Source organism: Vibrio agarilyticus, assembly GCF_012641465.1.
GTDB classification, from domain to species: Bacteria; Pseudomonadota; Gammaproteobacteria; order Enterobacterales; family Vibrionaceae; genus Vibrio; species Vibrio agarilyticus.
The window spans coordinates 57672-102464 of record NZ_JABAIK010000016.1 but is presented as its reverse complement, the minus strand read 5'-3'; the positions used below and the strand labels follow the sequence as shown (position 1 = coordinate 102464).

General features: G+C 48.3%; 40 protein-coding genes and 1 tRNA gene (1 of these 41 cut by a window edge). 29 read left to right on the top strand and 12 right to left on the bottom strand.

The features are described from left to right. Positions 1 to 137: 137 nt before the first annotated feature. Positions 138 to 222 (top strand) — tRNA-Leu (locus tag HGP28_RS14945). A 170-nt stretch (positions 223 to 392) separates the two neighbouring features. Here HGP28_RS14945 and HGP28_RS14940 read toward each other — a convergent pair. Further along, the gene (locus HGP28_RS14940) at positions 393 to 1547 is read right to left on the bottom strand and encodes a 2-octaprenyl-3-methyl-6-methoxy-1,4-benzoquinol hydroxylase (protein WP_168837285.1); all 1155 of its coding nucleotides are present in this window, start codon (positions 1545 to 1547) and stop codon (positions 393 to 395) included. A gap of 403 nt (positions 1548 to 1950) precedes the next feature. Between HGP28_RS14940 and miaB the strand changes: the two genes are divergently transcribed. The 5 genes from miaB (at position 1951) to lnt (ending at position 7671) form a co-directional block, all read left to right on the top strand. After that, positions 1951 to 3375 (top strand): tRNA (N6-isopentenyl adenosine(37)-C2)-methylthiotransferase MiaB, encoded by a 1425-nt coding sequence (gene miaB, locus HGP28_RS14935; protein ID WP_168837279.1) that lies wholly within the window; start codon positions 1951 to 1953, stop codon positions 3373 to 3375. Between the two features lie 71 nt (positions 3376 to 3446). Further along, entirely contained in the window at positions 3447 to 4574 is a 1128-nt protein-coding gene (locus HGP28_RS14930) for a PhoH family protein (protein ID WP_168837278.1), read from the top strand. Beyond that, a complete protein-coding gene (gene ybeY, locus HGP28_RS14925) occupies positions 4575 to 5036 on the top strand; it encodes an rRNA maturation RNase YbeY (RefSeq protein WP_168837277.1) in 462 nt (153 codons plus the stop codon). Positions 5037 to 5225: 189 nt separating this feature from the next. After that, on the top strand, positions 5226 to 6101 hold the full coding sequence (corC, locus tag HGP28_RS14920) for a CNNM family magnesium/cobalt transport protein CorC (protein ID WP_168837276.1): 876 nt from the start codon (positions 5226 to 5228) through the stop codon (positions 6099 to 6101). A 31-nt stretch (positions 6102 to 6132) separates the two neighbouring features. Further along, complete coding sequence (gene lnt / locus HGP28_RS14915; RefSeq protein ID WP_168837275.1) at positions 6133 to 7671, top strand: apolipoprotein N-acyltransferase; 1539 nt, start codon at positions 6133 to 6135, stop codon at positions 7669 to 7671. A 67-nt stretch (positions 7672 to 7738) separates the two neighbouring features. On the opposite strand, the gene HGP28_RS14910 is transcribed toward lnt, so the two are convergent. After that, positions 7739 to 8209 (bottom strand): zinc ribbon-containing protein, encoded by a 471-nt coding sequence (locus HGP28_RS14910; RefSeq protein WP_168837274.1) that lies wholly within the window; start codon positions 8207 to 8209, stop codon positions 7739 to 7741. Between the two features lie 122 nt (positions 8210 to 8331). Here HGP28_RS14910 and leuS point away from each other — a divergent pair, with 122 nt between their 5' ends. The 10 genes from leuS to ybeD all read left to right on the top strand — a co-directional run bounded on the left by leuS (position 8332) and on the right by ybeD (position 19271). After that, the gene (gene leuS, locus HGP28_RS14905) at positions 8332 to 10920 is read left to right on the top strand and encodes a leucine--tRNA ligase (RefSeq protein WP_168837273.1); all 2589 of its coding nucleotides are present in this window, start codon (positions 8332 to 8334) and stop codon (positions 10918 to 10920) included. A gap of 366 nt (positions 10921 to 11286) precedes the next feature. Beyond that, the gene (locus HGP28_RS14900) at positions 11287 to 11808 is read left to right on the top strand and encodes an LPS-assembly lipoprotein LptE (protein WP_168837272.1); all 522 of its coding nucleotides are present in this window, start codon (positions 11287 to 11289) and stop codon (positions 11806 to 11808) included. Positions 11809 to 11814: 6 nt separating this feature from the next. After that, complete coding sequence (gene holA, locus HGP28_RS14895; protein ID WP_168837271.1) at positions 11815 to 12831, top strand: DNA polymerase III subunit delta; 1017 nt, start codon at positions 11815 to 11817, stop codon at positions 12829 to 12831. A gap of 66 nt (positions 12832 to 12897) precedes the next feature. Then, positions 12898 to 13215, top strand: coding sequence for a ribosome silencing factor (rsfS, locus tag HGP28_RS14890; protein ID WP_168837270.1), 318 nt, complete (start codon positions 12898 to 12900; stop codon positions 13213 to 13215). A 3-nt stretch (positions 13216 to 13218) separates the two neighbouring features. After that, positions 13219 to 13689 carry a 23S rRNA (pseudouridine(1915)-N(3))-methyltransferase RlmH gene (gene rlmH, locus HGP28_RS14885; protein ID WP_168837269.1) on the top strand — a complete coding sequence of 157 codons (471 nt, stop codon included), beginning with the start codon at positions 13219 to 13221 and terminating at the stop codon, positions 13687 to 13689. A gap of 6 nt (positions 13690 to 13695) precedes the next feature. After that, positions 13696 to 15591, top strand: coding sequence for a penicillin-binding protein 2 (gene mrdA / locus HGP28_RS14880; protein ID WP_168837268.1), 1896 nt, complete (start codon positions 13696 to 13698; stop codon positions 15589 to 15591). Then, positions 15588 to 16709: a rod shape-determining protein RodA gene (rodA, locus tag HGP28_RS14875; RefSeq protein ID WP_168837267.1), complete on the top strand. Its 1122-nt coding sequence runs from the start codon at positions 15588 to 15590 to the stop codon at positions 16707 to 16709. Before mrdA ends, rodA begins: the two co-directional genes overlap by 4 nt. Continuing rightward, positions 16709 to 17518: a septal ring lytic transglycosylase RlpA family protein gene (locus tag HGP28_RS14870; protein WP_168837266.1), complete on the top strand. Its 810-nt coding sequence runs from the start codon at positions 16709 to 16711 to the stop codon at positions 17516 to 17518. The genes rodA and HGP28_RS14870 overlap by 1 nt, the downstream gene beginning before the upstream one ends. A gap of 87 nt (positions 17519 to 17605) precedes the next feature. Beyond that, a complete protein-coding gene (locus HGP28_RS14865; RefSeq protein ID WP_168837265.1) occupies positions 17606 to 18778 on the top strand; it encodes a serine hydrolase in 1173 nt (390 codons plus the stop codon). 214 nt (positions 18779 to 18992) lie between these two features. Further along, positions 18993 to 19271, top strand: coding sequence for a DUF493 family protein YbeD (gene ybeD / locus HGP28_RS14860; RefSeq protein WP_168837264.1), 279 nt, complete (start codon positions 18993 to 18995; stop codon positions 19269 to 19271). A 117-nt stretch (positions 19272 to 19388) separates the two neighbouring features. On the opposite strand, the gene fghA is transcribed toward ybeD, so the two are convergent. Together fghA and HGP28_RS14850 are read right to left on the bottom strand one after the other, a co-directional pair. Further along, the gene (gene fghA / locus HGP28_RS14855; protein WP_168837263.1) at positions 19389 to 20231 is read right to left on the bottom strand and encodes an S-formylglutathione hydrolase; all 843 of its coding nucleotides are present in this window, start codon (positions 20229 to 20231) and stop codon (positions 19389 to 19391) included. 21 nt (positions 20232 to 20252) lie between these two features. Next, entirely contained in the window at positions 20253 to 21401 is a 1149-nt protein-coding gene (locus HGP28_RS14850) for an S-(hydroxymethyl)glutathione dehydrogenase/class III alcohol dehydrogenase (protein WP_168837262.1), read from the bottom strand. 312 nt (positions 21402 to 21713) lie between these two features. On the opposite strand from HGP28_RS14850, the gene HGP28_RS14845 reads away from it, so the two are divergent. After that, entirely contained in the window at positions 21714 to 22589 is an 876-nt protein-coding gene (locus HGP28_RS14845) for a LysR family transcriptional regulator (protein ID WP_168837261.1), read from the top strand. A 90-nt stretch (positions 22590 to 22679) separates the two neighbouring features. Here the strand turns inward: HGP28_RS14845 and fruA are convergent, their stop codons facing one another. Genes fruA through fruB form a run of 3 tightly spaced genes read right to left on the bottom strand, consistent with a single transcriptional unit; the run spans position 22680 to position 26552 of the window. Beyond that, complete coding sequence (gene fruA / locus HGP28_RS14840; protein ID WP_168837260.1) at positions 22680 to 24419, bottom strand: PTS fructose transporter subunit IIBC; 1740 nt, start codon at positions 24417 to 24419, stop codon at positions 22680 to 22682. 19 nt (positions 24420 to 24438) lie between these two features. Next, the gene (gene pfkB, locus HGP28_RS14835) at positions 24439 to 25413 is read right to left on the bottom strand and encodes a 1-phosphofructokinase (protein ID WP_168837259.1); all 975 of its coding nucleotides are present in this window, start codon (positions 25411 to 25413) and stop codon (positions 24439 to 24441) included. A gap of 11 nt (positions 25414 to 25424) precedes the next feature. Then, positions 25425 to 26552 (bottom strand): fused PTS fructose transporter subunit IIA/HPr protein, encoded by a 1128-nt coding sequence (fruB, locus tag HGP28_RS14830; RefSeq protein WP_168837258.1) that lies wholly within the window; start codon positions 26550 to 26552, stop codon positions 25425 to 25427. A gap of 293 nt (positions 26553 to 26845) precedes the next feature. Between fruB and cra the strand changes: the two genes are divergently transcribed. The 3 genes from cra (at position 26846) to lipA (ending at position 29684) form a co-directional block, all read left to right on the top strand. Beyond that, positions 26846 to 27826 (top strand): catabolite repressor/activator, encoded by a 981-nt coding sequence (gene cra, locus HGP28_RS14825; protein WP_168837257.1) that lies wholly within the window; start codon positions 26846 to 26848, stop codon positions 27824 to 27826. 139 nt (positions 27827 to 27965) lie between these two features. Continuing rightward, a complete protein-coding gene (gene lipB, locus HGP28_RS14820; RefSeq protein ID WP_168837256.1) occupies positions 27966 to 28697 on the top strand; it encodes a lipoyl(octanoyl) transferase LipB in 732 nt (243 codons plus the stop codon). Positions 28698 to 28718: 21 nt separating this feature from the next. Beyond that, a complete protein-coding gene (gene lipA, locus HGP28_RS14815) occupies positions 28719 to 29684 on the top strand; it encodes a lipoyl synthase (protein WP_168837255.1) in 966 nt (321 codons plus the stop codon). A 62-nt stretch (positions 29685 to 29746) separates the two neighbouring features. Here the strand turns inward: lipA and glyA are convergent, their stop codons facing one another. Further along, positions 29747 to 30997 (bottom strand): serine hydroxymethyltransferase, encoded by a 1251-nt coding sequence (gene glyA / locus HGP28_RS14810; RefSeq protein ID WP_168837254.1) that lies wholly within the window; start codon positions 30995 to 30997, stop codon positions 29747 to 29749. Between the two features lie 343 nt (positions 30998 to 31340). Between glyA and HGP28_RS14805 the strand changes: the two genes are divergently transcribed. Beyond that, positions 31341 to 31943, top strand: a complete 603-nt coding sequence (locus tag HGP28_RS14805) for a YitT family protein (protein ID WP_168837253.1) — start codon at positions 31341 to 31343, stop codon at positions 31941 to 31943. A gap of 46 nt (positions 31944 to 31989) precedes the next feature. On the opposite strand, the gene HGP28_RS14800 is transcribed toward HGP28_RS14805, so the two are convergent. Both HGP28_RS14800 and gmhB read right to left on the bottom strand, forming a co-directional pair. Next, entirely contained in the window at positions 31990 to 32334 is a 345-nt protein-coding gene (locus tag HGP28_RS14800) for an MliC family protein (protein ID WP_168837252.1), read from the bottom strand. 37 nt (positions 32335 to 32371) lie between these two features. After that, positions 32372 to 32926 carry a D-glycero-beta-D-manno-heptose 1,7-bisphosphate 7-phosphatase gene (gmhB, locus tag HGP28_RS14795; RefSeq protein WP_168837251.1) on the bottom strand — a complete coding sequence of 185 codons (555 nt, stop codon included), beginning with the start codon at positions 32924 to 32926 and terminating at the stop codon, positions 32372 to 32374. Positions 32927 to 33221: 295 nt separating this feature from the next. Between gmhB and metN the strand changes: the two genes are divergently transcribed. The 3 genes from metN to HGP28_RS14780 are packed head-to-tail and all read left to right on the top strand — an operon-like array spanning position 33222 to position 35759. Further along, entirely contained in the window at positions 33222 to 34256 is a 1035-nt protein-coding gene (metN, locus tag HGP28_RS14790) for a methionine ABC transporter ATP-binding protein MetN (RefSeq protein WP_168837250.1), read from the top strand. Continuing rightward, entirely contained in the window at positions 34246 to 34923 is a 678-nt protein-coding gene (locus HGP28_RS14785; protein ID WP_168837249.1) for a methionine ABC transporter permease, read from the top strand. The genes metN and HGP28_RS14785 overlap by 11 nt, the downstream gene beginning before the upstream one ends. Positions 34924 to 34949: 26 nt before the next feature. Beyond that, positions 34950 to 35759, top strand: a complete 810-nt coding sequence (locus tag HGP28_RS14780; protein ID WP_168837248.1) for a MetQ/NlpA family lipoprotein — start codon at positions 34950 to 34952, stop codon at positions 35757 to 35759. A gap of 150 nt (positions 35760 to 35909) precedes the next feature. On the opposite strand, the gene HGP28_RS14775 is transcribed toward HGP28_RS14780, so the two are convergent. Next, positions 35910 to 36686, bottom strand: coding sequence for a DUF2310 family Zn-ribbon-containing protein (locus HGP28_RS14775; RefSeq protein ID WP_168837247.1), 777 nt, complete (start codon positions 36684 to 36686; stop codon positions 35910 to 35912). Then, complete coding sequence (gene syd / locus HGP28_RS14770) at positions 36677 to 37234, bottom strand: SecY-interacting protein (protein ID WP_168837246.1); 558 nt, start codon at positions 37232 to 37234, stop codon at positions 36677 to 36679. The genes HGP28_RS14775 and syd overlap by 10 nt, the downstream gene beginning before the upstream one ends. Positions 37235 to 37369: 135 nt before the next feature. Between syd and queF the strand changes: the two genes are divergently transcribed. The 5 genes from queF to xni all read left to right on the top strand — a co-directional run. Next, on the top strand, positions 37370 to 38215 hold the full coding sequence (gene queF / locus HGP28_RS14765) for an NADPH-dependent 7-cyano-7-deazaguanine reductase QueF (protein WP_168837245.1): 846 nt from the start codon (positions 37370 to 37372) through the stop codon (positions 38213 to 38215). A 38-nt stretch (positions 38216 to 38253) separates the two neighbouring features. After that, complete coding sequence (locus HGP28_RS14760; protein WP_168837244.1) at positions 38254 to 40527, top strand: tetratricopeptide repeat protein; 2274 nt, start codon at positions 38254 to 38256, stop codon at positions 40525 to 40527. A gap of 88 nt (positions 40528 to 40615) precedes the next feature. Continuing rightward, a complete protein-coding gene (locus HGP28_RS14755; RefSeq protein ID WP_168837284.1) occupies positions 40616 to 42178 on the top strand; it encodes a GGDEF domain-containing protein in 1563 nt (520 codons plus the stop codon). A 499-nt stretch (positions 42179 to 42677) separates the two neighbouring features. Next, positions 42678 to 44045, top strand: a complete 1368-nt coding sequence (gene ppnN / locus HGP28_RS14750) for a nucleotide 5'-monophosphate nucleosidase PpnN (protein ID WP_168837243.1) — start codon at positions 42678 to 42680, stop codon at positions 44043 to 44045. Between the two features lie 262 nt (positions 44046 to 44307). Next, positions 44308 to 44793 carry the 5' portion of a flap endonuclease Xni gene (xni, locus tag HGP28_RS14745; protein WP_168837242.1) on the top strand. 291 nt of this gene lie beyond the right edge of the window, so only the first 486 of its 777 coding nucleotides appear in the window; it begins with the start codon at positions 44308 to 44310; the stop codon falls past the right edge of the window.

Genomic DNA, 44793 nt, shown 5'->3' with positions numbered 1-44793 from the left:
GCCAAGCGGTAAGGCAACGGGTTTTGATCCCGTCATTCCCTGGTTCGAATCCAGGTAGACCTGCCATTATTTTTCATTATTGCGCAAGTGATAATGACTGATATCAAGTTATCTGAATGATGACCGGTATCAACAACGCGGAAGTGGCGAAATTGGTAGACGCACCAGATTTAGGTTCTGGCGCCGCAAGGTGTGAGAGTTCGAGTCTCTCCTTCCGCACCATATCAAATAAATAAAACCAGCTCAGGCTGGTTTTTTTGTGCCTGCGCAATGGCGTTTGATTATTCTCTTGTTACCCACCTATCTGCTGATACCGTTCGCAATCCAGCATCACTTATCTCGATACGCGAAAGAAAAGCGTGCGGACTGCGCCGGCTCAGCAGCACTGCGCGTTATTTTAGGCCAACGGCATACTTTAATACTTGGGTTTTCACCAAATCCGTTTGCTCAGCAACCCTCAATACTGTGTTACGTAACCATTTAACTGGTGGCAGTGAAGAGCTAAAGCCCAAATAGAACACATCCATTCCGGCTTGCATCATTAGATTATCCGCACGGCGAGCACGCGGATAAGACGCAACATTGATGTGTTCAATATCGGTCGCCTCTGAAAACATAGCTAAAACGCTTTCAACGTCTTTGAAACCCAAGTTGACACCCTGCCCCGCTAGCGGATTAATCGTATGAGCCGCATCTCCAACTAATATCGCGCGCTGTTTGACATAATGCTGTGCATGGCGACGTGTTAACGGAAAGGCACCGCGCGACACCACTTGAACCTTACCAAGTTCAGACGGGAAATGTTCTAAAATAGCTTGGCGTAGATGTTCATCATTAAGCGCTTGAAGCTGTGCGATGTGGGCTGGGGTATCGTACCAAACCAGTGAAGCTCGATTGCCCGGCAATGGCAAAAATGCCCGTGGGCCACTTGGCGTAAACCACTGCCAAGTAATATCTTGCTGAGGCAACTCAGTTTCAACATTGATAAGTAAACAATGCTGACGGTAGTCCCATGCCGTTACACCAATGCCGGCCATGGTGCGAACGGGTGAGTTTGCGCCATCTGCCCCAATCACCCAATGTGCGGTCAACTGCTCACCACTGTCTAACGTCAACACCGGTAATGCAGTTAAATCCAAATCGGCCAAACGCTCAGGGCACAAAATGGTCACATTCGGAAAATTCGTCAACGCTTGCCACAGCCCTAACTGCACCACACGATTTTCAATGATATAGCCAAGTTGGCTCAACCCAAGAGCATCCGCATGAAAACGCGTGCGGCAATCCGCCCACTCCCAAGTTTCAAGGCGACGATAAGGACACACTCTCATCGCACTAATATGTGGCCACGCGCCCAGCTTTGCTAATAACTGCTGAGAAGCGTGCGAGATTGCGGAAACACGCAAGTCCATGGGTTGGCTCTGCTCAAACGGTGTCGGAGCTTGGCCTTCCACCATAACAATACGCCGCCCCTGAGCGGCAAGCCCCAGCGCCAATGCGGCCCCAACCATACCACCCCCAACGATGGCAACATCATATTGCATCATAATGCGTCCCGTATTTTGTGTTGTTATCACCTTTGGCACTATTTCACCATGCCTATCGACAAATGCACAGCTTTAGAATTAATTGAACAAAAATCGACCACCAAGGCCTGTGGTGCTAGCATGCCCGTTTTTAAAGCAGTACAATACGCGGCTTGTCACCTTTATGGTCACAACCTATACCCAAACTACTTGAAGATGCAGGTAGGCGACCAGCGAACAAAGCCTCTGAGCATAGATAGACTATGTGATGAGGTTTGTGAGTGCCCGTCAACACCCCTGCGACTTCAAATAGGACGGGTATATACCCAAACTATATGGCAAAGCTGATAGAGAAAACACTCTTAAGCGGAGAAAGCCTAGTGGGTATAACTATAATTTCAGTATTAACACGAGCGACGTTGAAATGAGTAAGAAACTGCTAATTAAAACCTGGGGCTGCCAGATGAACGAATACGATTCGTCTAAAATGGCCGACCTGCTTAATGCTGCAAACGGCTATGAGCTAACAGAAGATCCTGAGGAAGCAGATGTTCTTCTACTTAACACCTGTTCAATTCGTGAAAAGGCTCAAGAAAAAGTGTTTCACCAGCTAGGTCGCTGGAAAACCCTCAAAGATAAAAAAGCCGGTGTGGTTATTGGTGTGGGTGGCTGTGTTGCCACTCAAGAAGGCGACCACATTCGCGAACGCGCGCCCTACGTTGACGTGATTTTTGGTCCACAAACACTGCATCGCCTGCCAGAGATGATCAAACAATCTCAGCAAAATGAAGCGCCTGTCATGGACATCTCTTTCCCCGAGATTGAGAAATTTGACCGTTTGCCTGAGCCTCGCGCAGAAGGTGCCACTGCCTTTGTTTCCATTATGGAAGGGTGCTCAAAATACTGCACTTACTGTGTCGTGCCTTACACCCGCGGCGAAGAAGTTAGCCGTCCGATGGACGATGTACTTTATGAAATCGCCCAACTTGCTGAGCAAGGCGTACGTGAAGTGAACCTGCTAGGCCAAAATGTGAACGCTTACCGTGGCCCAATGCACGATGGCGAGATCTGCAGCTTTGCGGATTTGTTGCGTCTTGTCGCGACCATTGATGGTATCGACCGTATTCGCTTCACCACCAGCCACCCATTGGAATTTACTGATGACATCATTGCGGTGTACGAAGACACACCTGAGCTGGTGAGTTTCCTTCACTTACCAGTACAAAGCGGTAGTGATCGTATTTTGACCATGATGAAGCGTCCTCACACAGCGATTGAGTACAAGTCGATCATTCGAAAACTGCGCAAAGCTCGCCCTGATATTCAAATCAGCTCGGACTTCATTGTCGGCTTCCCTGGTGAAACTGATAAAGACTTCCAAGATACGATGAAACTTATCAAAGACGTCGATTTTGACATGAGCTTTAGCTTTATTTTTTCACCACGCCCAGGCACACCTGCAGCAGATTACCCTTGCGATCTGTCTGAAGAGGTGAAAAAAGAGCGTCTGTATGAGCTTCAGCAAACCATCAACGGACAAGCCATGCGCTATTCGCGTTTAATGCTAGGTACCGAGCAACGCGTTCTTGTTGAAGGGCCATCAAAGAAAAACCTGATGGAACTGCGTGCTCGTACTGAAAATAACCGCGTGGTTAACTTTGAAGGCTCTGCTGATTTGATCGGACAATTTGTCGATGTGAAAATTGTCGACGTATTTGCCAACTCTCTACGCGGCGAAATCGTTCGCACCGAAAAAGAGATGGATCTACGCAGCGTGATCTCCCCGACCCAGATGATGGCTAACACTCGCCGTGAAGACGCGCTGGGTGTTGCTACATTTACGCCTTAAATAAAACATAACGCCATAAAAGCCCGGTCGCAATCGGGCTTTTTTCCATTGGCAACCTTGAGAGGCCTCCCTTGAGTAATAAAATCGTCACCCTTGAAATTGATTTAGAGCCAGTTGATAACCAACGCCTCGCCAGCCTGTGCGGGCCGTTTGACGACAACATCAAACACCTTGAGCGCCGTCTCGGTGTTGAAATTAATTACCGCAGCAATTTTTTCACCATTGTGGGCAAAGCTCATACTGCGGCGGCAGCGCTCGACATTCTGAAAACCCTTTACGTCAATACCGCTCCCGTGCGTGGCACTATCGCAGATATCGAACCTGAGCAGGTCCATTTGGCGATCAAAGAGTCTGGCGTGCTTGAGCAAACCAGCGAATCCAATATTGCTCATGGTAAAGAAGTCTTCATTAAGACCAAAAAAGGGGTGATCAAGCCTCGCACTGCTAACCAAGCGCAGTATCTGGTCAACATGGTTACGCACGATATTACCTTTGGAATTGGTCCAGCAGGGACAGGCAAAACTTATCTAGCGGTTGCCGCTGCGGTCGATGCTCTAGAGCGCCAAGAAATCCGCCGCATTTTGCTCACGCGTCCTGCGGTTGAAGCAGGCGAAAAGCTGGGCTTTCTTCCTGGCGATCTGAGTCAAAAAGTGGACCCGTATTTAAGACCACTCTACGACGCTCTCTTTGAAATGCTCGGTTTTGAACGCGTGGAAAAGCTCATTGAACGTAATGTCATTGAAGTCGCGCCACTGGCTTACATGCGAGGACGCACGCTGAATGATGCCTTCATCATTTTGGATGAAAGCCAAAACACCACCGTTGAACAGATGAAAATGTTCTTAACACGCATTGGATTTAATTCACGCGCTGTGATCACGGGCGATGTCACACAAATCGATTTGCCACGCGGCGCACGCTCCGGTCTGCGCCATGCCGTTGAAGTGCTTAGTGACGTTGAAGAGATCAGTTTTAATTTCTTCCAGGCCGATGATGTCGTGCGCCACCCCGTGGTTGCGCGCATTGTTAATGCCTATGAAAAATGGGAAGCGCAAGATCAAAAAGAGCGCAAAGCAAATGAGCAGCGCCGCCGAGAAGAGCGCGATGCCAAATTGCTTGATGCGGCCAAAGCCGAACTTGCTGCAGCTCGCAATGACGACGCAGTTCCAGCCAATGACGCCCCTTCTGAGGAGCACTAAATGAGCGTGGTACTCGATTTACAGATAGCCACTGAGAACGAACATGGCCTTCCCAGTGACACCGAGCTACAGCATTGGCTCGACACCACAATTTTGCCATTTCAGCCCGAAGCAGAAGTGACGATTCGCATTGTTGATGAAACAGAAAGTCACCAATTGAATCGAGATTATCGTGGTAAAGATAAGCCAACCAATGTATTGTCTTTTCCATTCGAAGCGCCTCCTGGGCTTGAGCTTGATTTACTTGGTGACTTAATCATCTGTCGCCAAGTTGTTGAGCAAGAAGCACAAGATCAGCATAAACCACTCAACGCTCATTGGGCGCACATGGTTGTACATGGCAGTTTGCATCTGCTAGGTTATGATCACATTGAGGACAGCGATGCTGACGAAATGGAAGCGTTAGAAACCGAAATCATGCAGTCTATGGGGTTTGAAGACCCTTACAGCGCAGAAAAATAAACCAAACTCGCTTTCTCGCGCACCGGAACATCGTTTTGGTAATGAGCGTGAGAAGGCACTGAATGCGGCCTTGTTGATATATCCAAGTGCCCGCCGAATCATCCATCAAGGCAGATTCAACGCTGCTAAGTGGGTTGAGACGGCACGTGTGCTATCACACATTTGATAGCGTTATTTATTAGAGAAACAATGAGCGACGATAATTCTCAAAATTCTGAAGGTCCGAGTCGAAAGTCCTTCTTTGAACGCCTAGGTCAACTATTTCAAGGAGAGCCGAAAGATCGCCAAGAGCTGGTTGATGTCATTCGTGATTCTGAAGTGAATGATCTGATTGACCATGACACCCGCGACATGCTTGAGGGGGTGATGGAAATTGCTGAAATGCGTGTGCGCGACATCATGATCCCGCGTTCGCAAATGGTCACAGTTGAGCGCACTGACGATCTCGACACTCTAGTGGCCCTTATCACCGACGCGCAACACTCGCGCTATCCGGTGATCAGCGAAGACAAAGATCATGTTGAAGGCATTCTGCTTGCGAAGGACTTACTCAAATATTTAGGCTCTGGCTGTTCACCGTTTGACATCGAAGAGGTGATTCGTCCGGCGGTCGTAGTCCCTGAAAGCAAACGGGTTGACCGACTGCTAAAAGAGTTCCGTGAAGAGCGCTATCATATGGCCATTGTGGTCGATGAGTTTGGCGGCGTCTCTGGACTGGTCACTATCGAAGACATTCTCGAAGAGATTGTCGGCGATATTGAAGATGAGTTTGATGAAGATGAAGATGCGGATATCCGTAAGCTCAGCAAACATACCTACTCAGTAAAAGCACTGACAACCATTGAAGACTTCAACGACACCTTCAATACGCAATTTAGCGATGAAGAAGTCGACACCATTGGCGGCATGGTCATGACCGCATTGGGCCACCTTCCAAGTCGTGGTGAAGTTATCGATATTTCTGGCTACAATTTCAAAATTACGGCTGCCGATAACCGCCGAATCATTCAGCTTCAGGTCACCATTCCTGATGAAGAAACGGCCGCGGAATCCAGCGAAGACTAAAGCCAACTCCCGTCTGGGATACTAAAATTAGATGAAACTATCCATTGTTCATCGCCTCAAGCGGCCCGTTGCGGCCGCTTTTGTTGGCGCACTCACCACCTTGGCCTTTGCGCCATTTCAAATTTGGCCAATCGCCATTTTAAGCCCCATGATGTTACTCCTGCTGATCCACCAGCAGCGACCAAAGCACGCATTAATGATTGGGTACTTTTGGGGATTGGGTCAATTTGCCACTGGTATCAGTTGGGTTTATGTCAGCATCGCCAATTTTGGTGGTATGCCCATCATTGCAAACCTGTTCCTTATGGGCGGGTTAATCGCCTACCTTGCCATTTACCCCGCGCTTTTTGCTGGCGTGTATCAGCGCTATTTTGCTCAGGTCCGCGCGATAAATTTGCTGCTTGCTGCCCCGGCTCTGTGGCTGGTTTGTGATTGGCTTCGTGGCTGGGTGATGACCGGATTCCCTTGGTTATGGCTTGGCTATAGCCAAATTGACGCCCCACTGTCGGTTTTCGCGCCGATTGGTGGCGTTGAACTGATCACCTTACTCATGGTGAGTATCGCCGGCGCTTTATCTTATGCCGTGCTAAGCAGACGCTATATGTCACTAGCGTTGATTGCACTGATTGCGGCCGCCATTTGGGCACTCAAGCCAATACAGTGGGTTACGCCGATGCGCGATAACACCACCTCAATTGCGTTGATCCAAGGCAATATTGCCCAAGAATTGAAATGGGCGCCTCACCAACGCTGGCCGACTATCATGAAATACACCGACCTCAGTCGCGAAAACTGGGACGCTGATATTATCATTTGGCCAGAAGCGGCAATCCCCGCCTTTGAAATTGAGATCCCATCGTTTTTGAGCAATCTCAACAGCGCCGCCAAAATGAACAACAGCGCCGTGGTGACAGGCGTGGTCAATCAAGCAAGCAATGGTCAGTTCTATAACAGCATTCTGGCGTTAGGCGTAACGCCTCAAGACGAATATCGTTTTGATTTGAGTGAACGTTACAATAAGCACCATCTATTGCCCTTTGGTGAATTCGTGCCCTTTGGCGAGTTACTGCGCCCGATTGCGCCATTTTTCAATTTGCCGATGTCGTCATTCAGTCGTGGTGATTTTGTCCAACCCAATATCATTGCCAATGAGCGTCATCTTGCGCCCGCACTGTGCTACGAAATCATCTTTAACGAACAAGTGCGAGCGAATGTCACTGACGAGACCGATTTCTTACTCACATTATCTAATGATGCGTGGTTTGGTGCCTCGATTGGGCCAATTCAACATATGGAAATTGCTCGAATGCGGGCGCTCGAACTGGGTAAGCCTTTGATACGTTCCACCAATAACGGGATCACTGCGGTGACGGACCATACAGGTACCGTCGTTGCGACCATTCCGCAATTTGAGACCGCTGTGTTACGCGCAGAACTCACTCCGACACGCGGGCAAACCCCATACCAGCGCTGGGGCACACTGCCGATTTACCTTTGGGTCATTGCAGCGCTCGCGATGGCTATCTTCGCCAAACGCCAGCGCCAAGCCCCTTGCGAAGCGACTGAATAACATCGCAACATCATCACGTGGTAACCTATTGCTCTGGCGCAAAATTGCGCCAGAGCTCAAAACCAGCTTACGGCTCTAGCGATTGACGAACGAAGTGGTGATGACCGCACTGAATACAAGGAATGATGACGGTTGGGTGAATGTAAGTCATTTTATGGCCGCACGTTTCGCACACTAATGTACCAAGACCAATCACCTCGCCGGCCTCATACACCCCTTGATGTTGCAAATCATCAAACAGCTCAACCCATTCGACTTTAGTACGGTCGGTAATTTCCAGTAGCCCTTGCCAAATTGAATCCGCAATCGTTAGATAAAACGGACCACTTTTACTCTCTTGATATTCATCAGCAAACGCTTTTAAATCCGCGCGCACATAAGCTGAAATGAGCGCTAACTCATCTTTGGTCATATCGTTGGCCGCAGAAACCACTTTTTCTGAGGATTCAATAACACGCTGCACTTCATCGGGACTGTGTTTGAGTGTTTCAATCACATCTTGCAGCATTTCTTCGTAACCTGACTTGCGTTTCGCCATAGCAAACCTCCTGCGGATCAGATTGGCTATTGTTGTGCTCACTGGCTTTAGGTATTCTATGCTGATCAAAACCTGTCTGTTCTAACTGAACTCACAAATTCCAAGATAAACGGATATCATCGATGCAAGAACAATACAATCCTCAAGATATTGAACAGAAAGTTCAGCAGCACTGGGATGAGAACAAAACCTTTGTTGTAAGTGAAGACCCAAACAAAGAGAAATTCTACTGTCTTTCTATGTTCCCCTACCCAAGTGGCCGACTGCACATGGGTCACGTGCGCAACTATACCATCGGTGATGTCGTGTCTCGCTTTCAGCGCCTTCAAGGCAAAAACGTCCTTCAACCGATTGGTTGGGACGCGTTTGGCTTGCCTGCTGAGAACGCCGCTGTCAAAAATAAAATCGCGCCAGCACCATGGACGTATGAAAACATCGAGTACATGAAAAACCAGCTTAAACTGCTTGGTTTTGGCTATGACTGGAGCCGTGAAATTGCGACTTGTACGCCAGAATACTATCGCTGGGAGCAAGAGTTTTTCACCAAACTGTATGAAAAAGGCTTGGTTTACAAGAAGACCGCTTCAGTAAACTGGTGCCCAAATGACCAGACGGTTCTTGCCAATGAACAAGTTGAAGATGGTCGTTGCTGGCGCTGTGACACCATTGTCGAGCAAAAAGAGATTCCACAGTGGTTTATTAAGATCACCGCTTACGCTCAAGAACTACTCGACGATTTAGAGACCCTTGATGGCTGGCCAGAAATGGTTAAAACCATGCAGCGCAACTGGATTGGTCGCTCTGAAGGGGTTGAACTTAAGTTTGCTGTCGCAGGCCAAGCTGATTTGGAAGTGTACACCACTCGCCCAGACACGCTCATGGGGGTGACTTACGTGGGAATCGCTGCTGGTCACCCACTGGCCACCATTGCCGCGCAATCCAATCCTGAGCTTGCTGCTTTCATTGAAGAGTGTAAACACACCAAAGTGGCTGAAGCAGAATTGGCGACCATGGAGAAAAAAGGCATGGCCACTGGCCTTACTGCCATTCATCCACTAAACGGCCGTGAAGTCCCGATTTACGTCGCAAACTTTGTTTTGATGGATTACGGTACTGGTGCCGTGATGGCTGTGCCTGCGCATGACCAACGCGACTACGAATTTGCCACCAAGTATGGCCTTGATATTGTGCCTGTGATTCAGCCAGCAGACGGCAGCGCGCTGGACATTTCAGACATGGCTTACACCGAAAAAGGCGTGCTTTTCAACTCAGGTGAATTTGATGGCCTAGAGTTCAAAGCCGCGTTTGACGCGATTGCAGACAAATTGCATCAAGAGTGCAAAGGGCATAAAACCGTCAACTTCCGTCTTCGTGACTGGGGTGTTTCTCGCCAGCGTTACTGGGGTGCACCGATTCCAATGGTCACGACTGAAGATGGTCAAGTTCATCCAGTGCCTGCGGATCAGTTACCTGTGCTGCTGCCTGAAGATGTGGTAATGGACGGCGTTACTAGCCCGATTAAAGCCGATAAAGAGTGGGCTAAAACCACTTACTACGGCGCGCCAGCACTGCGTGAAACCGATACATTTGACACCTTTATGGAGTCATCTTGGTATTACGCGCGCTACTGCTCGCCAAAAGCCAATGACATTCTAGATGCAGACCAAGCCAATTACTGGCTTCCTGTTGATCAGTACATTGGTGGTATTGAGCATGCGGTAATGCACCTACTCTACTCACGCTTCTTCCACAAACTATTGCGTGATGCGGGCTACGTCACATCAGACGAACCGTTCAAAAAATTACTATGCCAAGGCATGGTATTGGCTGATGCGTTTTTCCACACTAACGAAAAAGGCACGAAAGAGTGGATCGCACCAACAGAAGTCAAAGTCGAACGTGACGGCAAAGGCCGAATCACCTCGGCAGTGGACGCGCAAGGTCGCAGCGTTGAACACTCTGGCATGATCAAAATGTCAAAGTCGAAAAACAACGGCATTGACCCACAAGAGATGGTTGATAAATACGGCGCAGACACGGTACGCCTGTTTATGATGTTCGCATCACCAGCCGATATGACACTAGAGTGGCAAGAGTCTGGTGTTGAAGGGGCAAACCGCTTCCTACGCCGCATTTGGAAATTGGTTAAAGAGCACACCGACCTAGGTGCGGTTGACGCTATCGACACCAACGCACTGACCGGCGACCAAAAAGCGCTACGTCGTGATGTTCACAAAACCATCGCGAAAGTGAGCGATGATATTGCGCGTCGTCAAACGTTCAATACCGCCATTGCGGCAATCATGGAGCTGATGAATAAGCTCACGAAAGCGCCACAAGAGTCAGCGCAAGATCGCGCGATTTTGGACGAAGCGTTAAAGGCTGTTGTCGTGATGCTTTACCCAATCACACCGCACATCTGCTTTGAAATGTGGCAAGCACTAGGACAAGGCGATGCGTCGATTGAAAGCATTGATACCACCGCATGGCCAACGTTTGATGCCAGCGCACTGGTTGAAGATGAAAAGCTCATCGTCGTTCAAGTGAACGGGAAAGTACGAGCGAAAATTACCGTTTCAGCCTCAGCCACAAAGGACGAAGTAGAAGCGATTGGCCTAGCGGATGACAACGTGGTCAAATTCACTGAAGCGCTCACCGTACGCAAAGTCATTTACGTCCCGGGTAAATTGCTCAATATCGTTGTGAGCTAAGTGACGCAACACGAAAAGGCATAGGCTCAATACACTTGAGCTGTACCCAAACAACACGAAGTTGCAGGTAGGCGGCAAACGAACAGAGCCTCTGCGCATAGATAAGCTATGTGATGAGGCCTGTAAGAGCCGGCTAACAAGCCTGCAACTTCAAGTAGGATGGGTATATGCCTTTTTACTCCTATTTTAACTCTTACAAGTGCCATACCGCACAAAAGCACCGCTGATTATTTGGCATAATCTATCGTTTGATTTATCTCAGCCCACTGCCTAGCACCAAATCAAGTGCCCACTGAACCAAAAGCGGTTCACTGAGTCAAACCCAGTGGTTTTAGATAAATCTTTTATGTAAGGAAGACCCTTCCAATGCGTTTGCAACGTATGCTCAAACTCTCTGTTATCGCACTGCTCGCCAGTCATCTAACGGCCTGTGGTTTTCATTTACGTGATAATTACACCGTACCCAATGAACTCGATACTCTATCTCTGACCAGCAGCGACGAATATGGCCCACTGAGCCGCAATGTTAAAGAGCAATTGCAGCTCAATAAAGTGCGTCTGGTGCTGCCAGCAGAAAATATTCCTAGCCTGCATCTCATGTCAGAATCGATTGATGAGCGCACACTTTCGCTTTATCAAAATGGCCGAGTGGCCGAAAAAGAACTGACTTACGTGGTTCACTATCGCGTGACGTTGCCCAACGTGGGAAGCGACACCTTTTCCACCTCAGTGAGTCGCAGCTATCTGGATAACCCACTTACCGCACTCGCAAAATCGGTCGAGCGCGACGTCATTGAGGAAGAGATGCGCAGCCAAGCTGCCGCTCAAATGATGCGTCAGCTCGCTCAAGTGAAACATCAGCAATTTAGTGCTGACAATCAAGAGTAATCGGTAATGCGCGTTTTTGCCGAGCGGCTGCACGAACAGCTAGCAAAAGGGCTGCGGCCACTCTATTTAGTGTTTGGTAATGAGCTGTTATTACTGCAAGAAAGTCGCGACGCTATCGCGAGTGCCGCAAAACAGCAAGGCTTTGATGAGCGGCATCGTTTCACCGTCGACACACAATTTGATTGGCAAGCGGTTTGGGACTGCACTCAAGCTTTAAGCCTATTCTCAACCCGCCAATTGATTGAGATAGAGCTACCGGATGCGACGTTCAATGCCAATATCACTCAAGCCTTAACTGAATTGCCATCACGCCTAAATCCTGACGTGTTGGTGGTGCTTATCGGCCAGAAATTAACCAAAGCACAAGAAAATACCAAATGGTTTAAAGCGCTCAATCAAGACGGACTATGGGTCAGTTGCCTCACTCCCGATCTCGCGCGTCTGCCTCAATTTGTTCAGCAGCGCTGTACCCAGTTGGGACTCAAACCGGATCGCGAAACATTGCAAATGCTGGCACAGTGGCATGAAGGCAATCTATTGGCACTCAGTCAGAGCCTTGAAAAGCTAGCGCTCCTCTACCCAGACGGTGAACTGACGCTCTTGCGAGTCGAAAACGCGTTGAGTCGTCATAATCATTTTACCGCGTTTCATTGGATTGACGCTCTGTTGGCCGGAAAAGCCTCACGCGCCGAACGCATTTTACGTCAATTGAATGCAGAAGGCGTTGAAGCGGTCATTTTACTTCGTACAATCCAAAAAGAACTCAAGCAGCTCATGGCAATGCAGCGAGAGAGTCAACAAATGCCATTGCCACAAGTGTATGAGAAATATCGTGTGTGGCAAAACAAGCGCCCGCTCTATCACGCGGCGTTAACAAGGCTGCCCCTCAAAAAATTGCAACGGCTGACTCGCTTACTGGCTCAGGCTGAAGTCGTCGCCAAAACCGATTACGAACAATCGGTCTGGCCGCTAGTCCATCAACTGAGCATTGAAATGTGCATCCCTGACATTGCGCTAGGATAACCTGGGCAAAACCGTGCTATAGTGCGCGCCTTCTTTCGACAACAGCAAAACCATTAAGGAGCCCTTGTGCTTGGTGAAACATTAAAAGACTTTTTAGCCGATAAAGCCGACGATATGAAAGCAGAAGAGATCATCGTTCTTGATGTCAGTGACAAATCCAGCGTCACCGATTACATGATTGTCTGTACTGGTAACTCAAAACGCCATGTCGCGTCTATTGCAGAACACGTGGCGAATGAAGCTAAAAAACAAGGTGTTGAACCGCTTGGTATGGAAGGTGAAAAAGAGGGTGAGTGGGTCGTGTTAGACCTTGGTGATGCTATGGTTCACGTCATGCAAGAAGAGCCACGCGCAATGTACCAGCTGGAAAAACTGTGGGGCTAAACGTTGAAAATTCAGCTTATCGCCGTTGGCACGAAAATGCCCAAATGGGTTGAAGAAGGCTTTCAAGAGTATCGTCGCCGCTTTCCCCATGACATGCCGCTAGAATTGGTGGAAATTACCGCAGGAAAACGCGGCAAAAACGCCGATATCGCCCGTATTTTACAAAAAGAAGGCGAAGCCATGCTGGCCGCCGTTCCCAAAGGCGCGCGTATTGTGACACTCGATATTCCGGGAAAACGCTGGGATACGCCCCAATTAGCCGAACAGCTTGAAGCTTGGAAGCACGATGGCCGTGACGTCTCTATTTTGATTGGCGGACCAGAAGGCTTAGCGCCTGCTTGCAAGGCCGCCGCCGAACAAAGCTGGTCGCTTTCGCCACTCACACTGCCCCACCCATTGGTGCGCATTGTGATGGCAGAAAGCCTGTATCGCGCTTGGAGCATCACTACTAACCACCCTTACCATCGAGAATAAGCGTTAATGATCCGCAAACGCCGCAGTCAAATTCGTGATTATCAAGCCGAGGCACGCCTCTTTGCCAGCCGTGCTGTCATCGCCTTTTTCGGCATCGTGGTGCTGATGGGTGCGCTCGTCGCCAATATGTATCACATTCAGGTCAATCAATATCAGGATTACCAGACTCGCTCTAATGATAACCGAATCAAAATTGTGCCCATCGCGCCCAATCGCGGTTTGATTTACGATCGTAACGGCGTACTGCTTGCGGAAAATCGCCCGATCTTCAACCTGGAAATTGTGCCAGAAAAAATCAAAGACATGTCGGCAACCATTGCCGAACTGCGCACCATTTTACCTATCTCAGATGACGAAATCGCTCGATTTGAAAAAGAGCGTAAACGCACACGCCGTTTCAAATCTGTTCCGCTACTGACCCAAATCAATGAAGCGCAAGTGGCGGTTTTTTCAGTTAATCAGCATCGATTCCCCGGGGTTGAAATTGCGGCAAACCTTAAGCGCTACTACCCCTATGGCGATGTGTTAACCCATGTAATTGGTTACGTGTCACGGATTAACGACCGCGATATGCGCCGCTTAATCAAAGAAGAGAAAGATTCAAATTATCAAGCCACGCGGGACATTGGTAAGCTTGGCATTGAAAAATATTACGAAGATTTACTCCACGGAACCGCGGGCTACCAAGAAGTGGAAGTCAACAGCCAAGGGCGAGTGATCCGTACTCTAAAATACGAGCCACCGATCGCAGGCAAAGACATTGTGCTCAATCTTGATATTGAGCTGCAGCTCTATGTTCATCAGCTGCTCGATGGTCGACGTGGTAGCGCTGTCGTGCTTGATCCGCTGGATAACGGTGTTCTCGCAATGGTATCGAGCCCAAGTTACGATCCGAATGCGTTTGTACGGGGTATCTCCTCAAAAGCGTACAGTGCACTGCTCAATGATAAAAATCGTCCATTGGTCAACCGTTCCACACTCGGGGTATACCCTCCCGCTTCAACGGTTAAACCATTTATCGCCGTGGCCGCCTTAAAAGAAGGCGTGATCACGCCCAAAACAACTCGAAACGATCCCGGCTGGTGGAAAATTCCCAATTCAGACACACGACCGTTTCGCGACTGGTTGCGTTGGGGCCATGGACGGGTTGATATTGTTAAGTCGATTGAAGAGTCAGTCGATACCTTCTTCTATCAAATTGCTTACGACATGGGTATTGACCGCCTTTCTAATTGGATGATGATGTTTGGGTTTGGTGACTACACCGGCATTGATATTCATGAAGAAAGCAAAGCCAACATGCCAACGCGCGATTGGAAAATGGCGCGCCATCGCACCCCTTGGTATAAGGGCGACACCATTCCGGTGGGCATTGGTCAAGGTTACTGGACCGCAACGCCCATGCAGCTTGCCAAAGCCACGTCTGTGCTTGTGAATGAGGGCAACGTGCGCGCGCCACACCTGCTGCGCGCAACGCTCAATAACAGTGATGACTTTGAAAAGCATCAACTGTCCGATTATGAAACTTACCCACCAATTGAAAACGTGCCCAATCATTATTGGCAGTTGGCCAAACAAGGCATGATGCTGGTGAATCACGGTGCCAAAGGCACTGCAAGACGTCACTTTGCTGATACCGCCTATCGTAGCGCGGGTAAATCGGGGACCGCTCAGGTTTTTGGCCTGGGTGAAGATGAAGAGTATAAAGCGGAAGAAATTGCCGAACACCTGCGCGATCACGCGTTATTTACCGGTTACGCTCCCGTTGACCAACCGCAAGCCATTGTCACTGTGGTGCTTGAAAACGCGGGAGGAGGATCATCACAAGGTGGCCCTGTCGTACGCCAAATTTTTGATAAAATCATTCTTGCTAAGCCAGAGCAAAAGGCCAGTAAATCATGAAAATGGACCCTTCCACCGGTAAAAATCGCGTACTATTTGAGCGCATGCACCTTGATTTACCTATGCTGCTCGGCTTGTTTCTTTTAATGAGCTTTGGCCTGATGATCATGTACAGCGCCAGCGGCCAAGATATGGCGATGATGGATCGCCAAATTGTTCGTATTGGGCTTGCTACAGGTGTGATGGTCGTCTTAGCGCAAATTCCGCCACGCACTTACGAAACTCTCGCTCCCTTGATGTTTGCCGGGGGCGTTCTCTTGCTACTCGGCGTGCTCTTTTTTGGTGAGTCCTCTAAAGGCGCTCAGCGCTGGCTCAACTTTGGCTTTGTTCGCTTTCAACCATCCGAGTTACTAAAGCTTGCGGTGCCGCTTATGGTGGCTCGCTATATTGGTCGTCGAGCAATCCCCCCGCAATTGGGAACCATCATTGTCGCATTATTAATGGTCTGTATTCCGACCATTTTAATCGCTAAACAACCGGATCTCGGCACCTCAATTTTGATTGCGGGTTCAGGTATTTTTGTGATTTTTTTATCTGGGATCAGTTGGAAATTGATCACCGCCGCCGCGGTGTCGCTTGGTGCTTTTCTGCCTATTTTGTGGTTCTTTTTAATGCGTGAATACCAAAAAGTTCGGGTAAGAACGCTATTTGATCCTGAGTCCGACCCGCTGGGCGCCGGCTATCATATTATTCAAAGTAAAATTGCCATTGGTTCAGGCGGCATTTCAGGCAAAGGCTGGCTGCATGGAACACAATCGCAACTCGAGTTTTTACCCGAGCGCCATACCGACTTCATTTTTGCGGTCATTGCCGAAGAGTGGGGTATGGTGGGCTTTTTGGTTCTGCTTGGGTTGTACCTCTTTATTATTGGCCGTGGCCTCTATCTTGCCAGTCAAGCGCAAACCGCATTTGGCCGTATGATGGCAGGCAGTGTTGTATTAAGTTTCTTCGTCTATATTTTTGTAAACATCGGTATGGTCAGCGGCATTTTGCCTGTGGTCGGCGTACCACTGCCTTTAATCAGTTATGGCGGCACCTCTATGGTTACGCTCATGGCCGGTTTCGGGATTTTGATGTCGATTCACACCCATCGTAAAGCATTTTCAAAGGCCACATAATGACGCGATCATTTCGCTTTTCGGCACTGGCGCTTATTAGCGTTAGTGTCTTTACGCTACAGCTCACTGGCTGCAGCAGCCCTTCTCAAGAGCGCTACGAATTAACCGATGACACTCCGCCTTCGGCTCCGATCCCGGTCGAGCACATTGAAGATGCGCAGCCACGCTACGAGCCATATAGTTTAGGTGGCAACAAAGATTACACCTTAAGAGGTGAACGATACGAAATTATCACTCAGCCCAAAGGGTTTACTCAAACGGGGATTGCCTCTTGGTATGGTGAAAAATTTCAAGGCCACCTCACCTCCAACGGTGAAATTTACGACATGTATTCAATGACGGCAGCGCATAAAACCTTGCCTCTACCGAGCTATGTTAAAGTGCGTAATTTGGATAACGATAAAACCGCTTTGGTTCGCGTCAACGACCGTGGCCCGTTTCATCCCGAGCGCATTATTGATCTCAGCTACGCCGCTGCAAAAAAATTAGGGGTATTGCAAAGCGGAACCGCCCGCGTTGCGATTGAAGTGATTACGGTCGAAAAGCCCACCAGCGCAGAAGCGCTTAAACGCTTGCCTCAATACGTCATTCAGACCGCCTCATCACCACATAAAGAGCGCTTAGCGGCTCTAGGAACCGAGCTCGCCAGCGCCTTACAGGTGACAAGTTTTGTTGAAAGTCAAAATGATCAACACCGGTTAATGCTCGGGCCATTTGATGACCAAAGCCTAACAAAGGAAGTCTTACTGCGGCTCTCGGGATTGGGGTATACTGGGGCGTTTATCAAAAGTCATTCAAACGCGCGTTGACATTCACCAAGTGACTCACTACTGTTGACGCTCTAATTTTCCGCCAGTTCGCTCAACGCGAGCTACGCAACGATTCAATGAAGTATTATGAACAAATTCGCTAAGTCGCTCCTGTTGCCAACTCTGGCACTCTCAGCCACCGTATCATCGCTCAGCTACGCAGCGCCAACCGTCTTACCAGACGCTCCGACCATTGCGGCCAAAGGTTATGTCCTAATGGATTTCCATTCAGGCACTGTTTTGGCTGAAAAAGCCATGGACGAGCGTTTATCGCCAGCAAGCTTAACCAAAATGATGACCAGTTACGTGGTTGGTCAAGAGTTAGAACGCGGCAATATTGCCCTGACTGATGACGTGGTCATTAGTAAAAATGCTTGGGCTAAAAACTTTCCTGACTCGTCGAAAATGTTTATTGAAGTCGGCACATCGGTCAAAGTGGCAGATTTGAACCGCGGGATCATCGTGCAGTCGGGTAACGATGCCTGCGTTGCTATGGCAGAACACATCGCTGGCTCTGAAGACGCTTTTGTCGATTTGATGAATGCCTGGGCTGAAACGTTGGGTATGAACAACAGTCATTTTGCCAATGCTCATGGCCTTGACCACGACGATCTTTATTCGACTCCTTACGACATGGCGCTACTGGCGCAAGCGTTGATTCGCGACGTGCCTGAAGAGTACCGCATCTATTCTGAAAAAAAATACACCTACAATGGCATTACGCAATACAACCGTAACGGCCTATTGTGGGATAAAAGCATGAACGTTGACGGGATCAAAACCGGTCACACCAGCAATGCTGGATACAGCCTCGTCAGCTCTGCCACTGAAGGCAAAATGCGTTTGATTGCTGTCGTTATGGGCGCAAAAGACGCTAACGCACGTAAAGCGGAAAGCAAAAAACTGCTGGGCTACGGTTTCCGTTTCTTTGAAACAGTCGCGCCGCATAAAGCAGGTGAAACTTTCATCGATGAAAAAATTTGGATGGGCAGCCAAGATACGGTAGCGCTTGGGGTAGATAGCGACACTTATGTCACCCTGCCTCGCGGTCAAGCCAAAGATCTGCAAGCCAATTTCGTATTGGAAAAAGAGCTAAAAGCTCCAATACAAAAAGGCGATGTTGTCGGCACGCTTTACTATCAAGTCGATGGTCAAGATATCGCACAATACCCTTTGATGGCGCTAGAAACCGTAAATGAAGGCAGTCTATTTAGTCGCCTTTGGGATTATTTAGTCCTGTTGGTTAAAAGCTTTTTCTAACTACGCCGTATAAACTTGTTATGAACAGAGTGGCGAATAAGCCACTCTGACAACGAGCGTAAGTACTCACTTGCAACGCACACGTTAGGTCAGCTTGAGTCATTCTAGCTGCACGCTTTTTCTGATGGTAAAAACGCTGTTTTTTTGCCCTTGTGTTCATTGACGTTTGTCAGTACTATGCGGCGGCATTATCGATTTACAACTGGAGTTACGCATGCTCAACATCAATTCAGATGCCAAACTGAAAGACCTTCTTGAGTTTCCTTGTTCGTTTACCTACAAGGTAATGGGCTATGCAAAGCCGGAACTGCCAGAAAAAGTATTGGAAGTCATTCAACGCCATGCGCCGGGTGACTACATTCCGAAGGTAACGCCAAGCTCAAAAGGCAGTTACCACGCAGTGTCGGTGAATATCACTGCCACCTCTATTGAGCAGGTAGAAACGCTCTATAAAGAGCTAGGTGAAATTGACATCGTTCGTATGGTGCTTTAATTCAAAGCCATTAAGAAGATTAAAAAAAGCAGCGCATTAAGGCGCTGCTTTTTTTATTAGTTCGTGAATCGCCCCGATATTGGACAAAATCATGACCACTCTCGAAGAGAATTCGATTTACGTGCTTTGTAAATAACGCGCATGAAACGCCAAGTGCTCATCAATAAAACTGCTGATGAAGTAGTAACTATGATCGTAACCTGAGTGCATTCGTAACTGAACCTCACTGCCCGACAGTTTTGCCGCGGCTAACACTGTCTCTGGCTTCAACTGCTCGGCCAAAAAGCTATCAGCGTCGCCTTGATCAATCAGTATTGGCAGTGTGGCTTTACGCGATTTAAGCCACTCACACGCGTCATACTTTCGCCATTGAGTGGTATCTTGTCCCAAATACGCACTAAACGCTTTTTGCCCCCATGGTGACTGCATTGGATGACAAATTGGACTAAATGCCGAAATCGAACGATATTGCTCAGGTAACGTCAAGCCTGCGATCAGCGCGCCGTGCCCTCCCATACTGTGACCTGCTATCGACTTCACGTCAGTCACAAGGAAATGCGCTTCAATGATGCTAGGAAGCTCTTGAGTCACATAATCAAACATTTGATAGTGAGTATTCCAAGGCGGCTGAGTCGCATTGAGGTAAAAACCGGCCCCTTGCCCCAAATCAAAGCTGTCATCATCCGCCACCAGCTCGCCGCGCGGGCTGGTATCTGGCGCAACAATGGCAATTCCCAGCGCAGCGGCTGACTTAAACGCCGCCGCTTTTTGCATAAAATTTTCATCCGTGCAAGTTAACCCTGAGAGCCAATATAGCACGGGGACAGGTGTGTGCTGAGTCGCGTTGGGCGGAAGGTAGATAGCAAAACGCATATCACAATTCAGCACGCGCGATGAATGGCGATATTGTTTATGCCATCCTTCAGCCACTTTATTTTGACTGATATTTTCAAGCATCATAATGTCCCTTTGATACGCGAGTTACTTAGCCATGTGCAGCACAGTGCGAATCGATTCCCCTTTGTGCATCAGCTCAAACGCCTCGTTCACCTCTTCAAGTGCCATGGTATGAGTAATAAATTCCTGCAGCCCAAACTCACCCGCTAGATACTGATTAACAATGCCCGGCAGTTCGCTGCGACCTTTCACACCACCAAATGCAGAGCCTCGCCACACACGGCCAGTCACCAGTTGAAAGGGGCGCGTTGCAATTTCCTGACCTGCGCCAGCAACACCAATAATCACCGACTCACCCCAACCTTTATGACAGCACTCAAGTGCTTGACGCATGACATTGACGTTACCGATGCACTCAAAAGAGTAATCCACACCACCGTCTGTCATATCGATGATCACTTGTTGAATTGGGCTGGAAAAGTTTTGTGGGTTAATGACGTCCGTCGCACCAAGCTGTTTGGCTAACGCAAATTTACTCTCGTTGATATCGATACCAATAATGCGACTTGCACCCGCCATACGTGCGCCGATAATCGCAGACAAACCAATGCCGCCCAAGCCGAAGATCGCGACCGTGTCGCCTTCTTGTACTTTGGCCGTATTAAGCACGGCGCCCATGCCAGTGGTGACACCGCATCCTAACAGGCACACCTCTTCTAATGGCGCCGCTTTATTTACCTTGGCAAGCGAAATTTCAGGCAACACCGTGTATTCAGAAAATGTCGAACATCCCATATAGTGGTAGATGGTTTCGCCATTGAGCGAAAAACGGCTGGTACCATCGGGCATGAGTCCTTTGCCTTGAGTTTCACGTACGGCCTGACATAAATTGGTTTTACCCGATTTGCAGAATTTACATTCGCCGCACTCTGCGGTGTAAAGCGGGATCACATGGTCACCAACCGCCACACTGGTGACCCCTTCACCGACCATCTCAACAATCCCGCCACCTTCATGGCCTAAAATTGAAGGAAAAATACCCTCTGGATCATCGCCCGATAGCGTAAACGCATCGGTATGGCAAACTCCGGTTGCCACAATGCGAACCAGCACTTCGCCCGCTTTTGGCAACTCAACATCCACTTCGGCCATTTTTAATGGCTCACCTGCGGCCCACGCAACCATCGCTTTTGACTTGATGTGGGTTTGACCGGGTTTGATTTCAATTGTCATTCAGTGTGTCCTCACCTTTGGATTAGTTTCACGAGTTGATCATAGGATGGGTTGAGTTTTTTTATACAACAGACCGACTCGGCACAGCCTGTGCCTAAGTGATGTTTGGCTGCTGTGCATGGATGTTGTAATTTTAGAGAGCAATCAAAAAATGATAATCCCACCAAAATGAAAAGGATTTTTACTTATATGTAATAATAGAGCGCTAACTTGGGTTATCATTCCAAACGAATCGTTCAACCCACCCTTTTACAAACAGCGTGAAGCGGCATCAATTGAACCGAAGTGAGTCAATATATAAGGTAAAAAGGCATGGGACATTGGGAAGGCGTGAGTGAATTTGTCGCGGTGGCAGAAACCCAAAGCTTTACTGCGGCCGCGGCCAAATTACAGACATCAGTGGCACAGGTGAGCCGTAAGATCGCCGCCCTTGAGGAGCGGTTAGCCGTCAAACTGTTTCATCGCACCACGCGTAAAGTCTCCGTCACAGAAGCAGGACGAATTTACTTTCAGCACTGCAAACCCCTCGTTGAAGGTCTCGAGTTAGCCGAACTGTCCGTAACCGAGATGCAATCACAACCCAAAGGGCTGCTTCGAGTCACTGCGCCTGTCACTTATGGTGAAATGAATCTCGCCCCCCTGCTGCACCAGTTTCTTGAGCGCTACCCACTCGTTGATCTTGAGCTGCTACTCACCAATCAAAAACTCAATCTCATTGAGCAAGGGCTCGATATTGCGATTCGATTGGGACGACTGCAAGATTGTTCACTCATTGCGAAACGCTTAGCCTCTCGTCAGCTTTATGTCTGTGCTAGCACCAGCTATTTAGAGCAATTTGGTGAACCGCATACCTTGTCTGAGCTCACTCATCATCAGTGCCTCATTGGCAGCAGCGACACTTGGCACTTTCGCGAACAAGGCCGTGACAAATCGTTACGCATCAGTGGTCGGATTAAATGCAATAGCGGCTTTGCACTGGTTGATGCGGCCAAGCGTGGTCTGGGGTTAGTGCAATTGCCTGACTATTATGTGCAAGACGCCCTTTTGTGCGGCGATTTGATGGAAGTTCTCAGTCACTATCGCGCTGAGCAAGAGGGAATATGGGCGCTTTACCCGCAAAATCGAAACCTTTCTCCTAAAGTTCGAGCGCTGATTGATTTCTTAACCGAGCACCTTGCTGCGTCTTAATACAACATTATGCAGCCCATTGAAAACATGACAAGGCCAAGCAAAGTAGCTTGGCCTTGTGGTTTAGATTATCGCTGTCCTAAAGGTATCTTAAGCGACTGCTGTGTGAACCTGCGTCTCCGCACTTTTTTGTTTGAGTAATGCGTAAGTCACACCGGTGACCAAGGTTCCTGCGGTAATAGCCACAAGATACATCAGTACAGGGGTGATGGCATTGGGAATAAGCAGCACAAAGAGTCCACCATGTGGCGCCATTAAAGTCGCACCAAACAGCATAGAGAGTGCACCCGTTAGCGCGCCACCCGCAATGCACGCTGGGATCACACGCATTGGATCCTTAGCAGCAAACGGAATAGCGCCTTCTGAAATAAAACACAGGCCAAGCACAAATGACGCTTTGCCTGCTTCACGCTCACTCGGTTCAAACTTACTTTTTGCAATCACAGTGGCAAGCCCCATACCGAGTGCAGGCACCATACCTGCAGCCATAATCGCGGCCATGGGGGCGTAGCTTTGTGAAGCAAGCAAACCAACACCAAATGCGTAAGCGGCTTTATTGACAGGTCCACCCAAATCAAAACACATCATCGCGCCAAGAATAATACCCAAAAGCACAGCGCTGTCTGAGCCCATGTTATTCAAGAAATCCGTCAACCCATTCATGATGCTGGAAACGGGACCGCCGACGATGTAAATCATCACTAATCCAGTAAAGAGCGTCGCAACAAACGGAATGATGAGGATGGGTTTTAATGCCTCCATCGACTGCGGCAAGGTAACTTTGTTTGCCAGTAATTTTGCCGCATATCCGGCAATAAAACCCGCTGCAATGCCGCCAAGAAAGCCCGCTCCGGTGGTGCTAGCCAACATACCACCAACCAAACCCGGTGCTAAGCCAGGGCGATCCGCAATGGAAAAGGCAATATAACCAGCCAGCACTGGGATCATCAGAGCAAAGGCGGCTCCACCGCCAATGTTCATCAATGCCGCCGCCAAAGTACCTTCTTGTTTAAACGCGTCGATACCAAAGACAAAAGAGAGCGCAATGATTAATCCGCCAGCAACAACCACAGGCAACATATGAGAGACCCCTGTCATAAGATGCTTATATGCGCCTTTTTTCTCATCTGCTGCGGCAGGCGAACTTGACGAGCCCGAGTGTTGATAAACCGCAGCCTGTTCAAGCGCGTTATCCATCTCCTCAGCGGTCTTTTTCAGCGCAGGTCCGGTTTTTGTGCGATACATTTTTTTACCGCTAAAACGCTCAAGTGGCACCTCAATATCTGCGGCAATAATCACCAAATCCGCATCAGCAATCTCTTGCTCTGTCAGTTGATTTTTTGCCCCAACTGAACCACGCGTTTCCACTTTTATTTGATATCCGCGACGTTTACTTTCATTTTCTAATGCCTCTGCGGCCATAAACGTGTGAGCAACGCCCGTCGGGCAAGCGGTGATCGCGACAATGTTTTTCACCGCAGAGCGATGCTTATCGGCTTCATCATGTGTTGAAGTAACGGCGCATAGGTCGGCATGTTCAACGGCCTGCTGTAAAAATTCGCACGCCCCTTTTGCCACTGCAGCAATCTCTGCTCGATACACTTTTTTGCCAACAAAGCGCGACATATCGACCGGTGTATTGGCGGCGATAACAATCACCTCAGCGCTGGCAATATCTGCCTGACTCAGCGGCGTTGACTCAATAACGCTCGAATGACATTCAATTTTAGCATTCCAACCCAACTTCGCAGCGGCTTGTTCAAGCAAGCCTGCCGCGATAATGCTGTTAGCTACCCCACTTGGGCACGCGGTAATAATGGCAATATTCATACTGATAACCTTAGGTTGCTTAGTTTTGGTTTAATTTGGTATTTGGATTAAGCGCAAAAACATCGGTTTGACCCTGGATACGCTTCAGCTCGTTTTGGTCGCGACATCCCACACCGACTTGACTCACAGCCAGTGCAGAAAGTGCTGTCGCAAACCCCAAAATCTCGGATTTTGTCATCATTTGCATATGACCCCAGCACAGGCCCGCCACTAGGGTGTCACCAGCGCCAACGGTACTCACCACCGTCATTTTCGGTGGCACTGCGCGTAACCAGTGGCCTTGGTTAAGCCACATCACACCGTCTGCGCCCATGGAAACCACAATATTTTCGATTCCTTTGTCGCAGAGAGCTTGCGCCGCTGACTGACAAGCCTCAGGCGTTGTCAGGTGCGCGCCAACAAATTCACCAAGCTCTTCATCGTTGGGTTTAATGAGCCAAGGTTGAGCCTCAACGCCAGCAGCCAAAGCCGCCTTGCTGCTATCAAACAGCACCTTCTTACCCAACTGGCGTAGCTTGCTTATCCAGCTGGCGCACTGCTCGGGCGTAACACCACTTGGCAAACTGCCTGCTAGTACAAAGTACTCATGAGTTTTAGCAAGTTGAAAAAGAGTGTCTTCAAAACGGCTGATCTCCTCTTTCGACACATGTACGCCGGGGAAATTGATGTCAGTAACCTGACCATCGGCTTCAACCAGTTTGACATTGATGCGTGTCGCGCCTTCAACCTCAATAAAGGCATTTTTTGCATTCATTTCGGCAAAAAGCTGATGGAATAGCTCTGGGTTATCTTTGCCCAAAAATCCGGTGACTGTGACTTCGGCGCCGAGATCGCTCAGCACTTTAGCCACATTGACGCCTTTGCCCGCCGCATGAAGCTCGCTGCGCTCCACCAGACTGACACCGCCGAGATTGAGAGCGCCCAAAGCGCCAGTTAAATCCAATGCCGGATTTAAGGTAATGGTCACGACCTTAGTGGTTTTTTGTTGTGTCATCGTAGTGCGCCTTAACTCTCGCCTAATCCAGACGCAATCGCCTTACCAATCGATTCAAGCGCTTGAGCGGCGTCTGCACCTTCAGCGAAAAATTGCAGTTGATGACCATGTTTCACCCCAAGAGCAATCACCTTCATCAAGCTCTTCGCATTCACGGCTTTGCCATCACCACCTAGGTTTGCGACACGAATATTTGACTCAAATTTCTTTGCCTCAGCGACCAGCATTGCGCCAGGGCGAGCATGAAGACCATGGGCGTTTTTGATTTTAAAGATGGCGCTATTTTCGCTCTCACCACTGACATCTTCGCCTTTCAATAGCGCAATAATCTGTTCAGGGTTGGCATCAAGTAAGGCCGAATGCTGCTGGTTGAAAACCAAATTGGTGAGCTGAGTGAGTATGGCTTGATGCGCTTGATTACAGGCCGCAAATGCAATCAGCGCACGCACAGGCTCCCCCTCAAAGGTGCACTCATGACAGGTGGAAACAAACGCGACCCCGGTTTGCGTTACGTGTTTATTCGTGCCGACCAACCACACACCGTGCCCTAAGTGCGTAGGGGCTTTGGTGATAAGCTCTGCAACCGATTCATTGCCCGCAAAACAACCGCTGTTTTTAAGCAGTCCAGAGGCAACCGCACTCAGTTGAAGCATATCGCTGGCTGGGAATGAAAGCTGAATAAGAGCAGTGTCAAAAATCGCCTCAAGCTGCACATCACCATGCAATAACGCCATAATCTCTTCGGCGTTTTTCGCTTGGCGCAAACGTGCTTCGACCCCCTCGGCCCCCAGGACATTGGTCAGTTGTTTTAAAATGCCCAAATGCTCGTCAGATTTCGCGGCAATGCCAATGACAACGTATGCGGTATTACCATCCCCCCAGTCGACACCTTGAGGAAAATGGTGCACCGCAACACCTGTGGCTTTTACCATGTTTCGGGTATCTGTGGTTCCGTGCGGAATTGCAATCCCATTGCCTAAAAAAGTCGAGTTTTGCTTTTCACGGTTAAGCATACCGTCTACGTATCCGTGCTCAACGAGACCTTTGTCAGTGAGGCTTTGAGCAATACGCTTAATGGCTTCCAACTTATTCGGCGCAGATTGCGCGAGGGTAATGTCATTCGGACTGAGCTTGAGCATGGTGCTTCTCCGGCGTGTGCCCACTCGGTATCGCGCGAGTGAGTATCATGATTATTTTTTAACATCTCTGTGCTTTATCCCCTAGCCCAACGCCATTAAGTTGCGTGACTTTGAACTCAATTAGGGCCTAACTCAGAGTGCGTATTCGGCTGCATTTTATTGAATCGCGCCATTTTCCAATTCTTGCTGAATCCTTTCAGCTTTTATACTGAATCGATTCAGCTTATAGTTCAACTTACCGAAGCGTCATTGATGTATTAATATGATCCGGCGCACAGAATAAGGCTTGGTATATGACACTAGATGAGATAGCAAAATTGGCGGGCGTTTCAAAAACCACCGCAAGCTATGTAATAAACGGTAAGGCTCAGAAATATCGCATTAGCGAAAAGACTCAAAAGAAAGTCATCGCCATTGTTGAACAACATAATTACCGACCCGATCACGCTGCCACCTCCTTACGCGCAGGGCAATCGCGTTCGTTTGGTTTGATCATTCCCGATCTCGAGAACACCAGTTATGCGCGTCTTGCCAAATTGATTGAGCAAAACTCGCGCAAAGCCGGTTACCAAATTCTCATCGGTTGCTCTGATGATGATCCTCAAACCGAGATGAATGTGGCCAACGCGCTGGTCAGCCGACGAATTGATGCGCTATTTGTGGCAAGCGCCATGCCGAGCGCTAACGAGTTTTACTTAGCCTTACAAAACGGCGGTACGCCGGTCATTGCGCTTGACCGAGCGATGGACGATGAGGTCTTTTCTAGTGTGATAAGTGAGGACTTTGATGCCGCCTTTGAACTGACTAAATCGGTATTAGCGCCCAAAATCAGCTCTATTGGCCTTATCGGTGCCCTTGAAGAGTTGCAAATATCGAAAGAGCGTGAGTTAGGCTTTCGCTCCGCTTTAAGCGGAAAATCGACAGAAATATTGGTGAATTATGGCGCCCATTTCTCGCGCGAAGAGGGGCAAAAGATCGTTGAAAATTGGATAGCCCAACAACGCTTACCCGATGCGCTGATCACTACCTCATACACGTTACTTGAAGGGGTGCTAGATGCCTTACTTACTCGGCCAGATCTGATGGCTAGAGTACGCTTAGCCACATTTGGCGACAATCGATTACTGGACTTCCTACCCATAAAAATCAACTCTCTTCCACAGCAGTTTGAACTGATTGCCGATAGCGCAATGGCGCTCGCGCTGAATGCGTCGGCAAAACGTTACACCGCTGGTATCGAGCTCATCCCACGTAAAATGATCAAACGTCATTAGGCGAACATTCCGCATATTCGCCCCTGACCACTCTGTGTTATTGTTTGATTTCCGTTAGAGTTTGGTTATTTGAATATAGTTAGAAAATTCAAATTAAGTTATAATCGCTAAACTTTAGTTTAATCACAGGGTGACAGCGATGGAAAATCGGCTTTTAGTGCGACAATTGGGCCGCCAAGCATACTTGCCAACTTGGCAATCAATGCACCGATTTACCGATTCTCGAGAGGCAAGCACCCTTGATGAGATTTGGTTGGTCGAGCATGACCCTGTTTTTACCCAAGGACAAGCAGGCAAGGCTGAGCACCTGCTGACTCAAAGTGAGATTCCCGTGGTACAAAGTGACCGAGGTGGGCAGATCACCTATCATGGTCCTGGGCAATTAGTCGCCTACTTTCTAATTGATTTACGGCGTAAACAGCTGGGTGTGCGCGAGCTAGTCACTCACATCGAGCAAAGCGTTGTTGAGACCTTGGCTCAATTTTCCATCGAAAGCTACCCTCGCCCTGACGCGCCTGGCGTGTATGTTGCCGAGAAAAAAATTTGTTCTCTCGGCCTGCGGATTCGCAAAGGCTGCTCATTTCACGGGCTGGCGCTTAATGTCGACATGGATTTAAGCCCTTTTCACAACATCAACCCGTGTGGCTATCAAGGGCTTGAAATGACGCAAACCAGCGCACTTGGTGGACCGAGCGATCTGACATTGGTAGGCGAGTCGTTAATTCACGTGCTGACCAAACGGCTTGGTTATGACTCTGTTTCTTGGCCTCCACATGACACCTCATCACTTGGTGAAGCGTCACTCTTATTATCGACTGACAAACCCACTGACTCATCAATTACGACGCAGTCTTTGAATCCGCAACCCTAAGCTAACGATAAGTAGAACAATATGAGCAAACCTATTCAAATGGAACACGGCGTCAAATATCGTGATGCCGATAAAATGGCGCTAATTCCCGTCAAAAACATGCCTGATGAACCCGTCGAAACGCTGCGCAAACCCGAATGGATGAAAATCAAGTTGCCCGCAGACAGCCAGCGCATTCAAGACATTAAATCGGCGATGCGGAAAAACAAATTGCATTCTGTCTGTGAAGAAGCCTCTTGCCCCAACTTAGCGGAGTGCTTTAATCATGGCACAGCCACCTTTATGATCCTTGGTGCTATCTGTACACGCCGCTGCCCGTTTTGCGATGTGGCCCACGGGCGCCCGCTCGCTCCGGAAGTGGATGAACCGCAAAAATTGGCACAAACCATCCACGACATGAAGCTTAAGTACGTTGTGGTCACCTCCGTTGACCGCGACGATCTGCGCGATGGTGGTGCGCAGCACTTTGCCGATTGCACGCGAGAAATTCGGGCCAAAAGCCCCAACATTAAAATTGAAACCCTAGTGCCGGATTTTCGCGGTCGCATGGACGTTGCGCTGGACCTTCTGAAAGATAATCCGCCCGATGTGTTTAATCACAACCTCGAAACGGCGCCGCGCTTGTATCGTAAAGCGCGCCCGGGTGCCAACTATAAATGGTCACTGGAATTGCTACAGAAATTTAAACAGCAGCACCCAACGATTCCGACCAAATCGGGCTTAATGATGGGATTAGGCGAAACCAAAGAAGAGATCATTGAGGTTCTTAAAGACTTACGTGCCCACGGCGTGACAATGCTAACCTTAGGTCAGTACTTAGCGCCAAGCCGCCATCACTTGCCAGTCGCGCGATACGTGCCGCCAGAAGAGTTCGATGAGTTGAAAGAAATTGCGCTCAGCCTTGGTTTTACTCATGCCGCTTGTGGCCCGTTTGTTCGCTCGTCCTACCATGCGGACATGCAAGCTCAAGGGATTGAAGTCAAATAACGCATTCAAATAGTACAAAAAAAGAGCTCAATTGAGCTCTTTTTTATTTTTTGATTGGCTGATTATGCGTAAACAGGTAGGCGCTTACAGATTGCCAGTACTTTTTGCTTCGTTGACTCAATCACATCCGCATTATCGATGTTATCTAGCACATCACACATCCAGTTTGCCAAGTCCACCGCATCTTGCTGAGTAAAGCCACGACGAGTGATTGACGGCGTACCAACACGAATACCAGAAGTAACAAATGGGCTACGTGGGTCATTTGGTACCGAGTTCTTGTTTACCGTGATGTTTGCAGCGCCAAGTGCAGCGTCAGCGTCTTTACCTGTGATGTTTTTGTCAATCAAATCAACCAAAAACAAGTGGTTTTCCGTACCGTTAGACACGATTTTGTAACCGCGCTCTTGGAACTGAGCAACCATGGCTTTCGCGTTTTCAACTACGCGCGCTTGATACGCTTTAAACTCAGGCTCCATCGCCTCTTTGAACGCAACCGCTTTTGCCGCAATAACGTGCATCAAAGGACCACCTTGACCACCAGGGAAAACCGCTGAGTTCAATTTTTTGTACATCTCTTCGCCTGCGTTTGACAAAATCAAACCGCCACGAGGACCTGCTAAAGTTTTGTGCGTCGTCGTCGTCACAACATGTGCGTGTGGCAGTGGCGTTGGGTAAACGCCTGCCGCAATCAGACCTGCAACGTGCGCCATATCAACAAATAAATAGGCGTCTACTTTATCTGCGATCTCACGCATGCGTTTCCAATCAACCACTTGTGAATAAGCAGAAAAGCCACCGATGATCATTTTTGGCTTGTGCTCAAGCGCAAGAGCTTCCATTTCATCGTAGTTGATTTGGCCAGTCTCATCGATACCGTAAGGGATCACATGATAGTGCTTGCCGGAAAAGTTCACTGGTGAGCCGTGAGTTAAATGACCGCCATGCGCAAGGCTCATACCTAATACGGTATCACCTGGGTTTAGTAGCGCCATGTAAACAGCACTGTTGGCTTGTGAACCAGAATGCGGTTGAACGTTCGCGTATTCGCAATCAAAAAGCTGACACGCACGGTCAATCGCTAATGCCTCAGCCTTATCGACATACTCACAACCGCCATAGTAACGCTTGCCTGGATAGCCTTCAGCGTATTTATTGGTCAACTGCGAGCCCTGTGCTTCCATGACGCGTGGGCTGGTGTAGTTTTCTGAAGCGATAAGTTCAATATGTTCTTCTTGACGAAGAGTTTCTTCTTGGATAGCGGCGAATAGCTCCGCATCGTAATCCGCGATGTTCATATCACGCTTTAGCATCTGTATCTCCTGACTCAGACTTACTGAAAGTTGCAAAAAAACCAGATAACGGCAAAAAGCAAACGTTTTCGTCATCCTGTTTATGCACGTATTTTACATAATTGGAATTACTGCTTAAAGGAAAAATTGCTTTTTTCTCATGGCATTTTTTCATCATCAACCCGCCGATATTTCATAGTGATGGCAAGTCTGACCACTAAAACACCTGTTTTGGTTTGAACGCTTTACACTGTGTAAAGCTCAAAATACAAGCCTTTAGCAAAAGATCGTCATCTACCCTATCGAAAATGATGGCTTTCTACTACTATTTCGCCCCCTTTATTGGCATTAAATTTTTGAATTGATGGAAAAACACTCACGTAAAGAAGACTGGATTGCAATCTTCACAGGCACCTTGATTGTTGCTCAGGGCGTCTACTTTCTGCAAGCTGCTGACCTTCTGACGGGCGGCACCACCGGCCTTGCTTTGCTGATGACGCACTTTGTCTCGGCCAGTTTTGGAACCCTGTATTTTCTTGCCAATACCCCATTTTATTTGCTGGCTTGGCGGCGATTTGGCGCTAAATTTGCGTTTAACAGCGCATTATCAGGCGCTCTAGTCTCGATTTTTGCCGATCATCTGCCACTTATGTATACGGTCGAGAACGTCAATCCGCTCTATTGCGGCATTGTTGGTGGGATTTTGATGGGAGTGGGGATGCTGATCTTATTTCGCCACCGTTCAAGTTTGGGTGGGTTCAACGTGCTTTGTCTGGCCATTCAAGACAAGTGGGGCATTTCCGTTGGCAAAACACAAATGGCGATTGATGTCACCATTTTACTCGCCTCGTTTTTGTTTATCACCCCAAGCGTTATCGCCATTTCCGTTGTGGGTGCCATCACATTAAATATGGTGTTAGCGATGAATCACAAGCCGCAGCGTTACAGCGTGTCATACCCTCGCTAATTAAAGTAAAACGGGCCGTAGCCCGTTTTACTTTATGGTGAATCAGTTAAGGCGCTTCTGTTGTGGCGCAATCATTATAAAATCGATTATTGATCTCTAACATCGCCATATCGCCTTTGGCCAAAAACGTCACAGGCCAAGCCCCAGTGCGACTGAACATCATGCCGGATGCCGCCGGGGTACGAGTGAGTAAGACTTCATTTTCAGGCAAAATCGTCTGCCCAGGCATATTTAAACGAACCGCATCGTAATTGTTGAGAAAATCCGCTGTTACGTGCAAATTCGGCGCGCAAACATAGTGCGCCGTATCCTCAACCGATTCATTTTTGCTTAGCGTTGAACACCCAGCCAACGCCGTTATTGCAATTATCGAAAAAAGTGTTGTTTTCACACAGCCTCTCCTAATTTGGCTTGGCCGTGCAATCGGCCTAGCGCGATTTAAGGTAAGCGGGCACGTCGCGAATACTATCAAGCACTGATGTTGCCAGTGCCTCACCTTCTGCAGTCACCGGTTTCCCCGTACGCACCAAAATGCGTGTAGCTACACCCGCAGCCTGCGCCGCCATCATGTCTTCTTTTTTATCGCCAATCATCACCGATTTTTCCATGTCAATCTTGAGAAAATCGCGTGCAGAGAAAAACATACCTGGCTCAGGTTTACGGCAATCACAGGTCTGACGGTACGCCTCAACCGCCCCTTCTGGATGGTGAGGACAGTAATAAATGCCATCAAATTCGACGCCATTATCAACAAAGTTCCAGTCCATCCACTGCGTCAGAGACAAAAAACGGTCTTCACTAAACTTTCCGCGAGCGATACCTGACTGGTTCGTCACTAGGACTAACAAATACCCCATCTCTTTAAGCGCTTTGGTGGCGGCAAACACGCCATCAATGAATTCAAAGTCATGTTCATCGTGAACATACCCATGATCAACATTGATTACGCCATCACGATCGATAAATACAGCAGGTTTAGCCAAAATTTTGCTCTCACTTAGTTCTGATTGCCGCCGATTATATACCCATAGCCCATCAACTTGAAGTTGCCACAAAATAGCAAGCCAATAAGGCTTTCATCCCACCCTTACTAGGTTGAAGGTCGATTAACGATAGGGTCATTTCATCCTGGTTGTGGATTAACTCCATCCACCCCAACTCATTTGGACGTCTAGACGTAAAAATATCTATTGACAGACATGTTAGGAATCCATAGCATCATCTAACATCTTCGGCGCAAGTTGAAACAATCTGCTGCTAATCAGGCCAGGGAATATCATGATTGCATTACAACACATTAACAAAGTATTTGCGCAAGGCGATAACGCGATTCATGCGTTAAAAGACATAAAGTTAGAGATCAAAGCTGGCACTATTTTCGGTGTTATTGGGGCTTCGGGAGCAGGAAAAAGCACGCTGATCCGCTGCGTCAATATGCTTGAAGCGCCGACATCTGGTGCCGTGATCGTCGATGGGGTGGATCTCACCACGCTCTCCAGCAAAGAGTTGAGCGCAGCACGCCGCAACATCGGTATGATTTTTCAACATTTCAACCTGCTCGCGTCACGTACGGTATTTGACAACGTCGCGCTGCCACTGGAGCTGGCCGGCAAATCAAAAACAGAAATTGATACCAAGGTGACCGAACTATTGGCGCTAGTGGGGCTTGCAGACAAGCACCACACCTATCCTGCCAACCTAAGTGGCGGTCAAAAGCAGCGTGTTGCCATTGCTCGTGCGCTTGCTAGCTCACCTAAAGTGTTGCTGTGTGATGAGGCCACCAGCGCGTTAGATCCGGCGACCACACACTCGATTTTACAGTTGCTTAAAGAGATCAATCGCAAACTCAACCTGACCATTTTACTGATTACCCATGAGATGGATGTAGTAAAAAGTATCTGCCATCAAGTAGCGATCATCGGTGGCGGAGAATTGGTTGAGCAAGGCAGTGTTGGCGATATATTTGCCCACCCTAAAAGTGAGCTGGCACATCAATTTATTCGCTCGACCCTTGATTTATCGATACCAGATGATTTTCAACGCCGCCTGCAGCCAACTCGTGAGGATAACAGCCATCCTTTGGTGCGTTTGGAGTTTACTGGTGAAACGGCCGATGCACCGCTGATGTCACAAGTTAGCCGCAATTTTAATATCGACATCAGCATTCTTAACTCCAATCTTGATTACGCTGGCGGCGTTAAGTTTGGCATGATGGTCGCCGAGCTTTTTGGCACTGAAGACGACGACAATGCCGCCATCGATTTTTTGCGTAAGCACAATGTAAAAGTAGAGGTACTTGGCTATGTCTGTTAACACTATCACTGATTGGCTTAGCCAAAATAGCGACCTTTTGTTAGGGGCAACGCTCGAAACACTTTACATGGTTGCCATGTCGGGATTGATTGGTTTTGTGGTCGGCATACCACTTGGTGTGGTACTGCACACCAGTAAAAAAGGAGGGCTGCTTGCCAATCCTCGTTTAAACCGAGTGCTTAGCGCTGTGGTCAATGTTGGCCGCTCTGTGCCGTTTTTGGTGTTGATGGTGGCAATTATTCCGGTCACCAAATTACTTGTGGGAACGTTTATTGGCACCACCGCTGCGATTGTTCCTCTGGCCATTGGCGCAATTCCTTTTGTTGCACGCTTAATTGAAGGAGCGTTATTGGAAGTGCCCAGCGGCTTAGTTGAAGCGGCGCAATCAATGGGTGCCACGCCACTACAGATCATTTGTAAAGTGTTACTGCCTGAAGCACTGCCCACCATTATCAACGCCGTGACCATCACTATGGTTACTTTGGTGAGCTATTCGGCAATGGCCGGTACCGTCGGTGGTGGCGGTCTTGGGGATGTTGCCATTCGTTATGGGTTCTATCGCTACGATGTCACGGTCATGATTGTCACCGTCATCATGCTTATTGTTTTGGTACAAATTATTCAATCGATCGGGGAAAGTATTGTTCGCCGCGTTGACCACCGATAAATTTCAGCAATATTAAGGAGTTTGAAATGAAATTTAGCCTCAAACAGCTTATCACCTCAACGGTGATCACGTCCGCTATCGCCCTCACTGGATGTGGCAGCGAAGAGCAAAACAGCAATACCATCACGCTCGGTGTGATCGCTGGCGCGGAAGAGCAAGTTGCTGAAGTGGCGAAAAAAGTCGCTAAAGAACGTTACGATTTGGATGTTAAACTGGTGACGTTTACAGATTACATTACGCCCAACGCGGCACTGGCTGATGGCTCTGTCGACATTAACGCTTTCCAGCACAAACCGTATCTCGACCAACAAATTGCCGACCGTGGTTACCCACTCGCCATTGCTGGTAACACTTTCGTTTACCCTATTGCTGGCTACTCAAAAACCGTGACGTCGGTTAGTGAGTTAGACAATGGCGCACGCATTGCTGTGCCAAATGACCCAACCAACCTAGGTCGCTCTCTGCTGCTGCTTGAAAAGCAAGGTCTGATCACCCTGCGCGAAGGCGTTGGCCTAATGGCAACGGTGCGTGACATTACTGCCAATCCAAAACAGCTTGATATCGTGGAACTCGAAGCAGCTCAACTGCCTCGCGCACTTGATGAAGTCGCCATTGCGGTGATTAACAATACCTTTGCCGCTTCAGTCGACTTAACGCCAGAAAAGAACGGCATCTTTGTCGAAGACAAAGACTCACCTTACGTTAACTTGATTGTGGCACGTAAAGAAAACGTCGCCGATGAACGCGTTAAAACATTCATCAAAGCGTATCAAAGCGAAGAAGTGTACCAAGCTGCCAACACCATTTTTAATGGCAGTGTCGTCAAAGGCTGGTAATGCGCCTTTCTCTTTACTGACTCACCTATCCTTTGATTAAAAAGAAGTCGCCGCTGGCGACTTCTTTTTTTCTTTCTATACCCAAGTCACCTCAAGATGCATGGTTCAGCGAGAACTTGGGAATATGCCGTGAGTTAAATAGCGAAGGCACTATTTCAAGTGATCCCACGAAATATTGGAAACGATTCGGCACGCATCGCACTTAAAATGAAAAATATCGTGCAGTGGCGTGTCTAATCGCCACTCTCCGCCACATTTGGGGCACTTACGTGCCAACTCTGCATCCAGACTCTCGCCACCCACACGGTACTGATAATAATACGTGGGTACTTGACTTAAATATTCAATGCGCCCGCGTAGATCCCAGCCACGACGAAACAGCACACTGTCCGCATCGCAAATTTCGTGCAGTGCAGCAAACTCTGCGCGACATGCGCCGGCCATCTGTAACTCATCGCACGCCTGCCATTCCGTTTGCCATTTAATCACCGCTTTGTGATCGCCATTAAAGGTGGGGCCATAGCGATAGAGTGGGATCGGCAATAAGCTCTCGCCGCTGCGCAGGGGTGAGCAAGTGTGAACATAAGTAGTGTAAAGCACCTGCCAACTTGGCGTTTCGGTTTCCGCCGCTTGTTCCGAGTTAATATCCAGCCCAAGTAAACGTACTTTCGGTGCCAGCAGACTCGCTTCACTCAGGTTTGCGATGCAGCGCTGAACAAATTCAGAATGATGACGAGGGTGTAAGCTCTCTTTCTCTGGGCAGACGGTGCGTACAAAAAACTCCCCCTCTCCCATCACAATCGGAAATTCGCGTCCCAAGACTTGGCCGTTGTAGCGCAGCGCATCCATCAGGCCATTAATCGCCTTATCCACGGCACTAATTGTCGTGTTATCAAAGCACTCAAACTGCAATTCGACTACATACACGGTGTCACCACCGGCGTTAAGTGATCCAAAAACTCAACCAGGTTCGACGCAAGTACCTCTCGCTGATGAGTGCCAATACGTTCAAGCAGCACCTCGCCAGTCAAATTGCAAATCGATACAACGTCCATTTCTGCCTCGGTGGCCGCAATAAATACCGTCGGTTTCAATTTTAAGCGGCGCTGCGTGACCAGATGGCCAAGAATATTTTCTTGCAGTCGCACAAAATCCTCATCACTCCAAACTTGCAGTAATGTCAAATGCTGGCCTTGCCACTGCGCATTCATATCGGCGGCCCACTGAGTGCCATAAAACGCCTTTATCGACTCGTCTAAAGTCAAGTCAATTGCGTGTTCAACTTGGGTAAAATCGGCAATCTGCTCAAGGGGTTGCGGCTGCCAAAAAACGGCATCGCCCTGAGTGCGTACAATACAAGGTGAAGCAAGCCCGGTGAGTTCACCGCTGCACGGCAAATCGTTTTCCTGCTGCCACCATACGTCCAGATAGCGTTGGCTAAAATCACTCAGAGCCTGAGCAACCGTTTTCGTCATAACACACTCCTCAAAACACCCCACTCCCCCACAAAAAACCCGTTGTGGCTTGCCATAGGCAACGGGTATAACAATAGCTTTTGCGATACGGATTCAGTAAAATTCTCGCCATTCTAATCGAATTTCGGTCCAAAGATGAGCAAATATTCTGATGCTAAAGAGCTAGCAGGGTTAACCCTTGGCAAAGCCACTCAATACAGTCACGATTACGATCCTACGTTGTTGCAAGCGGTGCCTCGTAGCTTAAATCGCGACGATCTCGCGCTCGGTGATACTTTGCCATTTGTTGGGCACGACATCTGGACCTTGTATGAACTCTCTTGGCTCAACGCGCGAGGTTTGCCACAAGTGGCAATTGGTGAAGTTGCGATTCCCGCGCACAGCGCAAACTTAATTGAGTCTAAGTCTTTCAAACTTTACCTTAACAGCTACAACCAAACGCGTTTTTCCTCTTGGCAAGCGGTGCAAAATCAGTTGATTGAAGATCTTTCAGCTTGCGCAGGGACTCCCGTACAGGTCGCCGTAAACCCACTAAGTCACTACAACGGCCAACCTATCGTGTCAATGAATGGCGATTGTATTGATGATCAAGACATTGATATCAAGAGTTATGAATTTGATGCCAGTCTACTGACCGATGCGGCCAGTGATATTGTTGTCGAAGAGACGCTGCATAGCCATCTACTCAAATCAAACTGTCTTATCACCAATCAACCGGATTGGGGCAGTGTTGAAATTCGCTACTGTGGGGGCCAGATTGACAAAGAGAAGCTCCTGCGGTATTTGGTATCTTTTCGCGAGCACAACGAGTTTCACGAGCAGTGTGTCGAAAGAATTTTTTGTGACATCATGCACTACTGCGCGCCAAGCAAGTTGACCGTTTATGCGCGCTACACTCGACGTGGTGGATTGGATATCAACCCTTATCGCTCAACCGAACAAGCGCTTCCGGCGCACAATCATCGTATGGCGCGTCAATAAACGCGCCTAAAGCTTGTCTACCTAAGGAACGACCGACAATGCGCTGGCAAGGTGTCTTCTATTTCATTCTCTGTTTGCTCACCCTGCCTGCGCGTGCAGACATGCTCTCTTCGATTGTGCTCGGTGAAGCGCAACAACTGGTTGAAATTGAACCAGAGCGAGCCAAGTATTTAGCGAAAAATTACCTCACTCAACGTCAGCTCAGCGACGCCGGAGAACAAAGCGCCGCATCCATTTCTCGCGAAGAAGCCGATAGAACTTTACGCACGCCAAATGGCAGCGTTGAAGCGTATCGAACATTAGCGCAAGCCGAATACACTGAAGGCAATATCGAGCAAGCGATGCGTTATCTTGCACGCGCTCAAGCGTTAGCTGAAAAATACAAACTGTATTACCTTTCACTCGATTTACGCTTACTGCACAATGAACTCAGTTGGCGCCATGACAAAAACTACGTAAGAGCGCAAGAGGAGCTCGACGCCGTTGAAGCCGACCTATCCAGCGTCAATAGCCAAATTAAACTGACCAAAACCACGCGTTATCGCGTATTAATGCAGCGCGCCCAATTGGCAGCCGCGCTCAATACGCCACTGGCCGCACTTGACTTTTTCACCCAAGCGAAAGCGTTACTCAACCCGAAACAGACCGATCGCACCTGGATTGATTATCGTGTCGTGCTCGGACAATTTTATCTGGGGCAAAAACGTTATAATGCTGCTCTTTCAGAGCTGCTTTATGCGTATTGGACTGCGATTGAAATTGATGATGGCGCGCGACTGGCGAAAGTAAACCGTCAATTAGCGGATCTTTTCCAAGAGCGCCACGTGCTAGACAAAGCCCTTGAATACGCTTCACAAGCCGCTGACTATTATGCCACCTATCCTAACTCGCCTATTTTGGCTCAAGTTATGGAGCAGATGGGCAAGATTTATTATCAGCAGGGCAAATACAACCTTGCCTTAGTGCATTACTTTAATGTGCTTGACCACGCTAGCACCGACCGCGATTTGCAACAAGCTATCGCCATTCGCCAGCAGCTCGCTGCAACCTATTTGCAACTGTTTAACTTTCCTTTGGCGGAAAAGTACTTGCAACGCGCCGATGAGCTGCTTGAATTTGCTGATTTTCCTGAACAGCAAGCAGAAGCGGCTTTGCTGAAGTCAGGTATCGCCTATTTTAAACACGACGCCGCTGACGTCATCAGCTACGCACAAAGCGCCTTAAATATTCTTGACCGTTTGAACGACCACAGCTCGTTTGACCGTCAAAGTGCCTATCGGTTACTCGCGCTCGGACACGAGCAAGATGGCAATACAACACTGGCGTTGGAAAACTTGCGCCACTACTACACCATCGTCAATCAAGAGCAAGGTGTTCGTAACCACATTAGCGAAGAAGCCTTTCGCGAGCAAAAAGCGTTTGCCGAGCAAAGTCTCTATTTTGCGTCGCAAACAACAGAGCTGGGCGAGGTAAAACAGGAATACACTAAAACACGACGCATTGCCTTTGGCTTATTTTTACTCACTGTGATGCTGTTTTTAATGTGGATTCGTAAAGGGGTCGTGTCGGCACGTCAGCAAATCAAAATTGAAAGTCTCAGCCGAGAACTATATACCCACTCTCGCTCAAAACTGCGCAACTTGCGCATGCTAAACGCCAAACTGTCCAGCTCACTGCGCAAAGCAAACGAAAATTTCGAGCTGTGGCAACAAGGGGAATTGATTCACGAACCTCTGAATGACCGATTGCGCTTTGCCATGATTGACTTGCCATTTTTACGCAGCACGTATATCAAACATGGCTATAAATCTGGGCTCGAGCTTGAACGTGCCTTTGGTGCCATGCTGAAACAGAAAATGGAGTCACCAGCGCGGCTCTATCACTTTTCTGATGCCAACCTGCTTTATATTGAGCCCAGCAGCTGGAGTGACAATAGTGCTGAAGGGCTATTTCACAAAATCCAACAATGGGTGAATGATTTTGCTAAAGAACACGCGATTTCACCGATTGTGCGTATGGGAATTGCGGATTACCCATTTTTACCGCGTGCTTATACCGCAGTGAATGACCAAGAGTTACTTGATTTACTCTTACTGGCAACGCACATCGCACGTGAAGTGAGCCTCAGCAATAAGACCAGCCAGTGGGTTCATTTTAAAGCCATCGACAATGCGCCCGCGGCAAGCCTCACCAATGGTGACATTCGCTCGGCGTGCAAAATTGCCATTAGCCAAGGGCTGATCAAAATCCATTCTTCTTGTCAGAATGAGGATCAGCTCAAAAAAATATTAAAAAATGATGAACATTACTGATTCACCCTGTTTTGGGCAGTGACGGTATCGCGTTTTTTGTTATTATCGTAAGCCTTGTGGTAACAAAGATTTAGGTCAAACAAGTTTGATGGGCATTATGGAGTCAGACTTACTGGCGCAGATTCATCGCTTGAACGCGCAGTTGAATACATTGCGCGACGAGCATCGCGACAATTCATTACAAAACCATCGAGAGCTGCGTATTCTTCGTCGAATTCTACGTGCGCTGCTTGACAACCACCAACGGATTGACTCGCAATTACTCAGTGAATTACAAGCGCTCCAAAGCGCGCTTGACAATAACCAATCGGTGAGCACGCTGATACCACAACTGGCACTCGTGGAAAAAAAACTCAGGCAGCATAGGCAGGTTATGGAACATCAGCAGCAGGCACTGGACAAACAGATCCAACAAGGCGCTGACACGCTACACAGGATCACCGGACTTCCCGCCCAGCTTAAGCGAGAGCTGCAGGCCCTGCTAGCCATTGCCGATCACGACAGTATCTCTCGTGCAACGAGACTGCTCGCGTTATACGAGCGTGCGGTTAAAATTGTCACTCTTAACGCTGATATCGATTTTTCAGATTCAGAAAAAAAAGAGACTGTTAACCAACGACTTACCTTCTTTATCGAAGAGTTACAAAACCTTATCACTGAGTTGGACTTTGATGGCGAGTCTGGCGATCTCTTAATGGATGTACGAACCAAATTACTTGGTGGCGTGACCTGCGAAGAGGTTATCGAGTTAACGGTACAAGTGCTTAAATTGGTGATTACTGGCACCTATTCAGAGCGCAAAGCGTCAGAGCAATTTCTCAACACACTCAACACATCACTCGCCAGCAATCTCAAAACGATGGAGCAAAATGTTGAGCAAAATCAGAACTACCTCGCACATCGCCATGAACTGAATCAAGACTTTTCTCATCTCATCGACAAAAGCCATTCGGCAATGAGTCAAGCGCGCGATCTTGATAAATTGAAAGCCGATTTAACCCCGTTATTCAATCAAATGTCATCGTTATCTCAACGGCTAAAATTGGTTGAAGAGCGAGAGCAAACGCTGCAAGACCGCTTGATACACAGCAAAAATCAGCTTGAGTCTATGTATGAAACCACTCAAGATTATCGTCGACGCTTAGACGAACAAAACAAACGCTTATTGAAAGATCCCTTAACCAACGTCTATAACCGTAGCGCCTTTTTTGAACGCTTAGAACACGAATATCGACGCTGGATCCGCGCTCAGCATAACTTGCGGGTTGTGTTGCTCGATATTGATAATTTTCGAGCCGTCAACGAAAACTATGGTTATGTCGCTGGCGACAAAGCACTCAAAGTCATTGCACGCTGCATCAGTAAAGAAACCGACGACACAGATACTATCGCTCGCTTCAATGGCGAAGAGTTTGCAATTTTACTGCCAGAACGCGATGATGCCGATGCGAAAGCCTTAATCCAACGAGTACAAGAAGAAGTAAAGAAGTTGCCATTTAAGTTTCGCGACCAACAGATCACGATAACCCTGACAGGGGTCTCAACACGCTTTCTTGATAGCGATAACCCAGAACGTTTGATTGGACGTTTACTTCGATTGCTCGGCGAAACCAAAAAACACAGCAACGATAAGTTAGCGTGGTGTGATTAGAGCCAGCAGACCCTTCATGGTTAAATTTCGTTTGAGATAACATCGTTTGATGTCGCTCCTTCGAGTAGCATCAAGGACGGCGAAGGTGGGTACAAAAAACGTCAAGCACATAAATTTCAAATAGTTATCATATCTTTTTTGCCACGCTCTGCTAAGCTGTAATCAAGAAGCTTGGCCCGCAGCACAAACGTACTGCGGCCCCACAACAATAATGAGTCACTTTAGTGTTCGTTAAATATTAGCGCCAAGGAATGCGCTCTATACCCAAACCTCTTGAAGATGCAGGTAGGTGGCAAACGCGCAAAGCCTCTGAACATAGATAAACTATGTGATGGAGTTTGTGAGAGTCAGCCCCTTAGTTTTTCAAAGAAAAGCGCTGCAACGTCAAGTGGGACGGTTATATGCGGTCCATTCCCGGCTTAATGCCCATCAACCCGACTCGTGTTTTACTATGGTGAACCGTTAGTCGTGGTGATGGAGTATATGAGTGAGGACGTTTATGATCACACACATCAGCCCAACCGGTAGCATGAACCTGCTATCTCAAATTGAAGTCGAACGGTTAAAAAAAACCGCCTCGGGCAACCTTTATCAACTCTATCGTAATTGCACTCTGGCAGTGCTTAACTCCGGCAGCCATACCGATAACTCCAAAGAGCTATTGGACAAGTATCTCTCATTTGATGTTGACGTCATTCGACGAGCGCGCGGCATTAAATTGGAGTTAACTAACCCACCAGAGCAAGCGTTTGTTGATGGGGAAATCATCAAAGGACTGCAAGAGCACCTTTCTGCAGTTTTGCGCGATATTGTTTACGTTAATATGCACTTAGCGGGCGCTGCGCCCTCTGCGTTAACCAATACGGCTCACATGACCAACCTCGTCTTTGGTATTTTGCGCAACGCAGGGGCCCTTTCAGTCGGTGTCGAGCCCAACCTTATCGTCTGCTGGGGCGGTCACTCCATCAATGCAGTTGAATATCAGTACACTCGAGAAGTCGGCAATGAGCTGGGTCTACGCGAGCTAAATATCTGCACGGGTTGTGGCCCAGGCGCCATGGAAGGGCCAATGAAAGGCGCAGCGATTGGTCATGCGAAACAACGCTATGAACACCCTCGCTACCTTGGCCTCACAGAGCCTTCCATTATTGCCGCAGAGCCGCCCAATCCTATCGTCAATGAGCTGGTTATCATGCCCGATATTGAAAAACGCCTCGAAGCGTTTGTGCGTCTTGGTCATGGCATTGTTATTTTCCCAGGCGGCGCTGGTACCGCAGAAGAGCTCTTATACATTCTTGGCATCATGATGCATCCCGATAACGCTGACCAACCGATGCCAATTATTTTGACGGGGCCCAAAGAGAGCGAAGACTACTTCCGTTCACTTGACGCATTCATTGGTGATACGCTTGGCGAAGAGGGCCAGAAGCACTACCAAATCGTGATTGACGATCCGGCAGAGGTCGCGCGTATCATGAAGCAATCGATGCAAAAAGTACGTCAACACCGCAAAGACGTCGGCGATTCTTACTGTTACAACTGGTCATTAAACATTGAATCTGACTTTCAACAGCCATTTGCACCGACACACGCCAATATGGCAAAACTCGATTTACATCTAGAGCAGCCAAAACAGAATCTTGCCGCTAATTTACGGCGTGTGTTTTCTGGAATTGTCGCGGGTAACGTTAAATCTGAAGGCATTGTTGAAATCGAAAAGCATGGCCCTTATCTCATTGATGGCGATGTTAATCTGATGCAAAAAATGGATGTGTTACTACAAGATTTTGTCGTACAACATCGCATGAAACTGCCGGGAGGCAGCGCTTACGAACCGTGCTATCGCATTGCAAACACGACAAAATAAACATCAAACTCGCTAAACTATACCCAAACAACTTGAAGATGCAGCTAGGCGACAAGCGAGCAAAGCCTCTGAGCACTTCGTGAACATGGATAAACTATGTGATGATGAGGTTTTTAAGTGCCAGTCAACACGGCTGCAACTTCAAGTGGGACGGGTATAGGGGCCTATTTCCAAACAACTTTGGGGTGTCGTTAGGCTCCTTTTAGCTTAAAATCTCTGACTCACTTTTTCTATTTCAAACCGTTTTGACCTAGGGTAAATCATGTCGCTACATCTCGTGATTATCGATGCGCTTAACTTGATCCGTCGCGTGCATTCGGCGCAGCCGGATGAAAACGACATCGAGCGCACCATCCAAACCACCACGCGTACCCTGAGCAATATTTTACGTGAAAGTCAGCCAACCCATATCGTCGCGGTGTTTGATCATCTCGGGCCAGAGCGAGGATGGCGTGGCGAACTCTTACCCACTTATAAACAGCAGCGTAAACCGATGCCAAAGGCGTTACGAGCAGGTTTAGAGTCGATTCAAGACGCGTGGTGGCAATTGGGAATTGATGCTCTACTCTCTGAAGGCGATGAAGCAGATGATTTGGTCGCAACTCTGGCTTGCAAAGTGGCCGCTCATCAAGAAACCGTGACCATCATTTCAACCGATAAAGGCTACTGTCAGCTTTTGTCGCCCACGTTGCAAATTCGTGATTATTTTCAGCAGCGCTGGCTCGATGCACCCTTTATTGAAAAAGAG

Bases quoted from the DNA above. Each gene is read 5' to 3' on its own strand.
- HGP28_RS14940 (WP_168837285.1), bottom strand. From the start codon at position 1,547: ATGATGCAATATGATGTTGCCATCGTTGGGGGTGGTATGGTTGGGGCC.
- miaB (WP_168837279.1), top strand. From the start codon at position 1,951: ATGAGTAAGAAACTGCTAATTAAAACCTGGGGCTGCCAGATGAACGAA.
- ybeY (WP_168837277.1), top strand. From the start codon at position 4,575: ATGAGCGTGGTACTCGATTTACAGATAGCCACTGAGAACGAACATGGC.
- corC (WP_168837276.1), top strand. From the start codon at position 5,226: ATGAGCGACGATAATTCTCAAAATTCTGAAGGTCCGAGTCGAAAGTCC.
- lnt (WP_168837275.1), top strand. From the start codon at position 6,133: ATGAAACTATCCATTGTTCATCGCCTCAAGCGGCCCGTTGCGGCCGCT.
- HGP28_RS14910 (WP_168837274.1), bottom strand. From the start codon at position 8,209: ATGGCGAAACGCAAGTCAGGTTACGAAGAAATGCTGCAAGATGTGATT.
- leuS (WP_168837273.1), top strand. From the start codon at position 8,332: ATGCAAGAACAATACAATCCTCAAGATATTGAACAGAAAGTTCAGCAG.
- HGP28_RS14900 (WP_168837272.1), top strand. From the start codon at position 11,287: ATGCGTTTGCAACGTATGCTCAAACTCTCTGTTATCGCACTGCTCGCC.
- holA (WP_168837271.1), top strand. From the start codon at position 11,815: ATGCGCGTTTTTGCCGAGCGGCTGCACGAACAGCTAGCAAAAGGGCTG.
- mrdA (WP_168837268.1), top strand. From the start codon at position 13,696: ATGATCCGCAAACGCCGCAGTCAAATTCGTGATTATCAAGCCGAGGCA.
- rodA (WP_168837267.1), top strand. From the start codon at position 15,588: ATGAAAATGGACCCTTCCACCGGTAAAAATCGCGTACTATTTGAGCGC.
- HGP28_RS14870 (WP_168837266.1), top strand. From the start codon at position 16,709: ATGACGCGATCATTTCGCTTTTCGGCACTGGCGCTTATTAGCGTTAGT.
- HGP28_RS14865 (WP_168837265.1), top strand. From the start codon at position 17,606: ATGAACAAATTCGCTAAGTCGCTCCTGTTGCCAACTCTGGCACTCTCA.
- ybeD (WP_168837264.1), top strand. From the start codon at position 18,993: ATGCTCAACATCAATTCAGATGCCAAACTGAAAGACCTTCTTGAGTTT.
- fghA (WP_168837263.1), bottom strand. From the start codon at position 20,231: ATGATGCTTGAAAATATCAGTCAAAATAAAGTGGCTGAAGGATGGCAT.
- HGP28_RS14850 (WP_168837262.1), bottom strand. From the start codon at position 21,401: ATGACAATTGAAATCAAACCCGGTCAAACCCACATCAAGTCAAAAGCG.
- HGP28_RS14845 (WP_168837261.1), top strand. From the start codon at position 21,714: ATGGGACATTGGGAAGGCGTGAGTGAATTTGTCGCGGTGGCAGAAACC.
- fruA (WP_168837260.1), bottom strand. From the start codon at position 24,419: ATGAATATTGCCATTATTACCGCGTGCCCAAGTGGGGTAGCTAACAGC.
- pfkB (WP_168837259.1), bottom strand. From the start codon at position 25,413: ATGACACAACAAAAAACCACTAAGGTCGTGACCATTACCTTAAATCCG.
- fruB (WP_168837258.1), bottom strand. From the start codon at position 26,552: ATGCTCAAGCTCAGTCCGAATGACATTACCCTCGCGCAATCTGCGCCG.
- cra (WP_168837257.1), top strand. From the start codon at position 26,846: ATGACACTAGATGAGATAGCAAAATTGGCGGGCGTTTCAAAAACCACC.
- lipB (WP_168837256.1), top strand. From the start codon at position 27,966: ATGGAAAATCGGCTTTTAGTGCGACAATTGGGCCGCCAAGCATACTTG.
- lipA (WP_168837255.1), top strand. From the start codon at position 28,719: ATGAGCAAACCTATTCAAATGGAACACGGCGTCAAATATCGTGATGCC.
- glyA (WP_168837254.1), bottom strand. From the start codon at position 30,997: ATGCTAAAGCGTGATATGAACATCGCGGATTACGATGCGGAGCTATTC.
- HGP28_RS14805 (WP_168837253.1), top strand. From the start codon at position 31,341: ATGGAAAAACACTCACGTAAAGAAGACTGGATTGCAATCTTCACAGGC.
- metN (WP_168837250.1), top strand. From the start codon at position 33,222: ATGATTGCATTACAACACATTAACAAAGTATTTGCGCAAGGCGATAAC.
- HGP28_RS14785 (WP_168837249.1), top strand. From the start codon at position 34,246: ATGTCTGTTAACACTATCACTGATTGGCTTAGCCAAAATAGCGACCTT.
- HGP28_RS14780 (WP_168837248.1), top strand. From the start codon at position 34,950: ATGAAATTTAGCCTCAAACAGCTTATCACCTCAACGGTGATCACGTCC.
- syd (WP_168837246.1), bottom strand. From the start codon at position 37,234: ATGACGAAAACGGTTGCTCAGGCTCTGAGTGATTTTAGCCAACGCTAT.
- queF (WP_168837245.1), top strand. From the start codon at position 37,370: ATGAGCAAATATTCTGATGCTAAAGAGCTAGCAGGGTTAACCCTTGGC.
- HGP28_RS14760 (WP_168837244.1), top strand. From the start codon at position 38,254: ATGCGCTGGCAAGGTGTCTTCTATTTCATTCTCTGTTTGCTCACCCTG.
- HGP28_RS14755 (WP_168837284.1), top strand. From the start codon at position 40,616: ATGGGCATTATGGAGTCAGACTTACTGGCGCAGATTCATCGCTTGAAC.
- ppnN (WP_168837243.1), top strand. From the start codon at position 42,678: ATGATCACACACATCAGCCCAACCGGTAGCATGAACCTGCTATCTCAA.